Below are 57671 nucleotides of genomic sequence, written 5' to 3'. Positions count from 1 at the left end.
TGAAGATAAAGAGCTCCAGTATTTAGTAATCGCGCATTCATTATTCTTCCTGGAATAAGAATGTTGCTCAGGACAACATCATTACATTGGGATGATTTAACAGGTCAATTTATGACTCGTAAATCTCTAAATTATTTTTAAGGATATTACTGATGACAAAACTACTTCCACTAGCCGCTGCGATTGCAATGGTATTCGGTACAGCTCACGCAGCAGGCAGCTCAGCAACGACTATTCAGAGCGGTTCTGGTAACACAGCTACAACTGTGCAAGCTGGCACTAATCACACTGCAAATATTACCACCAATACTGGGACTAATAGTAATGCATCTATTGACCAAGTAGGCGATGCACAAACTGCGAATATCACACAAACAGGTGGCGTCGATAGCTCAAGTGCGATTATCAATCAAACAGTACAAGCAAATACTGCGACTATTAATCAAGTACACATGACTAACACAACGGCTGAAGTTAACCAAAATGGTTTAACTAATACTGCAAACGTTGATCAGCAACACGTAAATGATACTTCTGCCACTGTACAGCAAGACGGCAATAGTAATGATGCCGACATCAGACAGTATGGTTTTGGTATTCATAATCCTGCCGGTTCAAGTATTACCCAAACCGGGAATGGTAACGTTGCGAGTTCAGATCAAGATACTTCTACCGATGCGCTTTCCACGATTGTCCAAACGGGTAATAACAACACGGCAGATGCTGAACAAATGAACGGCTCTGAACGTTCAGAAGTGTGGATTACACAAACTACTGATGGCTCTGATGCTACAGCTAAACAGAATAATTCAGCCGACTCAAACGCAACTATTAATCAAAACAGTTTCAGTGTTGGTACTGCTTCGGTAACTCAAACTAACGGTAGTTTTAATACTGCTTTGGTTACGCAAACAGATTTTAGTAGTAATGCTTCAGCAACTGTTACTCAAAATGGTAGCAATAATGATGTGACTACTTACCAAGAGCACGTATTTGATACTAGTTTAACGGTTTCACAAGATGGTAACACTAACAACGCAACAGTAAACCAGGAGCATGTTAACGACAGTACCGCTTCTGTGAATGTTACAGGTGACAACAATACATCAACCATACGCCAGTACGGGTTCGGTTTTCATGAGCCTGCTTCAGCAACTATTATGACTGATGGTAACTTGAACAATGTAAACATTAACCAAGATACTTCTTATATGGCTGCAGCAAGCGTAACTCAAAATGGTGACAGTAACGTAGTTGTAGTGACTCAATTAAATGAATCGGATAACTCAGTTGTAACAATTACTCAACTTGATGCCAGCCAATCAGGCGATGTTAATGTAGCTCAAAATCAAGCTGCAGATTCTAGCGCAATAGTCGCGCAATCTGCTGTTTCTGGTTCAATGGTTGATATTGACCAAGGTCCTGGTTCTATGTTGATGGCTAATGTCACACAGACTGGCTCAATTGGTGGAAGTGCGACAATATTACAAGATGGTATGACTCAAAGTACTACAGTCGATCAAGGCGGTGAAGGTAACATGGCCAATGTTTATCAAACAGCATCTGAAAACATTGCTGATGTAAGCCAGTTTGGTGATTTTGGAACTGCGGATATTGATCAAACCGGTGCAAACAATGAAGGTTGGGTCAACCAGTCTAGTGGCGAGTACAATGATGCAGTTATTGCGCAAAATGGCTCTGATAACTATGGCATTATTACGCAATCAGGTTTCGGTGCAGCTCTTGCTCATAACGTAGCCTCTATCACCCAGAATGGTATGGGTGACATTGCGTCAATTACACAAAGTGGTGGTGCAGGTAATACAGCGGCTATTACTCAAAATTAATTTTTAATGAGTCTAAATGCTAACAATTTGTTTAATGCCGTTCACTTAAGGTGAGCGGCATTTTTTTATTTTCAAATTGTTCCCTCATTTTTCTGATCTTAAAAATCAGCATATCTTTTCCCTTTGGTCCTTAAGCTATACACTAATCCAGTAAAAACTAATTATGGGTCAGAGTCTTACTTTCATTTAAATCCTGTATTCCTTTATGAAGTGTACGCCTAACACAGCATCATATTTAACCAGATTTATTGACTGAAGAAGCGATTAATCTATAAGGTTTAAATGTGATGGAGGAAGAAATAATCAACATAAATAATGATGTGTGTTTATGTCACATTAATAGTCGAGAGCTGATCTACATTATGGTGAGTCCGTTATTTGACCGCTAAACTTGACAGGTGAAACACCAGATTTCGCCATGTAGATTACGAGACGAAATCATCTTAATGAACTGATCACCTCTGAAAGGAAATTTTATTATAAACTTAACTTCTGTAAATTAACTATCTGATATGGTTAATATTTTCTGGAGTTTCTATTCTCCTAGCATCGAAGGCATAAGGGGGGTTGGATTTTTTAGTCCAGAGTAGATATTAATGATAAGGCTGAGCACTATGAAATTAGTGCAGATTTACCTGGCGTAGATAAAAAAGATATTCACGTTACGGTTGATGGAGATTTGCTCACAATCGAGGCAACTACAGCCGAAGAAAATGAGGAAAAAGAAAATGAGCGTGTGATCAGAAAAGAACGTCGCTCTGGTAAGTATGTGCGCAGTTTACCCTTGAGAGCAGACCAAATGAAGCTAATATAAAAGCCTAACTTAAAAATGGAGTGCTTCATCTTCAAGTACCAAAAGTGAATGGCAAAGCAGCGGAAAGCAAAAAATACCGATCTTATAATTAGAAATATGTGAAAGATAAGCTTAAGCGATTGTTAGCTGCAACATAAAAATGTATGTATTAACTGCACCTTAATCTTAATGTTAAGATAATCGATAGATAATGTCTAATAAGGAGCCTAGTCATTTAACGGGCTTCTTTTATTGCTAAGCTAAACCACAACTTTGGAAGGAGATGTCTTCTAAATGCCGATTGTGCTTCTTGGTGGATAAATATTGACGATTTCTATTTCACATAAAAATTAAAGCTAATAAAAAACGCGCCAAATGGCGCGTTTATGTCATTTCATATTATCGAGATAATTAGAAACTGGCTGAACGTGGGGCGCGTGGGAATGGGATAACATCACGAATGTTGTTAACGCCAGTAACATACGACACTAAACGCTCGAAACCTAAACCAAAACCTGAATGAGGTACGGTGCCATAACGACGTAGGTCACGATACCACCAGTAATCTTCTTGGCTTAAATCCATTTCAGCTAAACGCATATCAAGCACGTCTAAACGCTCTTCACGCTGTGCACCACCGATAATCTCACCAATACCTGGTGCCAATACGTCCATTGCTGCGACAGTCTTGCCATCATCGTTTAAGCGCATATAGAAAGCTTTAATGTCTTTCGGGTAGTTCTTAACGACAACAGGCGCTTTAAAATGCTCTTCAGCTAAGTAGCGTTCGTGCTCAGATTGTAAATCAATACCCCATTCAACTGCGAATTCAAACTTCTTACCACAGTTTTTAAGGATTTCAACCGCATCAGTGTAATCCACTTGAGCAAAATCACTGCTAACGAATGCTTGTAAACGTTCGATAACGGTTTTATCAACACGTTCGTTAAAGAAGTTTAAATCATCCATGCGTTCTTCAAGCACTGCGCTAAACGCGAATTTAAGCATTCTTTCCGCTAACTCAGCCGCATCATCTAACGTTGCGAATGCCACTTCAGGCTCAACCATCCAGAATTCTGCAAGGTGGCGAGTGGTGTTTGAGTTTTCAGCACGGAACGTTGGGCCAAAAGTATATACTTTCGATAACGCACAAGCATAAGTTTCAGCGTTTAACTGACCCGACACGGTTAAAAATGATTCTTTACCGAAAAAATCTTTATCGTAATCGACTTTACCGTCAGCAGTGCGAGGTAGATTTTCCATGTCTAAGGTCGACACGCGGAACATTTCGCCCGCACCTTCACAGTCAGAAGCGGTAATTAACGGGGTAGATACCCAGATAAATCCTTCTTGGTGATAGAAGCGGTGAATCGCTTGTGATAAGCAGTTACGTACACGGGCTACTGCACCAATAATATTAGTACGCGGGCGTAGATGGGCAAGTTCACGTAAATGCTCAATAGAGTGGCGTTTGGCCGACATTGGGTAAGTATCTGGATCGTCTACAAAACCCGTAACCACTATTTCAGTGACTTGTAATTCAAATGCTTGACCAGCGCCAGGAGAGGCAACTACTTCACCCGTCATTACAACAGAGCAGCCAGCAGTCAATTTCAATACATCGTCATTGTAATTGGCTAGGCTATTAGGCAAGACACCTTGAATAGGGTCGAAACATGAACCGTCATACACGGCCAAGAAAGAGATACCCGCTTTTGAATCACGACGAGTTCTTACCCAGCCACGGACAGTGACTTGCGAACCAACGGCGTGTTCACCTTTAAATACAGAAGCGACAGATGCAATGCTCATTGTTGCTTTATTCTCCAACGTATAGAATATAAATATAAAATTGGGGTTTATCTTACCTTGCTGGTGGCTTTTCTCAAGCTGAAAACGCTATTCTAGGGTGATTAATGTGATACTTTTGAGTATGTCGGTTAAATATATGGCTAATTAGCCTTTATATTCTCTCGTAAACCAAGGAAAGGCCATGTCTCGTTTAGGAATTATACAGGTTGTATTGACCGTTTTGTCGTTATTAGGCTGGAGCTTAGCCATTTATGCATTGATTATTTTTGGCGAAGCCAGACCTGATCGTGCGGTAGGTTATTTTTTGAGTAAAGGCGCATCGGTACGATTAAACTGGGACCCTGAGTTAACCATTAAATTAGAATACTTAATATGGTGGTGTGCTGGGGTCAGCTTTTTGAATCTGCTGGTAAACTTTTATGCAAAAGCCACCACTCGAATTGGTTTTTGGGTCAATATTCCATTGTTGTTTTTGGTATCACTCGCAGCAGGTTTGTATATTCGTTACGTGGTGTAAAATAACGCTGATGATGCTTGGAACAATAGTTCTAAGCTAATCAACCATCAATTGGCTTTTTACGTCATGTGCCTACAGTGATTAGTTATCTGCTATATGGTGGCACAGTAAATCTATGATGGCTGCCGTTACCCCCCAAATAAATTTGTCTTCAAATGGCATAAAGTGCACTTGATAATGTGCGCCGTGGCGATAATGAAACATTTTATGACGGTTACTGCGCTCAATAAAAAAATTCAATGGTACTGAGAAACAATCATCCACTTCACCGGGATCGAGAACCAGTTCAAATGGCTGCTTTATCATTGCCACGACAGGGGTGATCTCGAAACCAGTAAAGGTTTTATGAGCTGGAAACACACCTAAAATATCCACATTATCTGCCAATAAGCCAATTTCTTCGTGAGCTTCGCGCAGCGCGGTGTGGATGGCATTAATATCATTTGGCTCAACTTTGCCGCCAGGAAAGCTAATTTGCCCAGGATGGTGACGTAAATGCATCGGACGTCGGGTTAAAATAATATGTAATTGTTGCTCTATTTCGATCACAGGGATTAATACCGCGGCTTCGCGGCCAAGGTACGACGGGGGCGCAGAAGCAATTGTCGAACGCAAACAATGTAAGTTGTAGCGCAAAGTGAATTCGTGTTTATTCATTTATTACGTGTCTATCCTGTTAATGACAAGGGATGTTGTGATCTGGAATCAACCCTGCGTGGTACTTTGGAACGAAGAGATTATCACCCCACCGCTGACAATAGCGATACTGCTAGCATAACAGAAGTATTAATTGGCTATTCTATTTCAGTAACAAGCATCACTGTTAACAGTGGCGTTATAAGGCTTAAACATCTACATAGGGTAATTGAGCCAGAGCAGTTTTAAGACTTAAGCTATTGGCAATACAAAATCATAATAGCAATGATATCAACTGCCTCTTTTTAAGGCGCTTCCACTTGAAATCCATAGATAATATGCACTGATTTGATTGTTGTGCACTATTTTTGTGCAAAAAACAAACTTAAAACAAGCGTATTAAACGAGCAATACAATCTTAACCTTTCTTTAGTAACTATATGATTTTTAATGAATAGCCATTGTCATCTTACTGCAATTAATCTGTCGTCAATTTGTTATGATGAACTGGCATGGTAACTGCTGGAATTAATGCAGTTAATTATCGCGAGGAAGACAAATATGGGACTAGAGAAGTTGCTATATTTGCAAGGCGTTGGGGCAGAGTTTATCGATTGTTTCGGTAATCTTGTTCACATACCTGCTAAGGACAGGCAGGGCATTTTAACCACAATGTTGTTGCAATCGTCGTTTGATCAACATGAGCACCTTCATGGTATGAATAAGCCTGACCAGCAACTATTCGATGTACAGGCTTTTACTCAGCAGCATTTATCACCACCAAAGATAGACGCCAGAATAGAGCAACTCGATGTACAGCCTTGGTTGGTACCGCTACATGGTTTTCAGTGGTGTACTATTGATAAGCCTCATGTTGATATCTATCTGCCAGAGCATTATTCATTTGAGTTTGTGGTGACCATCAGCGGTGAAAATATTGACACAATTTCGGTGAATGCCGATGTGAGTGATTGTGTTATTGCTGGCGAATATCATATTAATGATCAACGTTATTGCCAATATCGTTTAATACTTGATAAAGCTAAATTACATTTAGGTTATCACCAACTCGATTTAGCGTTTATTAACGATCCTCAGCATAAAGATACCTTACATGGACAGTTGATGGTTGCACCGTCTACGGCTTATCAAGGTCGCCTAGTGCAACCACTTAACAGCAGTAAGCAATCTTGGGGGCTTAATGCGCAACTGTATGCATTGCGTAATGATGCGCAATGGGGCATTGGTGATTTTGGCAATTTAGCTGAGCTTATTGAGTACGCTGCCCATGCTGGTGCTGATTTTATTCTTCTCAATCCATTACATGCAGTAGACATAAGCCAGCCAGATAACCCCAGTCCATACAGTCCAACAGACCGCCGTCGGTTAAACCCCTTGTACATACAAATAGAAGCCGTTCATGAATATAAAGCCCTTAATGGGGAGTTATCATCACAAAAATGGCAGCAAAAAAGGTTAGTACTGAATCAAGCACATCTTATTAATTACGATGAAGTGCACAGTCTTAAATACGCAGCATTCGAGAAAATGTATCAAATATTTTGTTCTCACCACATCAAGCTAGAAACCCCAAGATACAAGGCCTATAAAGAGTTTTTTGTACAAGATGAAGCTGCGTTGATGCAGTTTGTTACCGTCGAAGTGGAATTAGCATCTAAATATTTCACTCAAGATGTTGGCTTTTATTTGTATCTGCAATTTGTCGCCGATGAACAATTACAAGCTTGTCAGTTGAATGCAAAACAATGCGGTATGAGTATTGGGCTTATTCGTGATTTGGCCGTAGGTGCGGTGAGTCATGGCGCTGAAATTAGTGCCAATGCAGATTTGTTTTGTGATAACGCCAGTATCGGCGCACCACCAGATCCTTTTGCTGAGCAAGGCCAAAATTGGGGCTTAACCCCATTCGATCCGGTGAAATTAAAGCAACATAATTTTAGCCATTTTATCCAATTGGTTCGCAGTAATATGCAAAGCTGCGGCGCGCTGAGAATTGATCATGTTATGGGATTACTACGTTTGTGGTGGTGGCCTCTGCATGAAGAACTTGGTAAAGGTTGCTATGTATATTATCCGCTGGACACCTTGCTCGCCATTGTTTGTTTAGAAAGCCAGCGTGCTCGTTGCATCGTAATTGGCGAAGATTTAGGCATAGTACCACCAGAGATTGTGTCGTGTTTACACCAAGCGGGCATTTTATCAAATGAATTATTTTATTTCTGTAAAGACCATAATGGGTTCAAACCACCACAAGACTATAAACGTCAAAGCCTGATGATGTTGGCTAATCACGATGTACCGACACTTTCTGCGTGGTGGTTTGCTGCGGATTTACGCCTACGACGTCAACTTGAATTGATTGAAACCGATGACAAGTTACATCAGGTCATGGACCAGCGTCAGCAAGAAAAACAGCAATTGATTGACTTGCTTATCCGCGAACAAGCATTTGAGCTACCAACCCCCATGACATCAGCCGAACAATTAGATTTTGATAGTGTGTTGTTGGCTTGGATACGCGTTGCTGCTAAGGGCAATGCACAACTATTTAGTGTGCAATTAAGTGATTTAGTCGCTGATAAACACGGGGTAAATATTCCCGGTACTTGGAAAGAGTTCCCTAATTGGCAACGCCGATTACCCCTGTCTATCAAACAAATGTCCCAAAGCCCTAAAGTGCAGCAACGTCTTGAAGCGATAGCATCGGCGCGAAAGTCCCGAACTCACGCCAGTGCAGTTAACACAAGTGCAGTAAACACATAGTCATCCGATAAACTTGCTCATTAATGGATCATTAAATATGACAGTAGCGACCCCGTATTTTCAACAAGGTAGTGAAATGGCCTTATTAAATGGTGAGTACACCGATGTGTTTTCACTGCTTGGTATGCACAGTGTTAATGATGATAAAGCGCTGGTTGTTCGTTGCTTAATACCTGGTGCGCTCAGTGTTGATGTGTTGAATGCTAAAGATCGACGTAAAGTGGCGACGCTTGAGCAAGTTAATGAACAAGGTTTATTTGCCGGTAAAATGGGCCGCAGAGTTAACCATTTTGCTTATCTATTACGGGTGCAATATCCGTTGTGTGAGCAGCTTATCACCGACCCATATCAATTTGACAGTCTACTTAATCCTGACGATGTGTATTTATTTGGCGAAGGAAGCCAGCTGCAAACATACCATTTTCAAGGCGCTAATTGGCGTGAACATCACGATGTAAAAGGGGTTCATTTTTGTGTTTGGGCGCCAAATGCTAAGCAAGTTGCGGTGATTGGTGATTTTAATTTATGGGACAATAAGCGCCATGTGTTGCGTCATCATCCAGCCAGTGGGCTGTGGGATATTTTCATTGCCGAGGTTGAACCCGATCAGCACTATAAATATGCCATTAGCGATATGCATGGCAATCAAGTTATTAAGTCCGATCCTTATGCGGTCGCCATGCAACCGTCACCTCATAATGCGTCGAAAATACCTCGAGTAGAAGGCTATGACTGGCAAGATAGTCAATGGTTAACAGAACGGGCAAGTCATCAACCACATGTACAACCTATGTCTATTTATGAGGTGCAATTAGCCTCATGGCGCCGCAACGGGGATGACGGCCAAGATTATACCGATTACTCGCAGCTAATAGCCGAGTTGGTGCCTTATATCAAAGAAATGGGCTTTACCCATTTACAGCTAATGCCAATCAGTGAATATCCGTTCGATGGCTCTTGGGGTTATCAACCCGTGGGGTTATTTGCGCCGACGTATCGCTTTGGTGATGCCAATGGCCTTAAAGCTTTTATCGATGCATGCCACCAGCAAGGCATTGCGGTGTTACTCGATTGGGTGCCAGCTCATTTTCCTCGCGATCCTCACGGTTTGGTACGGTTTGACGGCAGTTGCTTATATGAACATGACGATCCCCGTAAAGGCGAACATCCGGATTGGGATACCTTAATTTATAACTATGGCCGCGCGGAAGTGCGCAGTTTTTTATACAGTAATGCGCATTACTGGCTAGATGAATTTCATTTTGATGGCTTACGCCTTGATGCTGTGTCGTCAATGCTCTATCTCGATTATAGCCGTACAGCTGATCAATGGATCCCCAATGAGTTTGGCGGCCGTGAAAATCTTGAGGCAATCAGCTTTCTGCAAGAATTAAACGCACGTATGTATCAGTGTTTTCCTGGTATTAACATGATTGCTGAAGAGTCCACCGCATGGCCTGGGGTGACACAAGCCACCAGTAATAATGGCTTAGGATTCGGCTTTAAGTGGAATATGGGCTGGATGAACGACACACTTCGTTATATCAGTTGCGATCCCCTTTTTAGGCGTTATCACCATGGAGAGCTCACTTTTAGCTTAGTTTATGCCTTTACCGAACAATTTATTTTGTCACTCAGTCATGATGAAGTGGTTCACGGTAAGGGCTCGTTACTGCATAAAATTCCTGGTGATGACTGGCAGAAGTTCGCCACATTACGCGCTTATTATGGCTTTATGTGGACCCATCCGGGCAAAAAACTGTTGTTTATGGGTAACGAGTTTGCCCAGCGCAACGAATGGAACCATAACCAGAGCCTCGACTGGCATTTATTAACCTATGCACCACATCAAGGTGTGCAAGATTGGGTGCGCGATCTCAATCAATGCTATCAACAATATCCGGCCTTATATCAACGTGATCATCATAGCGACGGTTTCCAATGGCTCGACTGCAACAATGCTGAAAATAACATTTTAGTATTTTGTCGTTTTGGCATGGATAAGCAACAACATGTCGTGATTGTGGTCAACATGTCTCCACAGGTTTATCACGATTTCAGAGTGGGTGTACCTGCGGAGCAATGCTACAGCGAAATGCTCAACAGCGACCATCGTCACTATGGCGGCAGTCACGTCGTCAATGATAATCCCTGTGAAGCTCAAGCGACGCCATGGCAGGGCATGTCACACAGTATTGTCATTACTGTCCCTCCGTTAGGTTGCAGCATTTGGGCTCCAGAACTGGACGAACGAACTGACGAACCAGAAAGCTAGATGAGTCGACGGAATAAGTGGGTACAGACACTATGGTTTCAACTTTACAGGGGCATGTTATGGATATGACCAGCGGTTATCCTTATCCACTAGGGGCGACACTCGATGATAACGGGGTGAATTTTTCGTTGTTTTCGGCGCATGCTACTCAAGTCGTATTGTGTATCTTTGATGCCACTGGAGAAGTTGAGGTCGCGCAATACATCATGAGCGATCAAACTCGACAAATTTGGCACTGTCATCTTGCTGATGCACAAGCAGGGCTATTGTATGGTTATCGTGTCTTTGGCCCATATCAACCTCAATTAGGTCATCGCTTTAATCATCATAAATTGTTACTCGATCCCTATGCAAAAAAGCTGGTGGGCGAGGTGATATATCATCCTGCGCTTTATGGTTATGACATTGAAGCCAGGGACGAAGATTTGTCATTTGATACCCAAGATAGTGCGCCATATGTGCCTAAAGCACAGGTTATTGATTGCGGCTTTGTCAATGATATTCCAATTGAGCCGCTCAATATTAGCCTTGCGCGCAGCATTATATTTGAAACCCATATAAAAGGGTTTACCCAACAGCATCCCAAGGTCAGCAGCGAGCAACAAGGCACCTTTGCAGGTTTAGCGAGCCAACCTATCATCGATTATTTACAAAACTTAGGCATAACCTGTATAGAGCTATTACCCGTGCATGGTTTTTTTGATGAGCCATTTTTAATTGAAAAGGGCCTCAATAACTATTGGGGATATAACAGTATTGCTTTTATGGCGCCGCACAGCGCTTATTTGTCTGCATCGGATGACATTGCTGAATTTAGGCAGATGGTTTCTACACTTCATCGAGCAGGCATTGAAGTCATTTTGGATGTGGTATTTAACCATACTGCAGAAGGTAACCATTTAGGGCCAACGTATGGTTTCCGCGGGATCGACAATGCCAGTTACTACCGTTTATTACCCAATGATAAGCGTTTTAACATTAACGATACCGGTTGTGGTAACACCTTTAATCTTAATCATCCCCAAGTACTGATGCTGGTAATGGATTCGCTGCGCTATTGGGTTGAAGTGATGGGCGTGGATGGATTTAGATTTGATTTAGCCAGTTGCCTTGGACGAGAAGCCTATGGCTTTGACCCAGGAAGTGGATTTTTTGACGCCATCACTCAAGATCCTGTGCTGTGTAAAGTGAAATTGATTGCTGAGCCATGGGACATTGGACCTGGTGGTTATCAGTTAGGCAATTACCCTGTGGCATTCAGTGAATGGAATGACCGTTACCGTGATGCTATGCGCAAATTCTGGCGCGGTGACAGTGGTTTGTTACCTGAATTTGCTAAACGATTTCATGGTTCGAGTGACTTTTTTGAACATAACGGTCGCGGGCCAGCAGCCAGTATCAATTTTATCACCAGTCATGATGGTTTCAGTTTGCATGATGTAGTCAGTTATGACGATCGTCATAACTTGGCCAACGGTGAAGACAACCGCGATGGACATCAAGAAAACTGTAGCAGTAATTATGGCATAGAAGGCGAGTGCGACGATGTCGCCATCAATGCCATTCGCAACCGACAAAAGCGCAATTTATTAACGTGCTTGTTGCTATCTCAGGGGGTGCCGATGCTATTGGCTGGCGATGAATCTAGCCAAACTCAACAAGGTAATAACAATGCCTACTGCCAAGACAATCCGATGGGTTGGTTCGACTGGCAGCAAATAGATTGGTCGTTGGTGAATTTTACCGCTCAGTTGATCACCTTACGTAAACGCTTTCCGATGTTGTGTCATCAAGCATTTATTCATAAACCAGAAGCATTATTCGATAACGGTTTAGCGTGGTTTAACCGCCAAGGTGAAGCGATGACGAAATCACATTGGTGTGAACATCATACCCGCACCTTAAGCGTTATTTTAACCGGTAATTTAGGTGATGCCGATGTTGGCGCCGTTGCTGAAAGTACTGAAGCCTTATTGTTGATGATCAATGTCGATGAGTCCCCACATACCTTTACATTACCGCAATTGCCTCACTTTCGTTATTGGCATTGTTTATTGCATACCCAAGAAAGTGAGCCAGTGGTGGATGCCAGTCAGCAAGTCAATTTAATCAGCCGTAGTTTAATGTTATTTCATACCGAGTTTACAAGGAGCAATTGATGACCACAGCGAAAACTAACGCCAGTGCGACTAAACCGACTGCCCGTGCCAGTCGAGCTAAAGCTAACAGTAAGACCAGTAGTAAAACCAAAGTCGCAACACAAACCGCAGCAGACAATCAGCTCAGTTCTCATGCAGAGCCTTGTGAACCTTGCGACAGTTTAGCAGCCTCGTTAGCCAGACATATTCGTTATGGTTTATGTCGCGATGAACATGAGCAACATGAATTGTTTAATGCCGTGGCGCAAAGTGTTAAAGAGCAAATGCTGGATAACTGGCGTCAAACACGGATAAAAGATAATCAATACCAACAAAAACAAGTGGCTTACTTGTCGTTAGAGTTTTTGATGGGCCGAGCATTAGGTAATGCATTACTGAGTTTAGACATTACCGCCGATGCGCAACAAGTCATGACTGAATACGCGACTAGTTTAGAAGAGCTTGAGCAAGTTGAGCAAGATGCGGGCTTAGGCAATGGCGGGCTTGGACGACTTGCGGCGTGCTTCCTCGACAGTTGTGCCAGTTTAGATTTGTCGGTTACTGGTTACGGTATTCGTTATCAATATGGCATGTTTGTGCAAAAAATTGTCGATGGTTACCAAGTTGAGCGTCCGGACCGTTGGTTACGACACGGTAATCCATGGGAAGTCCGTATTGCCAATCGTATTGTGACGGTTCCCTTTTTTGGCCATACCGAAACCTATGTCGATAAACAAGGGCATCGACACCATGTGTGGGCGGAAACTCAAAATGTACTGGCCGTGCCTTATGACGTGCCGATCCCAGGATTTAAAAATGGCCGAATTAATACGCTGCGCTTGTGGAAGGCAGAAGCCAATGACGAGTTTGATTTAGCAGAGTTTAACGAAGGTGATTATGCTGAAGCCGTCGCGACGAAAAACCTAGCCGAACAAATCACCATGGTGTTGTACCCCAATGATTCGAGTGTTAACGGCAAAGAATTGCGGTTAAGACAACAGTACTTTTTGTCGTCTGCCAGCTTACAAGACTTGCTGGCCCGTTACGTCGGTCAATTTGGTGAAGACTTTAGCCAGTTTAGTACTCATAACGTGTTGCAACTTAATGATACTCACCCGAGCATTGCAGTACCTGAGTTAATGCGGTTGTTACTTGATCAATATGGCTTGAGTTGGGATACCGCTTGGGCGATCACTAGTGAATCTATGGCGTATACCAATCATACTTTATTGCCAGAAGCACTAGAGCGTTGGTCTGTGCCGATGATGAAAAATATGTTGCCGCGAATTGTCGAAATTATTTTCGAAATCAATGCACGTTATCTTGAACAAGTGGCTCATCATTGGCCCGCAGATATTCAAAAATTGGCCAACATGTCGATTATTGAAGAAGGCCCCGAGCAGCAAATACGGATGGCATATTTAGCGATTGTTGCCAGTTTTTCGGTTAATGGTGTGGCGGGGTTACATACTCAGTTGCTTAAAGAAGGGTTATTCAATGACTTCTATCAACTGTGGCCCCACAAATTTAATAACAAAACCAACGGTGTCACCCCTAGGCGTTGGCTCGCGTATTGTAATCCTAAGTTATCTGAGTTGATTTGCCGACGCTTAGGCGATGAGTGGATTAACGATTTATCACGTCTTACCGCGTTAAATGCTTTTACCAGTGACAAAGCATTTGTTAAGGAATGGGCGCAAATAAAACTCGAGAATAAACAAGTGTTAACCACTTTTATACATCAGCAATGTGGGGTTGAATTTGACCCTCTGATGATGTTCGATGTGCAAGTAAAACGTATCCATGAATACAAGCGCCAATTATTGAATATTTTGCATGTTATTCATTTATATCGTCGAATTTTAAATGGCGATACTCAAGATATGGTCCCCCGTTGCGTATTAATTGGTGGCAAAGCTGCGCCAGGGTATGCCATGGCAAAACAAATCATTAAGTTAGCAAGCAATGTCGCCCATATGGTCAATTCTGATCCACTGGTGACGCCGTATTTACGTATGGCTTTCCTGCCTAACTATAACGTTAGTGCGATGGAAAAAATTTGTCCGGGTACCGACTTATCTGAGCAAATATCAACAGCAGGTAAAGAAGCTTCAGGTACAGGCAACATGAAATTCATGATGAATGGTGCTTTGACTATCGGCACATTAGATGGTGCCAATATTGAAATGCTTGAAGAAGTGGGTGATGAGAACTTTTTCTTATTTGGCCTAGATGCTAATCAAGTAAGCCAAGCCCGAATGAATTATCAACCTCAGCACATCGTTGAACATTCTAAAGCCCTTCATGGGGTGATGGACATGCTCAAAAGCGCTCATTTCAATTTGGTCGAACCGGGTATTTTCGACAACATTATTGCCTCGATTGTCGACCCTAACGACCAATGGATGACCGCTGCCGATTTTGACAGTTATTGCTTGGCACAAGAACAGGTGGCAAAAACCTATCTTGATCAAGATAGTTGGCAAAAAATGAGTATTAGAAACACCGCCGCAAGCGGGCGTTTTTCAAGCGACAACACTATAGCGGGTTACCGCGACGAAATCTGGATGAAAAAGTAATACAGGGATGGCGGTGTTATGCCGCTTAGTTAACAAGTAAGTCGTAGATCAATGCTTATTTATTGATGGCTATCTTTGATAGTCAAATGGAGTCTGCTTATGAGTAATGTTCGTTATATTAGTAATTTAACTCGTGATACCTATGCGCTTATTTTGGCGGGTGGTCGTGGTTCTCGGTTGTACGAATTAACCGACTGGCGCGCTAAACCGGCGTTATATTTTGGTGGTAAATTCAGGATTATTGATTTCCCATTATCGAATTGTATTAACTCTGGAATTCGTCGCGTGGGAGTGGTGACACAATATAAATCACACTCACTTATTCGGCATGTTACTCGTGGTTGGGGCCACTTTAAGAAGGAATTGGGTGAATCGGTTGAGATATTACCGGCGTCGCAACAAACATCAGGTAATTGGTATCAAGGTACCGCAGACGCCGTGTTTCAAAATATCGATATTATTCGCCATGAAATACCTAAATACGTGATGATTCTATCTGGCGATCATGTATACCGCATGGATTATGCCGGCTTGTTAGCCGCCCATGCAGAATCTGGTGCCGACATGACCGTGTGTTGTTTAGAAACGCCGATAGCCGAAGCTGCGGGGGCATTTGGGGTAATGGAAGTCGATAGCACTAATCGGGTGATTGGCTTTGAAGAAAAACCAGCTGAGCCTAAACCGACACCAAACGATCCGGAAATGTGTTTAGCCTCGATGGGCAATTATGTGTTTAATACCAAGTTTTTGTTCGATCAATTGAAAAAGGATTCGAACAACGAAAACTCAGACCGTGACTTTGGTAAAGACATCATTCCGGCAATCATAGAAAAGCATAATGTGTTCGCGTTTCCTTTTACTAGTGCAGTTCCAGACGAACCTGCTTATTGGCGCGATGTGGGTACCTTAGATTCATTTTTCCAAGCCAATATGGAGCTATTATCACCTACGCCGGCATTGAATTTGTATGATGCCAAATGGCCTATTTGGACCTATCAAGAACAATTACCTCCGGCTAAATTTGTGTTTGATGATGAAGATAGACGCGGTATGGCGGTTGATTCTATTGTGTCCGGTGGTTGTATTATCTCCGGCGCAAAAGTTAAACGTAGCGTGTTGTTTGATGAAGTGCGGGTATGTTCTTATTCGTCGGTAAAAGACTCGGTATTATTACCCGATGTGGTGGTATTAAAGAACTGTAAAATCCAAAATGCCATTTTAGATCGGGGTTGTATCATCCCAGAAGGCATGGTGATTGGTTATAATCAAGATCACGACAGGGCAAGAGGTTTTAGGGTATCCGAAAAAGGTATTACCTTAGTAACTCGTAAAATGTTGGGTTTACCTGTTGGTTACGAATAAGGACCGTAAATGACTCTTGTGAGTGTAAAGCGAGTACTGCTGGTGGCAGCAGAAAACGATGCACTGCACGGCGCTAAAGTTGGTGGCATGGCGGATGTTATCCGCGACTTGCCACCCGCATTAGGCCAATGCAGCGTGATAGCCGATGTCGCTATGCCTAATTATGGTTTTTTAGCTCAACAATATCGTGTCGCACATATGGCTGATGTTGAAGTTGATTTTGCGGGTGAGCGTCATGTGGTATCTGTGTATCGGATGCCTAGGCCGCAAAACAAAGACGAAATGGTCGATATCGGTGAGCAAGATAATACTGGCGCCCAAATTTATCTATTCGATCATCCGCTGTTTAACCATCAAGGTCAGGTTTACTGTAATGGTTCAGCCGACAGACCGTTTGCCGAAGATGCGACCAAGTTTGCTTTGTTTTCATTGAGTGTTGCCACATGCCTTGTTAACAGGCTATTACCTTATTTCGATGTGTTGCATCTGCATGACTGGCACACAGCAATGGTGGCGATGCTTCGCGGCTGCGTGGCGGAGTTCTCGGCATTGCAGGCGATGCCTTGTGTGTTCACTATCCATAATTTGGCTTTACAGGGGATCCGCCCCTTCAGCGGTGATGATTCATCGTTTGCCCATTGGTTTCCACAGTACATGGATAAATTGAATGCAGTTGCCGATGTAAGTTTATTTGATCCACGTTACAACAATTGCATTAATCCAATGCGAATGGGCATAGTACTGAGTGATAAAGTGCACTTGGTGTCGCCCAGTTATGCCCGCGAAGTGTTAATGCCGTCGGATTATCATAAAGGCTTTTTTGGCGGTGAAGGATTAGAGCTAGATTTAGCCACTAAAGCGCAGCAAGGTAATGTCGTTGGGATCATTAATGGTTGTGTTTATGATGATAAGCCCCTAAATGATGTTGATCATCAAACAGGATATGCAGGGTTATTGCACCAAGCAGAAAACGCGATTATCAAATGGCAAGCAAAGGCCAATAATGTCAGTGTATTAGACACCATTGCGCTCACGCGAATGAGTCAGTATAAGCATGCTATATTGGCGGAGCATCTGCGATCGTTAGAGGTAAATAGCCAAACGTTTGATGATGACAAACAACGGTTTTTACTGACATCAGTAGGTCGGTTAACTGAGCAAAAAGTGTTGATTTTGTTGCAACCGTATTGTGCAACGCAAATAGATAAAAGCCTTTCCTCAGCAAAAACAGTACTAGAAGCGGTACTTGAATCATTAAAGCGACAACAACCCAACGGGGTGTTTATGTTGCTTGGTAGTGGTGATCTGCATATTGCTAAGGTTCTGCAAGCTACAGCTGCGCGTTATGATAACTTTTTATTTTTACACGGTTATGATGAAGCATTGTCTGAGCAACTTTATCAATCGGGCAGTTTATTTTTAATGCCAAGCTCATTTGAGCCATGCGGAATAAGTCAAATGCTGGCAATGCGGGCAGGGCAACCTTGTTTGGTTCATGGCGTGGGTGGACTGAACGACACGATTACAGATAATGTCAGCGGCTGGGTGTTTAATGGTGAAACGCTAGCTGCACAAGGACAAGCCCTGGTTGAACGTGTTAATCAAGTTCTTGCGTTATATGGCAGCGATACTTGGCAACAGGTGAAGCATAATGCCGCCAAACAGCGATTTAGCTGGGACGATGTCGCGAAGCAATATCTAACAAAGCTCTATGTAGCGAATGATAATGATCAGTAAACAACGTCAGTAAATACAGTCAGTAAGCATTAGTCCGTTAGCAAGACAACTTAAACTAATGTTATTAGTCAATCGTTTTATGTTCAGCTTGATGTAATGAAAAATGCCAATCAAATATGATTGGCATTTTTGCGTTTCAGCGTGGTTATCGGCTGAAAATACTCACTAATAACTAATCTTTTAGTAGGTATAACGTAGATCTAAGTAATAGTAACCACCGTTAAATCCAAACGGAGTATTGGTCAGTGGGTATACAAATATGCCGTTAAAATTATTATCCTCTGGGCGTTTCTCTGGATAAGTATCAAATAGGTTTTGTACCCCTAACGTTACTGAAAGGTTATCGGTTGCACGGTAACGAGTACTTAAATCAGTGGTCCATCTCGCACCATATTCTACTTCACTAGATGAATAACCCACGGTATATTCACCGAAATAGCTGAAACGTAAGTTAGTGGTGAAGTCATCATATTGATGAGTAAAACCGATGTTAGCGGTATTTTTCGGATTGGCTTCCGTCATGCGAACGACTTCAATATTATCAAATAGCTCGTCTTCTAATCCATTGAGGATCGAAGGCAAAGAAATTGACTCAATTTCAGTTTCTTTGTATGAGTAAGCAAGGTTTGCTTTTAGATCGCCGTATTCACCAAGGTCAAAACCTTGAGTGATAACTAAGTCTACACCTTGAGTTTTAGTATCAACCGCATTCATAAAGAAACGCGCCGAGTCGGCATTGGTGCCTTCAAGAATGGCTGCAATGGCGGGTGAGCTTTCTTTGTCGATAGAACCTGACAAAATGATTCTGTCATCAACATTGATTTCATAAGCATCTAATGTCACTGCAAAGCCATTGTCGCCAGTGTAAACAATACCTGCACTATAAGAGTGTGATACTTCCGCTTTAAGATCGGGAATACCTAGCTCAGCTCTAACCGGTGATAACTGGTTAAAGGTACCTGACTCTCTAGGAATAAATTCACCAGTGACCGGATCAGGGTCAAAGAAAGTGGATACGTTGGTAAAATAAAGCTGTTGTACACTTGGCGCGCGAAAACCCGTGTCGGTGGTTAAACGAAGTGCCACTCGGTCTGTTAGCTCATATCGACCAGACAATTTCCAACTGGTATTGCCACCGAAATCTGAATAGTCTTCATAACGAACGGCTGCCGCCCAATAAAAGTCATCGGTGAGTTGGTTTTCAAGTTCGATGTACAAACCAAGGTTTGTACGGTCTTCATCTACTTCAGATTCTTTAGTGAAACCACCAAATCCCTGGCTACCACCCGATTTATCTTGGTAATCGCCTTGGATATACGATTCTTCTTGGCCAGCTTCAATTTGATAGCCACTTTCGCGCCATGTGATGCCCATTGCCACGAGTAAGTCAGAGTCATTGGCAAAATCGTAGTAGGTTGAAGCATCTAAATTTAGATTCAGCTCACTGGTCGACAATGTACCAGCATCAAAGCTTGTTGGGCTGTTAGGGCCAAGCGAAGCGTTAATGCTGTTTTCAACATTGTATTCAAAGCTGTTGCTACCAAAACCAACTGATGAATCAATTTCCCATTGGCCCAACTCAAACTCATAACCGGTGACTAAAGAGTAATCGATAATCTCTGGGCTAATTTGTGGTAAAAAGCCGTCTGGATACACTTCAATAACGTTACGAGAATCCAACGCACGACGATAAAAAGCGCCTGAAGTTGAGCTGCGTTTGCTAATACCACCAAAGGCATAAAGCTTACCCTTGGTATCTAACCCTTGCTCAGCATTTACAAATAAACCGTAGTTGTCATAATCACTGTCGCCAACATGATGATTTTTACGATCGAATGTGGCTTCACGTGGATCAAGGCTACCATCTGCTAGGGTCGGGTATTGCTGACGTGAATCAAAACCGGCACGATTAGTTGAATTTTTCTGATGTGCTTCTAAAGACACATTCACAAAGCCGTCTTGGCTAAAACTAAAGCCTTGATTAATGCCTAGGCGTACTTGTTCACCGTCGCCTTCGTAGGTTTGGCCAACCTGGGCGGCAATGCTGCCACCTTCGTCGCTGTCTTTCAGCACGACGTTGATGACACCCGCAATCGCATCAGAGCCGTATAGCGCTGATGCACCGTCGCGTAAAATTTCAATCCGTTTAATTGAAGTCATTGGAATGGCGTTAAGGTCAACGTTTGATGAACCTTTGCCTAAAGTACCGGCTAAGTGAACCAATGCTGAACCATGGCGACGCTTACCATTTACCAATACTAAAGTGTGATCAGGTGACATGCCTCGTAAGCTTGCAGGGCGAACCGCGTCGCTGCCATCGGTAATTGACGAGAATGGAAAGCTGTAGCTGGGCGCAGCAAACTGCAATGCCTTGGCCGTTTCGGTGATGCCTGTTGCTTCAAGTTGTTCTGAGGTAATAATATCGACAGGGGTTGCACTGTCTGTGGCGGTACGAAGGGCAATACGCGATCCAATAACCTGAATGCGCTCTAGGTTTTCACCTTCTTCTGCAGCGATTGCTACTGGGGCTGAAATACTGGCAATAACGGCCAAAGAAACGAGACTTTTATACATTAGCAATCCTGCGATAACGTTATGAGTAATTTTGTAACATTATAGGTCATTTTCGCTGGTACATAGGTCGCTTTAATATAGGCTTAGTTAGTTCAATCAGGCATATCTCATGACACTCTGATCTAGTTAAAGGCGATAATTACTCCATTGTGGTTACAATTACCCACAGTCATAAACAAACGCCTGCTACTAGTAACAGGCGTTTAACATTTATTTTGTTAATGAGGCTTAAGTATTGTTAATGAGACTTAATCGCTTTATGAGCTGCTAGCTGGGTAAGCTCGTTTGGTGCGATGTAATGAAGGTCGCCATGGCATCCTCTGCACGAGTTTGTGCCGATGCCCAAGTGTCTGAGGTTGTCATGGTTTCAACCACTTCGTAATAACATTTAATTTTTGGCTCAGTACCCGACGGGCGAACAATGACTCGAGCGCCACCTTCTAAGGCATAAATCAACACATCGCTACTAGGTAAATCAATGGCTTGTTTGCTGCCATCAGCGGCAGTGCGCTGTAGACTTTTTAAATCGTCGGTCGAGATCACCGCATACTCACCAATTTTCACGGGTGGATGTTCGCGTAAATAGGCACCAATATTTGGCGTGTCAGCATTGAGGGCAATACTCACTTGTTTATTAAGATGAAATCCATGTTGGCGATAAATCTGCTCGAGTTTATCCCAAATGGTTTGTCCATTATCTGCAAGTTCTGCAGTCAGTTGAGCAAAGGCCACTAATGCCGATAATCCATCTTTATCCCACACTAAGTTACCAATGGTGTAGCCGAGCGCTTCTTCATAAGCGAATAAGAACTGATTGTCAGCTTGGTGCTTGGCAATACCGACATTCATTAACCACTTAAAGCCGGTAAGAGTGGTATAGCTTTGGCTACCAAACTCAGTGGCAATTTTAGACAACAGGCTTGAGGACACGATAGTAGTGCCAGTAAGTTGCTGATTTTTAGGTGCATGGCTGAGTAAGTAGTGACCAAATAACACTCCAACTTGGTCGCCTGTCAACATTTGGTAGTCGCCATTTTCAGTGCGAGCGGCAACAGCAAAGCGGTCAGCATCAGGGTCGTTGGCACAAGCGAGTGTAGCATGGTGCTTTTTGGCTTCTGCAATCACCAAATCCATTGCGCCTTTTTCTTCAGGATTTGGAAAGTTTACCGTAGGAAAGTCGCCATCAGGTTCACGTTGAGCCGCCACTGAATACACTTGGGTAAAACCAGCATCATTTAATACCGTTTCAGCCATGTCGGCACCAACACCGTGCATTGCGGTGTAAGCTAAACTGACCTTGTCCTGTCCGCTGTGGTATTGCAGCTCTTTAGCTTCACGTATTCCTTGGCGATAGGCTTGATAGAAATCGTCTTGTAACCAAGTAAGCTTATCTTGTGAGATAGCATCGTCTAGTGCTAAAAAGGGAATAGTCAGAGTGGCAGCCCGAGTAATTTGGGCGGCTATGCCTGTGTCGTGAGGAGGAATAATTTGTGCGCCATTTTCCCAATAGACTTTATAGCCATTGTATTGTGGTGGGTTATGACTTGCAGTAACCACAATGCCAGCCGCAGCGTTAAGATGTTTTACCCCAAAAGCGACTAACGGCGTGGCGGCAACCTTGTAGGTTAAATGCACGTTAATGCCCATAGCGGTTAATACACTTGCGGCATCATGGGCAAAGGTAAAGGAATCATGACGACCATCGTAACCTATCACGACACCACGCTCGGCAGCATTGTCGATTTGCGCGAGTAAGTAAGCCCCCAGACCGGCAGTAGTTTGGCGGATAACCAAACGGTTCATCGCCATAGGGCCAACACCCACTTCGCCTCTTAGCCCTGCAGTGCCAAATGCTAAACGACCCGCAAAGCGTGCCGCTAGTTCTGTTTCATTGCCGTTATCGATTAACGTTTGCAGTTGTGAGCGGGTGTGTGGGTCGGGATCGTTATTGAGCCATTGGTTGATTTGATGTTGAAGATGGGTATTCATGAGTAACCTCATTGATAATCATTTTCAATAACAGTAGGAAAATACCGCCACAAGAACAAGTAAATTCGTGTCAAAGTGGATAAAAATAACAAATTGTATTCATGATTTATACGCTTAATCTACATGCATAAACGCGATCATTAGCTTATAAACAACCAGTTGCAGCTAAATATCAAACCTAAAAACCGTGTAAATCAACTTTAAAGCTGTATATATAAACTTAAAAACATTGTATAGATAGAAACCTATAGTGTGCACAGTGGCGTTACAGCAAGAGTGGCGTTACAGCAAGATTGGGGCCAAGTAGGCAATACAAAAAAGGCTTATGGATATCATCCACAAGCCTTTTATAACGCGATTAAAATAACGCGATTAAAATCTATTTTGCTTAGATAACATAATTTTGTGGGAAAAACGCACGTTTTGCGTCTTCATCAAATTCTGCTTTAAATTGAATGTCTTTACCCATGTTTCTGGCGCGTTCAACTGCAGGACGGTTGTTGATGCTGTTAAACCAGCGTTGAACATTCGGGTAAGTGGCAAGTGCATCTTGGCCTAATACATAGCCGATTTTATCAACCCAACCCCATGCAGCAATATCGACAATGCTCAATTCATCACCGACGATAAACTCACGGTTATCAAGATGTGTGTCAAGTACTTGGTAATGGCGCTGAGTTTCACGTTGATAACGGTTTGTTGCGTAATCTATTTTCTCTGGTGCATGGTGAGTGAAATGGACACATTGACCAGAATAAGGGCCTAAACCAGTGGCGACGAACATTAACCACGACAGAAGCTCACCACGATTTTCCGGGGTTGCAGCTAATTGACCGGTTTTGTCAGCAAGGTATAAAAGAATGGCATTAGAATCGAATACACGCACGCCGTTGTCTTCAATGGCGGGTGTTTTACTGTTTGGGTTAATCGCTTTAAATTCAGCGCTATGTTGCTCACCTTTTAGGGTATCCACTGGCACGAGTTCAAACTCAAGGCCTGTTTCTTCGAGGAACAGGGCAATTTTCATTGGGTTAGGGCCGGGATGGAAATAAAATTTAATCATGTGAACTCCTTAATCAGTAAGAAGTGTATTTAAGCAGATTTTGAACGAATGCTCAACATTTTTTTGAGCGATCGTTCATGCTTGGAGGTAATTTGAGTGAATATTATAAATAATGGTTTAAAAACACGGATTAAAAAACAGATTCAAGCATAAGGTAATGCTATTAAAATCGATGATGTCTAGAAAATATTAAGGTTGCAGGCCTTTGATAATAAAAGATAATCTGAGCCTAGAATTCATTAACTGAAGTTAACAAGCATACTCAATATGGGCGCTGTGTAAGGTAAACCTAGCTTGAGTACTTTCATGGCTTATTCACTTAGATAAGCAACTATTCACTTTTAACTCGTCTAAGCGCTTGCACCATTGAATTAATGCTATTACCGCCATTCTGCTGGTGACAATCTTACTAACGACCATTCTTTACACGCAATCATCTACTCGCAATCATCCACTCCAGTGGGAAGCGTCAGTATATTAATGATTGTCGACCGTTGTTTGTTGCTGATTTAGATTCGCCAACAAAGGTAATATTTTACTGACTTTATCAAAGCTTTCTTGATACTCCGCAGCGCCATTGGAGTCGGCAACAATACCACCACCTGCCCAGCAGTAAATGTGATTATTTTCAGTGACCAAAGTACGAATAGTAATACTGGTGTCCATGTTTCCATTTTGGCTTATATAGCCGATGCTGCCGCAATAAAGGTTACGTCTGGACGGTTCTAATTCTTCAATGATTTCCATTGCGCGGATTTTTGGCGCACCGGTAATTGACCCACCTGGAAAGGCGGCGTTAAGTAAATCGAATGCTGTTTTGTGTGGTGCAAGTGTGGCAGTCACCGTACTGACTAAATGATGCACCGCAGGAAAGCTTTCAATGGCGAATAACGTCGGCACTTTAACCGAGCCTGGGGCGGCGACTTTACCGATATCGTTTCTGAGTAGGTCTACAATCATCACATTTTCGGCACGATCTTTCTCGGAAGTGATTAATGCGCTAGCGGCTTGTTGATCCAAAATGGGATCATGATGGCGCGGCATGGTACCTTTAATGGGTTTAGTTTCGATATATTGATCGTTAAGTTTAATAAAACGTTCTGGTGAGATAGATAACATGCAGTGGTTATCAACTCGCATAAATGCCGAAAAAGGCGCTTGGTTTGCAAGGGATAAAGCACAATAAGCTTGCCATTCATCTCCTTGATATTGAGCTTCAAATCGTTGGGTTAAATTGATTTGATAACAATCACCACTCAATAAATACTGCTGCACTTGAGCAAATTTATGTTGATACTGCTGACTGTCTATCTGATTAATCCAAGCCGTAGTTAATCTGAAAGGCCTTGATGTTATTGCGTTACTGGCTGATTTTTGTATTTTAGATTCAATTAAATTCAACTCAACTTTTAACGCTTCAGATCCATCATAATGGTAAGCATACCAGGATTTATCAACGTAACTGTAGACGAGTGAAAAATCATAAAAACCAATATTCATATCATCAAGATGAATATCTTTAATGGCAATTTGTGGCAGCTTTTCAATATTTCGACCCAGGTCATAGCCAAATGCGCCCAGGGCTCCGACACTAAATGGATGTTGGCTGTCTTGCGCTGAAGGATATAACCGCGCTTGCAGTTCAGCTAATGTGTTAAAGGGGTTGGCGTGGCGATCTATTTTAATATTGAGTGCTTTGATGGCCGAGTCTTTGGCACTAAATCGACTGATGCCATCGCTGCTGGTTAACGTTGCAATAGGATTAAAGCCGATGATGTCGAATTTGGCATCTTGGTGCGGAGCATTGGCTGAGTCGAGTAATATCGCCCATGGCTGGTGGCTTACCAGTGAAAATAGTTGCTTTGTGTCTATTTTCCAGTCCAGTTTTTGCATGAAGAGTGCGTTTTTTGCCCGCGCAGACATCGATAACCCTTATCTAAAATGTGATGTAGCCCAAAAAGGATGGAAAGAGTATCATATTGGTCTTAATAGTTAATATTAAATCGATTCTAATAAAAACGATAACCATGTTAGGCCGCAATGGCTGCTGGAGCACCCCATATGTCGACGAATACCACATCTCACTCTACAACTCATTCACCTATATCTAGTCAAGCTGTCGTGATTAAACAAGCTGACTTTATTGAAAGTATTGCTGATTCTCTGCAATACATCTCGTATTACCATCCCAAAGACTTTGTTGATGCAATGACCAAAGCTTACGAGCGTGAAGAAAGCGCTGCCGCGAAAGACGCCATTGCCCAAATTCTGATTAACTCCCGTATGTCAGCCGAAGGCAAACGGCCTTTATGCCAAGACACTGGAATTGTCACCACCTTTGTTAAAATTGGTATGTCTGTTCAGTGGGATAAAACTGACATGACAGTTCAAGAAATGGTCGATGAAGGTGTACGTCGTGCTTATACCAATCCAGATAATCCATTACGTGCATCAATAGTGTCAGACCCTGCCGGTGCGCGTAAAAATACCAAAGACAACACACCATCAGTGGTTCATATTGACATGGTTGCTGGTAATCAAATAGAAGTGATGATTGCAGCCAAAGGTGGTGGATCGGAAAATAAATCCAAAATGGCCATGCTTAATCCGTCAGACGATATCGCCGCTTGGGTAGAAAAAACATTACCAACAATGGGCGCGGGCTGGTGTCCACCGGGTATGTTAGGCATAGGTATCGGTGGTACTGCTGAGAAAGCGGCCGTTCTGGCCAAAGAATCATTAATGGACCCTGTTGATATTCATGAGTTGATGGCTCGTGGTGCAGAGACCACAGAAGAAAAGCTTCGTTTAGACATTTTTGAACGCGCAAATAATTTAGGCATAGGCGCTCAAGGGTTGGGCGGACTCACTACAGTATTAGATGTTAAAATTAAATCTGTACCGACTCATGCAGCGTCTAAACCGGTCGTGATGATCCCTAACTGCGCAGCAACGCGCCATGTGCATTTTCATTTAGATGGCACTGGTCCAGTCGATTTAGTACCACCATCTTTATCTGATTGGCCTGAAATCACTCGTGAAGCGGGAGAAAACACTCACCGTGTCAATTTAGATACGGTCACTCAAGCTGAAATCGAAACTTGGAAGAGTGGTGATACCTTATTACTCAACGGTAAAATGCTGACTGGCCGCGATGCGGCCCATAAACGGATTCAAATGTTACTTGAATCTGGTGAAGGTTTACCTGCAGGTGTCGATTTTACCGGTAAGTTTATTTATTACGTTGGCCCAGTAGACCCAGTCGGTGATGAAGTGGTTGGCCCTGCAGGCCCAACAACGGCAACCCGTATGGATAAGTTCACTGACATGATGTTAGACCAAACAGGCCTAATGGGCATGATTGGTAAGTCTGAGCGTGGTCCTGAAACGGTTGCTTCAATTAAAAAGCACAAAGCAGTGTATTTAATGGCTGTTGGCGGCGCGGCATACCTAGTGTCGAAAGCGATTAAGAAATCACGTGTTGTCGCATTTGAAGATTTAGGCATGGAAGCGATTTACGAATTTGATGTGCAAGACATGCCTGTAACCGTGGCGGTTGATACCAATGGTGTTAATGCGCACGAAACTGGCCCAGCGATTTGGAAAATTAATATCGCTAACAGTAAAGCTAATAAGTAAGCCATCGATAACATTGTGCTTACACATAAGCGATAAGTGTCAATGTGATTAAACGCTCGGGTTTACAGCTTTTTACAAAAGGCTTGTTGCCTGAGCGTTTTGCTTTGGTTAGTCTGCAATATACATTTTATGATTACGTTTGATATTGGCTGTATTTGTGGCCCAAACGTAATACGTTTTATTTAAACAACTGAGACATGATAACAATGAAAAAGTCTTCTGTATTATTCGCACTGGTTGCTGCTGGCATGGCAACATCAGTGTCTGCGGCAGAGCCCGCAGCTTTTAATGTTCAGCAACTGGTTAACTTAAATAAGTTGCATTCAGCGGCCGTATCAAATGATGGTAAAACCATGGTGTACGGCGTAAAAGTGGTTGATGATAAAGGCGAGGGCAACTCAGATCTTTATCTTCTCGATTTGAACGATAAAAATGCTAAGCCAAAGCAACTTACCTCGGCAGCCGGTACTGAACACGATGTCAGCTTCTCGCCCGATGGAAAATCGATTTATTTCCTCGCCACGCGCTCCGGCACCAGTCAATTGTATCAATTGGCCCTTGATGGCGGAGAAGCTATCGCGGTTACCGATTTACCGTTAGATATCAATGGCTACAAGTTGTCTAACGACGGTAAGCAAGTTGTTATGACGCTGCGGGTATTTCCAGAGTGTAAAGACTTAGCGTGTTCAAAAGACAAGTTTACTGCCGAAGCTGAACGTAAAAGCACCGGGCGTCAATACAAGCAGTTGATGGTACGTCATTGGGACACTTGGGAAGATCATGCACGTAATCATTTGTTTGTCGCCTCGCTTAATGGCAACAAAATTACCACCGCGACAAACGTTACAGCGGGCCGTGACACTGAAACACCGCCTAAGCCATTTTCTGGTATGGAAGAAGTCACCTTTACTGCAGACGGTAAGTACGTTGTTTATAGCGCGAAAGCGCCGAGCCGAGATCAAGCTTGGACTACTAACTACGATTTATGGCAAGTGCCTGTAGCTGGCGGTGAAACGGTTAACTTAACCCCAGATAACCAAGCATGGGATGCCCAGCCAACGTTCTCTGCCGATGGCCGTTATCTTGCTTATTTAGCCATGACCAAGGCGGGTTACGAAGCTGATCGCTCCCGCATTATGTTACGTGACAATGTTACAGGCCAGGAAAAAGAAGTCGCACCATTGTGGGATCGCAGTGCGAGTTCATTAAATTTTAGTGCCGATGGTCGTACTTTGTATGTGACAGCACAAGATCTTGGGCAAGTGACCATTTTTGAAGTGAACACTCAGTTTGGTGATGTGCGTCCTATTTACAACCAAGGCAGTAACAGCCTAGTGGCTGTGACCAGTAATCGTCTTATTTTCCAGAAGTCATCATTAGTTGAACCTGGCGATTTATTCAGTGTGTCACTTGAAGGTGAACAACTTAAACAGCTAACCAACGTCAACAGTGAAAAATTAGCTGACATTAAGTTTGGTGATTTTGAACAGTTCAACTTTAAAGGTTGGAATGACGAAACCGTTCATGGTTATTGGATCAAACCTGTTAACTATGAAGAAGGTAAAAAATACCCAATAGCTTACCTGGTACACGGCGGCCCACAAGGCTCATTTGGTAACAGTTTCAGCAGCCGCTGGAATGCGCAGTTATGGGCGGGTGCAGGCTATGGCGTAGTGATGGTCGACTTCCATGGTTCTACTGGATATGGTCAAGCGTTTACCGACTCTATTGGCAAGGATTGGGGCGGAAAACCGCTTGAAGATCTTAAAAAAGGCATGGCAGCAGTTACCGCGCAGCAACCTTGGTTAGATGCTAACAATGCATGTGCACTGGGCGGTTCTTACGGTGGCTATATGATGAACTGGTTCCAAGGTAAATGGAACGATGGCTTCAAGTGTTTAGTCGACCATGCTGGTTTGTTTGATATGCGTTCTATGTATTACGTTACAGAAGAATTATGGTTCCCTGAATATGAATTCGGTGGCCCATACGATCAAAACAAAGAGCTATATGAAAAGTTTAACCCAGTAAACTATGTTGAAAACTGGAAAACGCCGATGCTCGTCATCCATGGTGAAAAAGACTACCGTGTACCTTATGGCCAAGGTCTTGCTGCATTTACCTTCATGCAGCGTAAAGGTATTCCTTCAGAGCTATTGGTATTTCCAGATGAGAATCACTGGATCTTAAATCAAGATAACCTACAGCTATGGTACAAGAATGTACTAGGCTGGATGGATCGTTGGACAGCTAAATAACCTGAAATTGGGATAACAAACGTCTCTCAAACAGCTCTTTGCCTTGCTAACGTTGTTGAATTAACTTGCAATAGACCCGCTATTGACGCGTTAATTCGCCTTGTTAGTAAAACAAATGACAAGTTTGAGAGTTGTTAACGTATAAGACTATGATCTTTATAATCATATATTTGTCTCTTATCCCGAGTTCAGGTTAAATAGTGTGTAGTTTCTCTGTAGAGGGTTTACGCAGGTCAGTATTGAAATAATGGCCTAATCTTCACAACAGAGTTACTTTCAGAGTTAATTAAAAGAGATGTTGCCACTGGCAACATCTCTTTTTTGTGCCTAAGCTATTGTAGCTTCGGATATTGTGGGTCAAGCCAATCGCAGTTTTACCAGAGGCAATGAGTTATTCATTAGTCAAGGTGATGCTGGAATCGATATATACTGTTTACCTAAAAAATACACTTACATACTGTCAAAATAAACTGACCGGCTAAATGTATACTTTTAGGAGAAATAAAAACTCCGCTATCGTTAGTATTTTTCATCATAAGGCTATTCTTATTTTGTTGAATAATATGTAGGTTAACCACAGACAAACAATATTTTAAGTTATGTTGTAGGTTAAATCATCATATTGATGCTAATTAGAACTGTATAGTGAAATAAAATAACTAAAAGTGCGTGTTTACGTTAACTGTCATTATGATGTAAAAACACAAATAATAGACCTTGCATTAGTTTTTGTATTGTAAAACGGTCTATCAAATATAAAAAATTTCATTTGGGGAATGGCAATGTTTCAGCTACATTAGCGCCCTCAGAATCGAGCTTCAATACAGGTAATATCAAGAGGGTTATACCAAGTGGATTTCATGCTTTATATCAAGTTCTTTCTAGGACTATTAGCCATTATTAACCCAGTTGGGTTATTACCTGTTTTTGTTAGTTTAACCAGCCATCAAACTGAAGTTGAGCGTAGACATACCAACCGGGTGGCAAACTTTGCCGTAGTGGTCATTTTATTGGTGACGGCAATAGCAGGGCATTACATTCTTAGTATGTTCAGTATTTCATTATCGGCTTTTCGTATTGCGGGTGGTAGCTTGATTTGTATTATTGCCATGTCGATGCTACAAGGTAAAATCAGTGAAGTGAAACGCAACCAAGAAGAAGACCGTGAGTCTTCAGGTATGGAATCTGTTGCGGTTGTCCCTTTAGCCTTGCCATTAATGGCTGGTCCTGGTGCCATTAGTGCGGTGATTGTGTTTGCGGCGGAGCATCACCAAATAACCAACTACATTGGTATGTTTTTAACCATTATTATCTTAGGTCTTGTTAGTTGGGGTTTATTTCGTATGGCGCCAATGCTGTTTAAACTATTAGGTAAAACTGGCATTAACGTTATTACTCGTCTAATGGGTCTACTGATGTTGTCTTTAGGCATTGAAGTGATCGCCGCGGGTGTTAAAGGACTTTTCCCTACCTTAATAGGTTAGTTAGCTTGCTAGTTGCTGTGCATTTGTGCAAACGCTTGATAGTGGGGATTTTTAGCTTGACCCGCTATCATCATTTGCGTAAAGTACGCCTCGATTAGCACTGCCGCGGTTAGTATTAAGTGGTTTTGTATTGTTGAGAGGTAATTATCCCACTCAATAGAATTAAATATTAAGTACTGCCTTTTTATCTGATGTCTTTTAATGGTATGGATAAAAAGTCAGTCACAAATTGGTGAGCTGGCTGAGTGGCTGAAGGCGCACGCCTGGAAAGTGTGTTTAGGTTTATCCCTAACGAGAGTTCGAATCTCTCGCTCACCGCCATATTATGAAAAAAGACGTCTTCGGACGTCTTTTTTCATTTGTGTTTTAATACAATACTGACAATTTGGCTGATGCTTCGTCTCGCCGTTGTCTAGTATGACTTTATATTAACGAGGTGTTAGCGCTTGTTATGCGTAGCCTCTATAATGCTTTATTCTTGTTTTACTACTGAGACCCACTTTCATGCCTTTTTCGACACTTGGATTACGCGACACGATTGTCAATGCCCTACATGAAGTGGGATACAGTCAGCCGACACCGATTCAACAACAGACTATTCCGGTTATTTTAAAGGGTAAGAACCTGCTTGCCGCGGCGCAAACGGGCACCGGTAAAACCGCAAGCTTTGTATTACCAATATTAGAACGCTTAGCCGACACTGAAACCCAGCGTGCAAAACGTATTCGAGCGTTGATTTTAACCCCAACTCGCGAACTCGCAGTGCAAGTTCACGCCAACGTAGTGCAGTACGCCAAGCATTTATCGTTAACCTCTATCGCCATTTATGGTGGGGTTGATGAGAAGCCGCAAAAACAAGCCTTAATTGATGGTGTGGATATTTTGGTGGCGACACCAGGACGTTTACTTGACTTATATACCCAACGTGCTGTGCACTTTGATGAAGTTGAAGTGTTGGTGCTTGATGAAGCCGATAGAATGCTCGACATGGGCTTTATCGAAGATATTAATAAAATCATCGATAAATTACCTTCTGAACGTCAGAGTTTATTGTTTTCCGCGACATTATCAAACCAAGTGCGTGCGTTAGCGAAAACGGCCATTAAGCGTCCTGTGGAAATTTCGGTGATTGCTGATCGCGATTCAGCACCGAAAATCGAGCAGTGGTTAACGACGGTTGATAAAGATAAAAAATCAGCTTTATTAAGTCATTTAATTAAAACCGAAGAGTGGAATCAAGCGCTAATCTTTATCGAAACTAAGCAAGGTGCCGCTAAATTAGTCAGTCAGCTTGAAAAGCGTGATATTGCTGCTGAGTGTATTCACAGTGGCCGCAGCCAGCCGGTGCGTGAACAAATTTTAGCTGATTTTAAATCGGGTAACATTAAATACCTAGTAGCTACCGGTATTGCGGCGCGTGGTATTGATATTGACGATTTATCTCGTGTAATCAATTATGACTTGCCTTATCCGGCCGATGACTACATTCATCGTATTGGTCGAACCGGTCGTGCGGGTGCTGCTGGTGTCGCTATTTCTTTTGTGTCCAATGATGACTTTAAAAACCTGTGTATGATTGAAAGTCGTTTGGGGCATTTAATTGAACGCAAAGAAATAGTCGGTTTTGAACCATCTAAGCCTATTCCTATTTCGGTGTTGAATTTTATCCCAAAAAATCGTCAGCATAAATCAACCTCAACGACAGACCGACCTACGCTGAGTTTAGGCAAATCGAAAACGGCTTCAGCTGACTTTAGAAAAACCAAAACAGCTAAAGCGCCAGCCTCGCCGAAAGGTAATAAACCTAATCCCTGGAATATCTAAACTGATTAGATAAACGATTAACTCAGTTGTTGTATCGGCGATTAAAGCGGAATTTACTTTCCGCTTTTTTGTGTGGATTTCTCAAGGCATGGACAGTCTGGCGGTAACACAAACTGAATGGCTTTTGGGAGTACTTCAAAACGCATTTGCTCTGTTGGATAGGGTTCGCCATCTAAATTAAGCGGTAACTTGATAGGGAAATCAATTTCTAGCCAACGGGTTTGAAAATGATAACAAAACCTGGCTTCATGACTCATGGCTTGTATTTCTTCTAACACCACCGGGATATCAAAGGTTGAAAATGACTTCAGCAGGGTGATATCCATCAAGCCATCATCAATTAACGCATTGGGCGCCAGCATTTGTCCGCCGCCAGCTTGCTTATTATTGCAAATGGCGCCTACCAGAATATCGCCATCGAACGTGCCTTTATCGGTGGTAATACTGCCTTGATAAGGCTTAAAGCCTAATGCTTTTGCCAATCCTATTAAGGTATAAGCCCCGCCGCCCAGAAAATCTTTTAACTCTGTTGGGGTTTCTGCAGTCACTTGCGCGCCAAAACCGGCGACAGCCGCATTAATAAAATAATTATTGTTGGCTCTGATGATATCAATAGGGTAGCTGTCACCATGAATCGCCAGTTCCAAAGTGGAATGAATATTATTGCTAATGCCACACGCAGTGGCGAAATCATTTGCCGTGCCTAATGGCAGCACGGCTATTTCGAGCATATGATCCTGTTGTGACAGTTGCATCAGGGCATTAACAGCCTCATTAAGTGAGCCATCACCGCCGCCAATCACGACTCTGCCGACATTATCGGCTATTGCTTCCGTCATAAAACGCAACATATCGGCACTTTCCCAAGAGACCCGCACATCAATAGTATGGCCCTTTTCACGTAAAGCGATAACCGATTGTCTGATGTCGACATTGGCGGCTTTTTTACCATTAAGCAGTAGTCGGATATGTGTTGAAGGCATCGTTAAGACCTCTGTTGATTATTATGGACACGGCTATGTAACTAAAAATCGGTTTCTAGGCTACAAGCAGTTGATCGATTCACTATTTTTATGTCACAAAAGGTGTCTGCATGCTGCAAAACCGTGACGAACATGATTAACTAATTATAATTGTCTAAGGATGATTTTTACTCATCACTATGTAGAAAAAGTATACGTTCCAAAAACCGTTAAGTTTCCAAAATAGTTAAGTTCCACAAATTATTTAAGCACAAAATATATAGGCAGCCAAAATCTATACTCGCGAAAGCGATGCCGATAAAAAATAAGTGTAAACACACTAAAAAATAATAACAATGTAAGGGATAACTCATGAAAAAATCTTTACTTGCTTTGGCGGTTACTTTTGCCATGGTCGGCTGTGGCGATGACTCGGTTAAGCCAAGTCCACAAACCAAGACCGTTACTGCAGAGGCTAGCACAACTACAACCGTGGCAGAATTAACCTTTAACAAATATTCACAACAGTTTATTGATGAGCTGTGGGCATTATCACCAACGTGGGCTCTGTACAGTGGCAAACATGTTAATGATGGCTATTTAGATATCCCTAATCAAGCTAGCCGCGACAAAACGTTGGCATTTGTTAAGCAACAGCAAGCGGCACTAGCCCAATTCGATCCGCAGTCATTATCTGCTAACGAGTTAATTGATTATAAATTACTGAGTAATTTAGTTGAGTCAATGCAATGGGAAATTACACGCTTTAAAGGTTGGCAATGGGATCCATCTAATTACAATGTTGCCGGTGGTTTTGCGCAAATCATCAATGAAGACTTTGCCCCGTTAGATGAGCGCTTAGGCTCTGTTATTGCACGTCTTGAAAATGTGCCCGCTTATTATGAAGCCGCGCGACAAAATATTAGTGAGCCGACACTTGAGCATACCCAATTAGCGATTATGCAAAATCAAGGCGCATTTTCGGTATTGTCTGCCGAGTTAGCCCAGCAAGTCACTGATTCAGGCTTAAGCGCAGAGCAGAAAGCGTTATTTACTCAACGTTTTGATGCAGCAACTGCAGCGATTAAACAGCACATTGAGTGGTTAACCGCGCTTGAAACGAAGCTAACCGAAAATGGAGGCCGTGATTTCCGTATTGGTGAAACCTTATACGAAGAAAAATTCGCCTTCGATATTCAGTCTGGTATGACCGCTAAACAGTTATATGACAAAGCTGTGGCAGATAAAAATCATGTTCAGCAAGAAATGGCTAAGATCACCGATACCATTTGGTCAAAGTATATCGATACCCCAAAACCAGACGATGAGAGACAAGCAATTCGGCAGTTAATTGATGTGTTATCAACCAAACATGTTAAACGAGAAAACTTTGTTGCTGAAGTGCGTAAGCAAATTCCAGAACTGATTAAATTTGTCAATGACAAACAACTGGTGACGCTTGATCCTAACAAACCGTTAATTGTGCGTGAAACCCCTGAATACATGCGCGGTTTTGCGGGTGCTTCTATCAGTGCACCAGGGCCTTATGACAAAGGCGGTAATACTTACTACAACGTTTCGCCCCTCGATGACATGAGTGATGAGTCAGCCGAAAGCTATTTACGTGAATACAATCACTGGATTTTACAGGTACTGAATATTCATGAGGCTATCCCAGGGCATTACACACAATTAGTCTTTTCTAACCAATCTCCTAGTTTAGTGAAAAGCTTATTTGGTAACGGTGCCATGATTGAAGGTTGGGCAGTGTATACCGAGCGTATGATGCTGGAAGAAGGTTATGGTAATTTTGAACCTGAAATGTGGTTGATGTATTACAAATGGAATTTACGGGTCATTTGTAACACTATTTTAGACTACAGCATTCAGGTTAACGGAATGGGTGAGCAAGAGGTGATTGACTTGCTCGAGAATGAAGCATTCCAACAACGCGCTGAAGCTGAAGGAAAGTGGCGTCGAGCGACCTTAAGTCAAGTGCAACTGACTAGTTATTACGCTGGCTATCGTGAGATCTATGATTTCCGCGAACAACTTAAAGCTAAGCAAGGTGAAAACTTTGATTTAAAGCAGTTTCATGAACAGTTTTTAAGTTACGGTAGTGCGCCGGTTAAATTTATTAAACAGTTGATGACAGATAAATAGACCAATGATGTCTCATTCATTATTGTGACAAATGTCTCAAGGCCTGAAGTTTCAGGCCTTTTTGTTAATGAAAAGGGCTACAGGGTCGATTAAATCTGGTTTTGGCTAAATCAGTATGATAATCTTAATGGTAATCGTTATCATTAAGTAGCTGAGCATGAAGAATATCCTATTCATTGAACATACCCTTTCCGATAAAAGTGACGTAACTCGACAGCTAAATGAGCAGGGCTACAGTGTTCATCGGGTTAATAATGCCTTTGATGCGTTGATCCAAATGGAAACTGAGCAGCTTGAAGCCATATTATTAGATTTTTCGGTTCCCAAAATGGAGTCATTTTGGCTGCTCGTTGCACGACAAACCCGAACGCCTATTATTGTATTAGCAGAGAGTAACAGCGAACTGGAGCGCATTAATGCGCTAGAGTTAGGCGCCGACGATTATCTCACTCGACCGATTAATATCCGCGAATTGCAGTTACGTCTTAATGTACTCCATCGACGCACCCAAGCACCAATTAATGACGCGGTTAATGACTATATTGGCTTTGATGATACCTGCTATACCATTAGTTTTGCAGAAAAGTCGCTAGTGTTGACCCAAACGGAATATCGGTTATTTAAATATTTGTTTGATAGACAAGGTGAAGTGGTCACCAAAGAAGAGCTGCAACTACGGGTATTACACAAAGAACTTGGACGTTTTGACCGTAATTTAGACATGCATATCAGTAATACACGCCGTAAATTAGTTAAACGCAATTTACCACGCGAATTGATTAATACCGTTCGCGGTCAAGGTTACAGCTTTAGCTTTTAATGGTTCACACCTATTGCCGCATTTGATAAGCTATGGCGCATAAAATAAGGCTGATACCAATCGTTATTAAGCCCAAAATAAGCGCAAGCACATAAAGGATAATCTAATGCGGATTACAGCAAACTTTGACGGCGGCAATATTGACGTCATTAACCTAGACAAACATGACGATATACAGCTCGCCATTCGTCCCGATTTTGGTGGTGAGTTTTATCAATGGTTTAACTTCCGTTTAGAAGGGGAAGTCGGCCAGACATATACCCTTAACATCCTCAATGCAGGTAGTGCCTCTTATCCAGCTGGCTGGGACGATTATCAAGCAGTGGCCAGTTATGACCGCCAATCGTGGTTCAGATTACCAACTCAGTATGTCGACGGAAAATTAACCATCCAGGCTGAGCTAGATTGTGAAGCCATTCAAATAGCTTATTTTGCACCGTACAGCTACGAACGTCATTTAGATTTGATCAGTGAAGTGCAATTACATCCTGCTGTGAGTCTTGAGCACCTTGGGTTAACCCTTGATGGTCGCGACATGACCTTGCTAAAAATTGGTGATGCTAACCCAGATAAAAAGAATATTTGGATTACTGCGCGTCAACATCCGGGTGAAACGATGGCTGAATGGCTAGTTGAAGGTTTGTTAAATCAATTGCTTGATAGTGATTGTCCAACATCTAAAGCCTTATTAGACAAAGCCAATTTTTATATTGTGCCAAACATGAATCCAGATGGCAGCGCACGCGGCCATTTACGGACTAATGCTGCAGGTACTAACTTAAATCGCGAATGGCAAACACCGAGCTTAGAGAAAAGCCCTGAAGTGTATTATGTCGTTAATAAAATGCATCAAACTGGTGTTGATTTATTTTACGATGTGCACGGCGATGAAGGTCTTCCTTATGTGTTCCTTGCCGGTTGTGAAGGGGTGCCAAGCTACAACGATAAGATGGCTCAATTACAGCAGCAATTTCTCAGTGCATTGACCATTGCCAGTGCGGATTTCCAAACAGAGTTTGGTTACGATAAAGATGAGCCAGGCAAAGCTAATTTAACGGTAGGTTCTAATTGGGTTGCTAATACGTTCAGTTGTTTATCGAACACCTTAGAAATGCCATTTAAAGACAATGCCAATTTAGCCGATCCATTTGTGGGCTGGTCTCCAGAGCGTTGCGTATATTTAGGTGAAGCGTCTTTAGTTGCGATGTTAGCGGTGGTTGATAATTTATAATCGCGACAGTACGCGGTAATTTTTATCTTCAGATAATCAAGCAGGTAGAATGAATTATGGCCTTAGTTGCATGTCCTAAATGTCAAAAGCGAATTTCAAGTCTGGCTAAGCAATGTGAGCATTGTAAAACCGATTTGAGTGGTAATACTGAGTCATTAAAGATTATCAGTCACATTGAGCGTTCAAATAGCTTAATGACTCAAAGCTTTATTTTTTTGACATTATTTATCGCAGGAGTTGTGGTGTGGTTTTGGGGAGGAGAGCCTGCACAGGGGTTAACTTCTTATATCGCGATCGCAAGTTTTGTTATTGGTTTTACGGGTTATCTTGTTACCCGAGTCAGAATAGTGCTACATAAACGGAAATCAGTATGAACGATATCAATAAAGTCATTGATGAAATGCCTGAAGAAGTATACCTGCGCTTATTGTCTGCGTCTGAGTTAGGTAAGTGGGATGATGGTACAGTATTAACTCAGCCACAGCGTGAATCGACTTTGCAAGTAGTGATGTTGTATCAAGCACGTAAGCTGCAGCAAACTGAACATTTTACCATCGCAGCCGGTGGTAACATTAATGAGCTGTCTAAATCAGAGCTGAAAAAACAGTTTAAAGGTGAGCCCATCGCCGAGTTTAAAGAAGCTGATTTGTAATTATCTGATAATAAATAATATTTGTTATCAATAATGGATATTATAACATCAAAAAATGCGAGCTCATTAGCTCGCATTTTTATTTAGCTGTTATCTGTTAATACAATAACCCCGTAACAGTATCAATAACCTAAACTAGTCCGTTGTCAGTTCACCAACAAGGTTTTGCTGCATACGTTGCTTAATTTGCGCCGACGTTAATCCAATAGACAACAAATAATGCAATTTGGCTAACGCCGCTTCAATGGTCATATCAGCACCACTTATTACCCCAGCTTGTGCTAAAGCATTACCTGTAGCATAACCGCGCATATTGACCTTACCCTGGAAACATTGGGTCAAATTAACCAATATAATACCGCGTTCATCGGCTTGTTTAAGTGTATCAAGTAGCTTCTTATCTTGTGGTGCATTCCCCACGCCAAAGGTCAATAAAATCAGTGCTTTTACCGGTTGCTGTAAAATATTATTAAAAATGTCAGTGGAGATCCCTGGATAAAGTGTCACCACACCAACAGGTTGTGGACTAATTGTCACCACTTCTAAAGGCTCACCTGTTGGTTTGGTTATTTTCCCTGCTTTAAGGTTTATTTTAATGCCTGCCTCGAGCAACATAGGAAAATTAGGCGATGCAAACGCATCGAATCCGTCAGCATGGGCTTTGGTTGAGCGGTTACCACGAAACAGTTTGTTATTAAAAAATAAACAGACTTCTGCAACGGGGTAGTTGGCCGCAATATAAAGCGAATTGAGCAAGTTGGTTTGACCGTCTGAACGTAATTGAGCTAACGGAATTTGTGAACCAGTAACAATGACAGGTTTTGATAGACCTTGCAGCATAAATGACAAGGCAGATGCGGTATAAGCCATGGTGTCTGTACCATGCAAAATAACGAAACCGTCATACTTTTCATAGTTGGCTTGTATATCATTAGCAATCAATTGCCAATCCGGCGGTGCCATATTGGATGAGTCAATTAATGGGCTGTATTCATGAATAACGAATTCAGGCATTTCTTCATGATAAAACTCAGGCATTGACTGCACACAATCGGTTAAGAACCCTGATACTGGCACAAAACCATTATCGGTCTTTTGCATCCCGATGGTACCGCCAGTATAGGCAACGTAAATGGAACGTTTTGTCATGTATGTAGGCTCTTCTTTAACAGCGATTGCAGATTGTGGAAATTATACGAGTTTATTTGTCGATCCCCAATAAAAAAGCCTGCTAAGCAGGCTTTTTTTGAAGAATATTCATATTGAGGTCGTATAATTAATTAGTAATTACAGTTTTCACAATACATATAGACATGATTAGGGTCATCAAACATCGACAATGTTTCAAATGCGCCAGCCCACTGCTTAACAAAGCGCTCAATGAAACTGGTTTGACGAACACTGTCTGGAACATAAGCCACAGTAGCGCCCATGATTTGCTGCATCAGTTGTTGTTCCGCGCTAAGCTCTTGTTCAATCAATTTAACGTCGAACTTGTCCATTTTCGCTAAATCAGCAGCTTTGGCTAATGCCACATCCATATCACCTAGTTCATCAACTAGGCCTAAGGTGAGTGCGCGTTTACCAGTCCATACTCGGCCTTGAGCAATGTTGTCAACTTGCTCTAGTGTCATATGACGTTCTTTTGCTACCAGAGAAATAAACTCATGATAACCACGTTCAATATGGCGTTGTACAACAGCAGCCACTTGCGGATTTAATTCGCGTGCAGGCGATAATCCGGCCCAATCAGATGTTGCGACACCATCAGAGGTCACACCAAAATGATTCAGTGCTTGCTCAAACGTAGCAAACATACCGAAAATACCGATAGAACCCGTTAGGGTTGTTGGTGTTGCAACAATATAGTCGGCACTGGCTGATATCCAATATCCGCCAGATGCAGCAAGACTACCCATGCTAACAACAACCGGCTTACCTGCTGCTTTTAGGGCTAACACTTCTTGACGAATTTGTTCTGACGCAAATGCACTACCACCAGGGCTATCAACGCGAAGCACGACGGCTTTCACCTTATCGTCAAAGCGTGCTTTCATTAGCAATGCAGAGGTACTTTCACCGCCAATTTGTCCAGCAGGTTGTTTACCGTTAAGAATCGTGCCTTTAGCAACGATAACGGCCACTGCGTCTTTTTCAACAAAGCTAGGCATAGGTGCGGTTAACGCTCGGTAATCATTAAAGCTAATTTGCTTAAAGTTTTTACCTTCTTTATCACTGCCAACACGTTCAATCATCGCGACACGAAACGCATCAGCCGAAACCAGTTCGTCAACCCATTTCATGTTGACAGCCATTTGAGCACTGTCACCTTCAGCTTTATCAAGCTGAGCAAGGAATTCATCTGGAGTTAACACTAATTGATCTGGGGCTATTTGACGGTTACTGGCCACAATAGTTGAATAACTTTGCCAAATATCGTTTAACAATACTTTACTGGCGACTTTATCGGCATCAGACATATCGTCACGAATAAAGGGTTCTACAGCTGATTTAAAGGTTCCCACTCGAAATACGTGAGTGGTGATTTTGAGTTTTTCGAGTGCAGCTTTGTAATATAAGCGATAACGGCTTAAGCCATCAAGCGCTACCATACCTTGGTTATTAAGGTATATTTTGTCTGCAAAGCTGGCTAAAAAATATTGGTTTTGATCATAACCATTGGCCATAGCGATAACTGACTTATTGGCGGCTTTAAACTGGGTTAATGCTTCACCTATAGCGGTCATTTTACTAATACCGGCATCACGAAGATCCGCTAAGTCCAGTACTATACTGTTAATGCGGGCGTCTTGAGTCGCATTATTAATAGTATAAAGTACATCGGCTAATAGAATTTCACCTTCTGGATCATTCGCTTGCCCTTGGCTAAATGCCATTTCTATTGGGTCTACATAATGTTTTTGGTCCACTATGCTCCCAGACAAGTTCAGCACTAATGCTGATTGATCTTCGACGACAATTTCATCTTCGCTGTTGAGAAGTACTACAGCGATGACAGCCAACAAACCAAAAAATATAACGTTGATGATGAACTTACGGATACCGTTTACTGTATTCCATAACAGTAAAAACATCCTTTTTAAAAACGAGGGTTTAGCGGACATTTGCCACTCCTTTATCAGTCTAATGTAGTCATCCTAACTGAAAATCAATAAAAATGTGAAATTCAATTGTAAAGGTTTTTAACAAACGAGCGTTTAAATGATTGAGCAAACTTTACTGTCGGGGTATGCTGGTTTAAATCACTTGTTTAAAAAGGATGTTTGAATGTCGTTTCCACACTTATTAGAACCTTTAGATCTCGGCTTTACACAGCTGAAAAACCGCGTGTTGATGGGCTCAATGCACACGGGGTTAGAAGAAGAAAAAGGCGGATTTGAGAAACTGGCAGCTTTTTATAAAGAGCGTGCTCAAGGTGGCGTCGGGTTAATCGTTACTGGCGGTATCGCACCTAATTTACGTGGCCGTTTAGCGCCACATGCCTGCCAATTAAGCTTTTCTTGGCAAGTGGGTAAACATAAAATAGTTACCGATGCTGTGCATGACGCGGGCGGTAAAATCTGTATGCAAATCTTGCATGCGGGCCGTTATAGCTATCATCCTTTTAGCTTAGCGCCGAGCAAAGTAAAATCGCCAATTACCCCGTTTACCCCTTCAGCGATGTCTGCTCGTCAAGTGCGTTCGACAATTAAAGATTATGCTACCAGCGCGGCATTGGCGAAAAGAGCCGGTTATGATGGCGTTGAAGTCATGGGCTCTGAAGGCTATTTGATCAATCAATTTATCAGTTCGCGCACCAATAAACGTACCGATGAATGGGGCGGCAGTTATGACAATCGGGTTAAGTTTCCGATTGAAATCGTTAACGCTATTCGTCAGAAAGTAGGCAGTGACTTTATTATTGTGTTCCGTTTGTCGATGCTCGACTTAGTCGACAATGGCTCAACGTGGGATGAAGTGGTTCAGCTGGCAAAATCGCTTGAACAAGCCGGTGTGAGTATTATTAATACCGGTATTGGTTGGCATGAAGCACGTGTACCGACGATTTCGACCAGTGTACCGCGTGGTGCTTTTTCTTGGGTAACAGAAAAACTCAAAAAAGAAGTCAAGATTCCGTTAATTGCCACCAACCGAATTAATACCCCAGAAATTGGCGAGGCGATTATTGCATCAGGTCAAGCTGATATGGTATCGATGGCTCGGCCATTTTTAGCAGATGCAGAGTTTGTGAATAAAGCGGCAGCTAATACCCCAGAGTTGATTAATACCTGCATTGGTTGTAATCAAGCTTGTTTGGACCATACTTTTGCGATGAAGCGGGCAACCTGTTTAGTTAATCCTCGTGCTTGTTATGAAACCGAAATTAATTTTACTCCAACAACCAGTAAAAAACGTATCGCTGTTATGGGCGCCGGTCCTGCGGGAATGGCGTTCTCGGTATACGCAGCGTCTCGTGGACATGAAGTGGTATTGTTTGAAGCCAAGTCTGAAGTCGGTGGTCAGTTTAATTTAGCGCGTAAAATCCCGGGTAAAGAAGAGTTTAGTGAAACTATTCGATATTTCATTAACCAAATTAAACTGCATAACGTTGAACTGCGTCTAAACACTAAATTGGATGCGGCAGTGCTGGCCAATGAGAAATTTGATGAAGTGGTCATCGCCGCTGGTGTGGTACCACGAGCGTTGGATTTACCGGGTTTTGATAATCCTAAAGTGGTCGATTACCAACAAGTATTAACGGGCCAAGTTGAAATGGGTAAAACGGTAGCATTAATTGGTGCTGGCGGTATTGGTTTTGATATGGCGCATTTCTTATGCGAATTAGAATCGAGCACTTTGCAACCCGATAAATGGTTAAAACAGTGGGGCATTGATAAAGCCTATCAGAATGCTGGCGGGTTAACTGAAGAAGCCGAACATATTCCTGGTCGTGAAGTGTATTTACTGCAACGTAAAACCACCAAAATGGGCAAAGGTTTAGGTAAAACTACTGGCTGGATCCATCGCAGCGTGTTGAAGCAACATCAAGTTCATATGAAAACCGGCGTAAGCTACGAAAAGTTTGATGAACAAGGCCTTCACATTAAAATAGGTGAACAATCTGAAATTCTTGCTGTAGATAATGTGGTGTTGTGTGCCGGACAAATGTCGAATCGCAGTTTGGTTGATGAAATGAAAGCCACAGGATTACCTGTACATTTAATTGGTGGGGTAGATGTGGCGGCTGAATTAGATGCCAAACGCGCTATTCGCCAAGGTGCAGAACTCGCGATGAGTATTTAATTGTCACAGAGTTTCTAGTGTGAAATAACGTCCACAATTTGCGTTGTTTTGTACTGTCGTTGTTTCGAACTGAAATACGGAAACAAAAAAAGCCTTCTGTAATGCAGAAGGCTTTTTAATATGGCAACAAAATAAGTCAGTGAAACAATAGCGCCAAACGTTGACGACTACGTTATTTTACTGTGCTAGGACGCAGTTTTAGAACCTTATCAATATCTTCAGCGCAATGACGCTCAGGAACTTGTTCCCATTCTTCGCCCCAAGAGCGATTGATGATACGACCACGTTGGACCCCTTCACGAGTTTCAAGCAATTTAGCCCAACGAACAACATTGGTATAAGTCTCTACTTCTAGGAATTCGGCAGCCTCATATAAATTGCCCAAGACTAAGTTGCCATACCAAGGCCAAATAGCAATATCTGCAATGCTATATTCTTCACCAGCAATAAAGGTGTTTTTTGCCAGTTGTTTATCTAGCACATCTAACTGGCGTTTAACTTCCATAGCAAAGCGATTAATTGGATATTCCTGCTTTTCATCGGCATAAGCATAGAAGTGACCGAAGCCGCCACCGAGGAATGGCGCTGAACCTTGGGCCCAGAACAACCAGTTAAATGTTTGCGTTCTGGCTTTGCCATCTTTAGGGAGGAATTGGTTAAACTTCTCTGCTAGATGAACCAAAATTGAAGCAGATTCAAACACGTTTTCGTCTTCATTAGCTGATTTATCCAATAAAGCAGGAATTTTTGAGTTTGGATTAACGGCAACGAACCCTGACGAGAATTGATCCTTTTCCCCGATGTTAATCAGATAAGCATCATATTCAGCTTCTTTAATGCCTAAGGCCAGTAGCTCTTCTAACATGATAGTTACTTTTTGCCCGTTTGGTGTGCCAAGAGAGTAGAGTTGCAAAGCATGCTCTCCGACAGGCAGCACTTTATCAAATCTTGCACCTGACTCAGGGCTATTAATGTTCGCCCACTTATTAGCGCCATTGTTATTATTTTGCCACACTTTAGGCGGGGTATATTGGTTAGTCATAAAATATCCTTGTACAACCTGTTAGCAGGTTAAGTAAATTGATAATGCGCTTAGCACAATGTGGTTAGTGTAGCGTGTAAAGTTTTAATGTATTAGCATCAACGCGTATGAGTTATGCTTATATTGTTTAAATACAGCATGTGAGTTATTTATTACAGGGCATCCAGTTGTTCACTTAATTCGATTAAACTACTGGCGGTTATGTCTGGTTCAATGCCCCACGGGTCAAATATTTTTTTACTGTCTCTTTTGATCCAAGCCGTATTCAGTCCGGCGGCTTTTGCACCAATCACATCCCATGGATTACTCGACACCATCCAACAATGATTGAGGTCAGATTGGGTGCGAGTCATTAAATAATGGTAAACGGCGGGGTTAGGTTTAAACGTCTTTAGGTCATCAACACTGATAACGTCATGGAGCTGCGGTAAAACGCCTGAATTTTGCATCAGTGTACGAACCGCAACTTCAGGTCCATTTGAAAAAGCGGCGAGGGTATGACCTTGATTGCGCAGTAATGCTAGCCCAGGAATGACATCATCAAAAGCCGTGAGTTGACTAAATTTAGCCAGTAAATCTTGTTGTTCGCTGTTTGACAGTGTGACGTTGAAAACAGATAAACAATATTGTAAAGCTTGTTGAGTACACACACCGAAATCTTCATATTGTTGCATTAAGCCACGACGAAATGCATATTCGACTTTTTTATCGTGCCACAATTGACCAAATGCTTGTGCCTTGTCGCCAATCAATTGCTGCAGATGCTGGCCCATATCCACTGGATCCACTAATGTGCCGTAAACATCAAATCCAATCATTTTATGCATGTTCATTGTTCCATTTGGGTTATGAGCCAAGTGCTTAAGCTCTTTATCATTTGATATACTTGCCAATAAGTTCTATCTGTAGCGAGTTAGCGTGCTCATAATGTGAGCCATGAGTTACTATAAACTAACTATATCATTCGTTCAATTACTATTTTGAACGAACGTTCCAAATGATGTGAGTTATTAAATGATATTAGCTTGCTCTGTAATATTGGCTCTCAAGGAAAACTTTGATGTAGAGTTAATTCATTGTATTATTTTGATAAAAATTATTGAAGGTAATGTTAAATGGAGTGTCCTCGTTGTAAGGGTATCTTTGCCCGTAAAGCGCTTAAACAAGTCCGTAAAGGTAAACATGGGGTTGAAACACAGTGCCCTAAATGTGATCAATGGTTGATGTTCGAGCCTAAAATGATGATGACCAAAAATATTGGCTTATTCATTTTGTTGGTATTCAGTGTGGCTAACTTCTTCATCGACAACACTGATTATCGCTTAATATGCTCGTTTTTAGGTTTTGCGGGTGCTTGTATTGCTTTTTATGGCGTATTTAAAAGTAAGCTTATTGCAGCGCAGGAGTAATGGGTAATGAGTAATGAGTAATGAGTAATTTTAGCGATGGTGTGGAAAAATAGCGCTATATCTTGCAGGTGTAGATACAACTAAGTCGTTTGCTATGCTATAGCGTATTTAAAAGAGAGGTGATGCTGATTACCTCTCTAAAGCGATGTTGATTATTATCCCGAGCTGAGATTATGTAGATATCCCAAACTGTGATTATTTAGAATTTCTCATCATTTCGTGATGAGATTGAAACTCTTCAGTATCAATAAACTTATTGCGGTCCAAATCGATACGCTCAAACATTTCATCACAATCCGATGCGTTTTTTAATAGTCGCCCTTCAGATTGATGCAATGCTTGCCTGGCTTTTTGAAAGCGTTCAAATTCCTCTTCAGATATCAATTTGTCTTGATTAGTATCAAAATCGGAAAATGCAGGCATCTGAGACATTCTCATCATTCCATTTTCATTTCCAATAACATTAGCTGACATAAAAATAGTCAGACAAACGAGTAATACTGATAGAACATAGCTACTCATAATATTCTCCTTGTTAACTTTCCAATATTATTATACGCCTATTTACCCATGTGAAAAACAAGGTTATATAAAGTGTGCAAATTGATCATATTACTTTTTAGCAAACATAACGGTTCACTCATGACTATGTGGGAAAAAGCAATTGATTGAGGTTTAGCCAGTAATGAGACTATTGTGTTTGCTTACAAGAGGGTTAACTATCGCCTCAGAAATGTGCAGCGTTTAGGCAACCAGCGGTTATGGTTAACCCACTTGCTGCTTAATTAAAAAAAGCGGTTTAATTCGGTATTAATTCGGTATTAACTCGGGGGGAATTCGCTGTCAACTCGGGTTAGCTTGACGTTCATTAAAGGAGAAGGGCTAATTAAATAGGGAGACAATAACCTGACAATTTATTCGATAGTGTATTCGATCACATATTCGATAATTTGTCGGAATGTCTCCCTAGGTGTTCACATGAGTGAATAAACGATCGATTTAATACTCGTCGCTGTTTGCATCACTCATGCGCTCGCGTCTTTCTTGGGCTTCTTCAAATGCAGCGTTAATTTCTTCTAATACAGAATCGACGTCAGCCGCTGTTGTGTCTTCTTCAAATAAACCGGTCAATTGTGTTTCCGGCGTTAATTCACCTTGTTCGTACAAGGCCCACATTTCTTTAGCATATTTTGTTGCGGCTAATTCTGGGGCAAATTGAGAATAATAGTCTGTCATATTATTCACATCACGAAATAACATCGCTTTGGCATTATTGTTTGCTGATGCATCAACAGCTTGGGGCAGGTCAATGATAACCGGTCCATTCTGATCTACGAGCACGTTAAACTCTGATAAATCGCCATGAACAATACCTGCACATAACATTCGTACGACATAACCCATCATAACGTAATGCTGCGTTTGCGCTTGTTCAGCACTCATCTGAGTAACATCATTTAATCGAGGTGCAACATCACCATGAATATTGGTGATCAACTCCATCAATAGCACTCCATCAAAGCAGCCATAAGGCACTGGTACTCTAATTTTAGCGGCGGCGCATTTATATAACGCGTCGACCTCGGCATTCTGCCAAGCTTTTTCTTGTTCTTCACGACCGTATTTAGAACCTTTTTCCATGGCTCTACCACGACGACTGTTTTTGGTTTTTCGACCTTCTTGATATTGTGCTGCTTTTTTAAAACTGCGCTTAGTGGCTTCCTTATACACTTTGGCGCAGCGAATCGCATCGCCACATCTGATCATATAGACCGTAGCTTCTTTGCCACTCATGAGTTGGCTTATCACTTCATCGACGAGACCATCGTCAACCAGTGGTTGTAATCGTATAGGCGTTTTCATAGCGTCGTTATACCTTACTTGCGCGCTGGATGATATATCTAAGGAAATAATTTTTACTTGCTGATGGGCTACTGATTAAATGAGGCTCAATAGTACTGAATTTGTGCTTTGTAGACTCTTGTTTATTAGATGAAAATGCTGTAGCCATTCAGCTAAATATAGTCGATTCTGATCCTTTTACCGAAAGATATCGATGGGGTGAATGTTGAGTTATCACTAAAAAGAGCTGCCAAACGTGTTATATTAGCGGCCGTCATTTAGCGTAATGATATCAGTTGCGCCTATAGATTAAAAATATTGCTGATGGTACGCCTAAACTAACGTTAGGTATAAAGGCCATCATTTAACGCAGTATAATATCTTGTATTTAATGATGGAGAACTTCAGCAAGACTTAAGTTCTTCTTCAGTCAGTATTGAGTGATGAGTAGGATAATCTTTTTTGATTTAGTTATTATTTGATTCTTATCTGAATCGGCTATTATTTGAAGCGATTATTGTCGATAACTCATTGAATAGTGATTCCAAAATTTGGCATGGAAGTCATCATGCACGCCTATTTTTTTTAACATTTTAATAGAGTTTTTATGAAACGGACCTTACTTTTAACACTATTTGTTTTTTCTAACGCCGCAACCGCAGTTGAACCTTTATTTGAAACCCCCAAAGATATGCAACCAACATGGATTGATGACATTTTGTCGGTTTTTGGCGCGGATGGTGAATTCGATGATACTAAAGCTATTGATATGAGTTATTTACCTACGGCTTATTACACCCCAGAGAAAAAGTTTGGTGTGGGTTTACTTATGGTGGGGTTATACAAAACAGATAACGCATCAAGTGAACAACAGCCTTCATCATTGGTGTTGAATTCATTTGCTTCTGTGAACAATTCTTATGGCGTCACGGTAGAAAATATGACGTTTTTAAATCAAGGTAAACAGCGTTTGTTGCTTGACTTAGAACTGCATAATGAAGCTGCTGTTTATTATGGAATAGGGATTGAACAAGGCGACCAAGACCTTAATCATCATGAGTTCAAAGAACAACTGTATAGTTTTAAGCCGCGTTGGATGACCGAAGTTGCCAGTAACTATTTTATTGGTGTGGGTGCTGACTTTATTTATACCACGGCCGACAGCTTAGAATTAGTCGCAACAGAAGCTCCTGTGGATTCAAGTACGCTTCTGCCAGACAACTTTAGCTCAGGTGTTGTAGTAACCAGTATTTATGATTCAAGAGATTACCGTTTAAACGCAACAAAAGGCTGGTTATTTCAGGTTGATGCTGGATTATACCAAAATGACCAGTTCGATTCGTTTTCTACTTATAATATTGAATTAGCGAACTATATTGATTTAGGCTCGACACCGGGTTTAATCGCATGGCAAGTGCAAGGTCATCTAACCAGTGGCGATGTACCTTGGAATCTATTACCTGATCTTGGTGGCTCCGACGCGATGCGAGGTTACATTAGAGGCCGATATCGTGACGAGCAAATGATGATGGGGCAAGTTGAATATCGCTTACCAGTGTTCCAACGTTATGGCATGGTATTTTGGGGCGCTGTTGGTAGTGTGGCACCTAAAGTGAGTGAGCTAACCGATACGCTATTAACGGCCTATGGCACAGGATTTCGATTCAAAATTAAAGACAATATTAATTTACGATTTGATGTAGGGGTCGGTGAAAATGAAACTAACTTCTACCTAAATGTGAATGAAGTCTTTTAAGGCGATACTATTGATGATGACAGTAATGTCGCGAATGAAGCTTATGATGACCGGGTGTCGTAACAGCAGGTCGTTGGCGGTAGCTGGTTTCCTAGTCCCGAGAATACTGATAAGTGTGTGTTTGGTTAGTGGCTTATTGCAGAGTAATAGTGCCTTGGCCAGTGACATTCCACACAGTTGCCAGCGAAGCTTTAATTACGCTATTTATCTCAGTGGTCTACACACTGGTAAGATGAACCGTACTGAGAACTGGCAGGGTAAATCTGCTGTTATAACCTCAAAGAGTGAAGCCAGTATTTTAGGGATTGGCACTCAATATCAACAACGTACTGAGTTATCGTGGTCAAATAACCGCAATGAATGGCTAACCGATAGTTTTCATCAGCAGGTAACCGGTTTTCGCTCACGAGACATGCAAGCCACTTTTTACAATAATGGCCTTGAGTCACGAGTGGATGTTGATGGCGATATTGAGAATTATACCTCAAGCCAAATACCATTAAGGGATGTAGACACCTTAGCCATTCAAATACGCGAAAACTTGCTCGGTGGCCGACGTCAATTTGCGTTAATTAGGCAAGCTTCAGATGCAATTGAACCTTATCAATTTTATGTAAAGGACGAATTAACCGCTACCATTGCGTCTTTGGGGGAGATACAACTTATTCCGGTGGAGCAAACCGGGGCCGAAGAGGTGACGTATTACTTTGCACCAAGTATGAATTATCAACTGGTGAAAGCCCATTATCATGGGATGATTTTGCAAGGTGTTATTGAGCTAGAACATTATGTTTCATCTTGCGATACCATAACGGAGAGCTAACCTTACCTCGTGATAAGCAGCAAGTTCAGTACCGTTTACTTCATTAGGCTTATTGACGCGTCAATGAGCCTAATTTCACGGTATTATTGCCATAAATGGACACTATAGAGAATTGATTTACTCGTTATGGGCGGTGGCTGACTCATTACTATTTATGCTAGTTATTTTAGCATTAGCCATTATCTACTCTAGCCATAGCCATTATCTACACTAGCATTAGTCATTATTAGCACGAGTCAATAATGATTAAAGGATTAATCTCGATACCTTAATATTAGCCCAGTAAGATCATCAATAGACTTTCTTCTGTACAAGCTATCAAGTAACAATATCCCTGCGATAAGCTCGATGGCGTTAGTTGCTGACTAACCTGATGAAATCGTCTCGTCTATGTTATATGATTTTGGCTGGTGAATATGACCCAAAAATTTTATCGAATAGGTATAATCTGCTGCTGATGTTCCCATTGGAGATACCATGGCCAAGGTTATCAATAAAGCCATTTTTAGCAGTCGAATATTATCGATAAATCTGGTGACCTACCATACTCATCATCGTGTGATGACACATATCGATCCGGTACAACAAGGCCGCTATTACAAACTCAATTTTGTCCTTGTACAACCTAAAGTGGGCGGGGTGTTTCGTTGTGCCAAATGCATCATGAACTTATGGGGACGAGTATATTTATTTCGTCCAGATAAGTATGAACACAGCGTGACTAAGATTGAGACGGGTAAACGTGTGTTGCTAAGTGTTGCTTTGAACATCTAGAAGGGTGTTAACGGGACGATAAGTTAACGTTCGTGGACAAGTTTAGGGTTAGCCTGTAATTGTTGGGTTAACGCAGTTGTTGGCTTATGAGTGTCATTGGTTGAAATATATTGACGTTTAGCCACCACTTGTACACCTTCAGTTGATAGTTTGAGGTTTAAATCACCCTCAGGTACACAACAACAGGGCAGACATTCATCTGATTTCAGTTCTGCTAGTGGCTCGGAGAAGTATTTAACTTCTCCTGATATCACTGTGGTTTTACACGCGCCGCAAAATCCATTACGACACTCTGAAAACACTTTTACTTTTTTCGACTCAAGCGCTTCTAATAAGCTTGAATGTTGGCCGTCAAATAAAATAACCGGCTGTCCTTTCAAGCTTACGATAGGGGCTTTTTTGAAAAAATTTTTATAGGTCAAAATCTAAAAACTCGTCGCCATCAACAGAAGAATCAATTTGACCAACAAGATAAGATGACACTTCTACTTCTTGTGGGGCAACCTGTACAGCATCACTTTCTAACCAGTTCTTCATCCACGGTAGTGGGTTTGACTGTTCATCATAAGGTTGAGGTAAGTGAACTGACTTCATCCGTTGGTTAGTAATAAACTCAACGTACTGGCATAAAATCTGTTCATTCAAACCAATCATCGAACCATCTTTGAATAAGTACTTGGCCCATTCTTTTTCTTGTTCTGCCGCTTTAACAAATAAGTCATACGCTTCTTGCTTACACTCAGCAGCAATTTCTCCCATTTCTGGGTCGTCTTTACCACCCTGCATCAGAGCTAAAATGTGTTGTGTGCTATTGAGGTGTAATGCTTCATCACGGGCAATTAAGCGAATAATTTTAGCATTACCTTCCATGACCCGGCGCTCTGCAAAGGCAAACGAACAGGCAAAACTGACATAGAAGCGAATCGCTTCTAAGGCATTAACTGACATCATGCACAAATATAATGACTTTTTAAGAATACGTGAATTAACGGTGATTTCTTTACCGTTAATAATGTGCGTTCCTTCACCTAACAAGTTATTAATCTGGGTGAGGTTAATTAAGTCATCATAATAAGCGGCAATATCACCGGCACGCTTTAAGATTTCGTCATTTTGTACAATATCGTCAAATACCACAGACGGGTTATTAACAATATTACGAATAATGTGAGTGTACGAACGCGAGTGAATGGTTTCAGAAAACGACCATGTTTCAATCCACGTTTCTAATTCTGGTAGCGATACCAAAGGCAAAAATGCCACATTCGGTGAACGGCCTTGAATTGAGTCGAGTAATGTTTGGTATTTTAGATTTGATAGGAAAATATGCTGTTCATGTTCAGGCAAATTACCGAAATCAATTTTGTCACGGCTGACATCAACTTCTTCTGGACGCCAGAAAAACGATAATTGCTTTTCAATTAGCTTTTCAAAGACTTCATATTTCTGTTGATCGTAGCGTGCCACATTAACCGATTGACCGAAAAACATAGGTTCTTTGGTAGAATCGTTAGGTGTTTGACAAAATGTTGAGTAAGCCATTATTTAGGTGTCCTGAAAACGCATTTTTCAAAAAGCGGGGAAGGCCCCCGCTAAATATAGATAAAGTGATGATTAGATCTTACACGCACCGCCACCACAACCATCGTCTTCTTCTTCGACAGCAATAATGTCGTCAAACTGATCAGAAGCACCGTCACGAGTATTATGATAATACAATGTTTTAATGCCCAGTTTGTAGACGCTTAACAAGTCTTTTAACAATGTTTGCATCGGTACACGACCGCCTTCAAAACGGCTTGGGTCATAATTGGTGTTAGCCGAAATAGCTTGGTCGATAAACTTCTGCATTAAACCAACAAGTTGGATGTAACCATCGTTGTTTGGCATATTCCACAGCAGTTCATACTTATCTTTCAGTAATTCAAAATCAGGAACGACTTGCTTTAACTGACCATCTTTACTGGCTTTAACGCTAATTAAACCGCGTGGAGGCTCGATACCATTAGTCGCATTTGAAATTTGCGATGAGGTTTCAGACGGCATTAGCGCAGACAAAGTTGAGTTACGTAAACCGTACTGCTTAATGTCGCTACGTAAGCTTTCCCAGTCCATGTGCAATGGCTCGTCACAAATCTTGTCTAAATCACGCTTGTAGGTGTCGATAGGTAAAATACCTTTCGAATAAGTTGTCTCGTGGAATAACGGACATGCACCTTGCTCTTTTGCTAAGTTCATCGACGCTTTCAGTAAATAAAACTGAATCGCTTCAAAGGTTTTGTGAGTTAAGTTATTAGCTGAACCGTCTGAATACTTTTTACCGTTTTTAGCTAAATAGTTAGCAAAGTTAATCACCCCAATACCTAAGGTACGACGGTTCATTGAACTCGTTTGCGCGGCTTTAATTGGGTAATCTTGGTAATCAAGTAAGTTATCTAGTGCACGAACAGCTAAATCAGCTAATGGTTCAAGCTCTGATAAATCTTTAATTGCGCCTAAGTTAAGTGCTGACAAGGTACACAACGCGATTTCACCGTCTGGATCATCGATGTTTTTAAGTGGTTTAGTCGGTAAAGCAATTTCTAAACATAAGTTAGATTGCTTAATTGGCGCAACTTTAGAGTCAAACGGGCTGTGAGTATTACAGTGATCGACGTTTTGAATATAGATACGGCCAGTCGAAGCTCGTTCTTGCATCATCAATGAAAACAGTTCAACCGCTTTAATTTGTTTTTTGCGGACATTGCTGTCTTGTTCATACTGAAGGTATAAACGTTCAAACTCAACTTGGTCTTCAAAGAATGCATCGTAAAGACCAGGCACGTCTGATGGGCTGAATAGACTGATATATTCGCCTTTAATCAAACGTTGGTACATTAATTTGTTTAACTGCACACCGTAGTCAAGATGACGTACACGGTTGTCGTCAACACCACGGTTGTTTTTTAGTACTAATAGCGATTCAACTTCTAGATGCCATAAAGGATAGAACAGCGTTGCTGCACCTCCACGTACGCCGCCTTGAGAACAAGACTTCACCGCTGTTTGGAAATACTTATAAAATGGTAAACAACCGGTGTGGAATGCTTCGCCGCCACGAATAGGGCTACCAAGGGCACGAATACGACCCGCATTAATACCAATACCAGCACGTTGGCTAACGTATTTAACGATAGACGATGCAGTCGCATTGATTGAATCTAAGCTGTCATCACACTCAATCAATACACATGAGCTGAACTGACGTGTAGGGGTACGCACACCGGCCATGATTGGTGTCGGTAAAGAAATCTTAAACAGAGACGTCGCGTCATAGAAGTCTTTAATGTACTTCAAACGAATTTCTTTTGGGTAACGGGCAAACAAACATGCTGCGACTAATATGTATAAAAACTGGGCGCTTTCGTACACTTCATGGGTAACACGGTTTTGAACCAGGTATTTACCTTCAAGTTGTTTTACCGCGGCATAAGAGAAGTTCAAATCGCGCCAATGATCGATATAGGTGTCGAGTGTGTCTAATTCTTCACGGCTGTAGTCAGCCATGATATGCATGTCATATTTACCCAGTTCAACTAATTTGGTGACATGGTCATATAACGTTGGTGGTTCAAATTGACCAAACGCTTTTTTACGTAAGTGGAACACCGCTAAGCGGGCAGCCACAAATTGGTAGTCAGGTGACTCTGGAGAGATCAAGTCAGCCGCAGCTTTAATGATCGTTTCATGAATGGCTTCTGTTGGAATGCCATCAAAAAACTGCAGATGAGATCGAAGTTCTACTTCAGATACTGAGACGTTTTTTAATCCCTTGGCTGCCCAAGTGATTACGCGATGAATTTTATCTAAATCGATAGATTCACGTTCGCCACTGCGTTTAGTGACTGTCATATTGCTATTCATTGAAGAGAGGCCTTGGTTCTATATCTAATCATGTGATCTGTTGTTGGATGCAGTGCTGCTTGATTCGATCCGAACCAGTTACAAAACAATTCCATGTTAAAACAATCAACCTGATGTACTCACAACGTGGTAGTTAAACACCAGTACGTTCAGTTAGCCACTACATCCTTTGGAACGTCGTGGAGTAGTGTTTTGATTGTCAGCCACACACAAGATATGGTGTTATTTAAAATCTAAGATACAAGATAGTGAGGTTTGAGGTTTATTGCAAGCCACAATTTCATTAACTTCTTGTGGATAACTTGAGGATAAACGGCAGGGTTAGTGACAACTAACCCTAGAGCCCAAATTCATAAAGAGTTTTTGATAAATGATATTTTTTAATCCATCAAATGATAAAAATTTGATCGCTAAAATAAACAGCGATCAAAAAAAATGGACCGTTTATTGGTTGATCTTTTGTTGGTTTTGATCGGGTAGAAATTGATGACTGTTAACTGTACATTTAAGCTTAATAAGACCCGTTAAACTTCACTCATGCTTTGTTCATTTACCCAAAAATTAACCCGCTAAACCGATGCCGAACACTGTCATTAATCAGTGAAAAACTGTTTAAGTGAGGCTCCGTGTTGAAATTGTTTGCCTGCTGGCCATGTGTCAGGTTTATCTGTCGCAGATAAATAACCCCATAACGCAACGCCGCCTAACATACTGGCATTGTGGGCGGCGACTAAGTCACGTTCAGCGTCACCTAGATATAAGATACTTTGAGGAGCAATGGCAATTTGTTGTGCTGCTAACAGCATTGGTGCGGTATGAGGTTTAGAGTGACGAGTGCTATCACCACTGATCATGGTTTTCAATTTATGAGTTAAACCAAGCTTTTCCACTAATGGCCTGGCAAATCGAGCCGGCTTATTGGTCACTACGCCATAAGGAATCGATTGGGCATCAAATAAGGATAATAGTTCGGGTAAGCCAGCGAATAAACGGCTGTTGTCACCATTGATACGGGCATAATGCTGAAGTAGTGCTTGCTGGATGGTAATTTGTACTTGTTCATCGGCATCTGGAATGGCCGTTTTAACTAAATATAAGCTGCCATGTGATGCCGCATGGCGCATCAAGTCAAGCGGTTGGACGTTAAAACCGGCTTCATCCAAGCTGAGATTCAATGCCTGTACTAAATCTGGTGCGGTATCGGCTAAGGTACCGTCTAAATCGAACAGCACTCCTTTTATATCTTGTTTATGCAAGGGCTAGCTCCTAACGAGAGAAAATAACAATAGACAGTGCAAGCCCTTTATAGCGTTATTGGCACAACATAACGCTATTGTGGTGCATTCACATTGAAATGTTGAAAAGAATCACCTGGATGATTAATCAATTTTTTGAGTGGCTATCATATAATTTACATCGACACTTTTAGTGTACTTAAACACACCCGACAATGGATTGTAGGTAATTCCCAGCGCATCTTTACACAATAAGTCGGTGTTATCGACCAATGCCATCAGTTCCGATGGGCGAATAAACTTGCTGTGATCGTGAGTACCAACTGGCAGCATTTTTAATAAATACTCTGCGCCGATAATCGTCTTTAAATACGACATCATATTACGGTTTATGGTTGAGAAAAACACAAATCCATTAGGTTTAACCATGTCACAACAGGCTTG

The 57671-nt window shown here is 41.8% G+C and carries 41 protein-coding genes and 1 tRNA gene (1 of these 42 cut by a window edge); 24 read left to right on the top strand and 18 right to left on the bottom strand.

Annotated features, from left to right (window positions below):
• Nucleotides 1-152 precede the first annotated feature (152 nt).
• Together AAEY94_RS09465 and AAEY94_RS09460 are read left to right on the top strand one after the other, a co-directional pair.
• Nucleotides 153-1847: a beta strand repeat-containing protein gene (locus AAEY94_RS09465; protein WP_350978567.1), complete on the top strand. Its 1695-nt coding sequence runs from the start codon at nucleotides 153-155 to the stop codon at nucleotides 1845-1847.
• A gap of 592 nt (nucleotides 1848-2439) precedes the next feature.
• Nucleotides 2440-2661 carry an Hsp20/alpha crystallin family protein gene (locus AAEY94_RS09460; RefSeq protein ID WP_350978575.1) on the top strand — a complete coding sequence of 74 codons (222 nt, stop codon included), beginning with the start codon at nucleotides 2440-2442 and terminating at the stop codon, nucleotides 2659-2661.
• Nucleotides 2662-3051: 390 nt separating this feature from the next.
• Here AAEY94_RS09460 and asnS read toward each other — a convergent pair whose 3' ends face one another.
• Nucleotides 3052-4452 carry an asparagine--tRNA ligase gene (asnS, locus tag AAEY94_RS09455; protein ID WP_101087044.1) on the bottom strand — a complete coding sequence of 467 codons (1401 nt, stop codon included), beginning with the start codon at nucleotides 4450-4452 and terminating at the stop codon, nucleotides 3052-3054.
• A gap of 181 nt (nucleotides 4453-4633) precedes the next feature.
• Between asnS and AAEY94_RS09450 the strand changes: the two genes are divergently transcribed.
• Complete coding sequence (locus AAEY94_RS09450; RefSeq protein WP_011637624.1) at nucleotides 4634-4969, top strand: hypothetical protein; 336 nt, start codon at nucleotides 4634-4636, stop codon at nucleotides 4967-4969.
• A gap of 81 nt (nucleotides 4970-5050) precedes the next feature.
• On the opposite strand, the gene AAEY94_RS09445 is transcribed toward AAEY94_RS09450, so the two are convergent.
• Nucleotides 5051-5626: a CoA pyrophosphatase gene (locus tag AAEY94_RS09445; RefSeq protein WP_162023248.1), complete on the bottom strand. Its 576-nt coding sequence runs from the start codon at nucleotides 5624-5626 to the stop codon at nucleotides 5051-5053.
• A 540-nt stretch (nucleotides 5627-6166) separates the two neighbouring features.
• On the opposite strand from AAEY94_RS09445, the gene malQ reads away from it, so the two are divergent.
• The 6 genes from malQ (at nucleotide 6167) to AAEY94_RS09415 (ending at nucleotide 18480) form a co-directional block, all read left to right on the top strand.
• Nucleotides 6167-8389 (top strand): 4-alpha-glucanotransferase, encoded by a 2223-nt coding sequence (malQ, locus tag AAEY94_RS09440; protein ID WP_350978565.1) that lies wholly within the window; start codon nucleotides 6167-6169, stop codon nucleotides 8387-8389.
• A gap of 37 nt (nucleotides 8390-8426) precedes the next feature.
• Nucleotides 8427-10664: a 1,4-alpha-glucan branching protein GlgB gene (gene glgB / locus AAEY94_RS09435; RefSeq protein ID WP_182743749.1), complete on the top strand. Its 2238-nt coding sequence runs from the start codon at nucleotides 8427-8429 to the stop codon at nucleotides 10662-10664.
• Between the two features lie 59 nt (nucleotides 10665-10723).
• Entirely contained in the window at nucleotides 10724-12823 is a 2100-nt protein-coding gene (gene glgX / locus AAEY94_RS09430) for a glycogen debranching protein GlgX (RefSeq protein ID WP_242445140.1), read from the top strand.
• A complete protein-coding gene (locus tag AAEY94_RS09425) occupies nucleotides 12823-15381 on the top strand; it encodes a glycogen/starch/alpha-glucan phosphorylase (protein WP_350978562.1) in 2559 nt (852 codons plus the stop codon). Before glgX ends, AAEY94_RS09425 begins: the two co-directional genes overlap by 1 nt.
• Nucleotides 15382-15480: 99 nt before the next feature.
• Nucleotides 15481-16743: a glucose-1-phosphate adenylyltransferase gene (gene glgC, locus AAEY94_RS09420; protein WP_101087050.1), complete on the top strand. Its 1263-nt coding sequence runs from the start codon at nucleotides 15481-15483 to the stop codon at nucleotides 16741-16743.
• 9 nt (nucleotides 16744-16752) lie between these two features.
• A complete protein-coding gene (locus AAEY94_RS09415; protein ID WP_350978559.1) occupies nucleotides 16753-18480 on the top strand; it encodes a glycogen synthase in 1728 nt (575 codons plus the stop codon).
• A gap of 180 nt (nucleotides 18481-18660) precedes the next feature.
• On the opposite strand, the gene AAEY94_RS09410 is transcribed toward AAEY94_RS09415, so the two are convergent.
• The 4 genes from AAEY94_RS09410 to pabB form a co-directional block, all read right to left on the bottom strand.
• A complete protein-coding gene (locus AAEY94_RS09410) occupies nucleotides 18661-21054 on the bottom strand; it encodes a TonB-dependent receptor plug domain-containing protein (protein WP_335692010.1) in 2394 nt (797 codons plus the stop codon).
• Nucleotides 21055-21321: 267 nt separating this feature from the next.
• Nucleotides 21322-23043: a phospho-sugar mutase gene (locus AAEY94_RS09405; RefSeq protein WP_350978558.1), complete on the bottom strand. Its 1722-nt coding sequence runs from the start codon at nucleotides 23041-23043 to the stop codon at nucleotides 21322-21324.
• Nucleotides 23044-23431: 388 nt separating this feature from the next.
• On the bottom strand, nucleotides 23432-24106 hold the full coding sequence (locus tag AAEY94_RS09400; protein ID WP_350978556.1) for a glutathione S-transferase family protein: 675 nt from the start codon (nucleotides 24104-24106) through the stop codon (nucleotides 23432-23434).
• Between the two features lie 477 nt (nucleotides 24107-24583).
• Complete coding sequence (pabB, locus tag AAEY94_RS09395) at nucleotides 24584-26029, bottom strand: aminodeoxychorismate synthase component I (protein WP_350978554.1); 1446 nt, start codon at nucleotides 26027-26029, stop codon at nucleotides 24584-24586.
• Nucleotides 26030-26167: 138 nt separating this feature from the next.
• On the opposite strand from pabB, the gene AAEY94_RS09390 reads away from it, so the two are divergent.
• From AAEY94_RS09390 to AAEY94_RS09370, 5 genes are all read left to right on the top strand, one after another.
• On the top strand, nucleotides 26168-27745 hold the full coding sequence (locus tag AAEY94_RS09390; RefSeq protein WP_101087056.1) for a fumarate hydratase: 1578 nt from the start codon (nucleotides 26168-26170) through the stop codon (nucleotides 27743-27745).
• A gap of 197 nt (nucleotides 27746-27942) precedes the next feature.
• Nucleotides 27943-30003: a dipeptidyl-peptidase 5 gene (locus AAEY94_RS09385; protein WP_502959392.1), complete on the top strand. Its 2061-nt coding sequence runs from the start codon at nucleotides 27943-27945 to the stop codon at nucleotides 30001-30003.
• A gap of 860 nt (nucleotides 30004-30863) precedes the next feature.
• A complete protein-coding gene (locus AAEY94_RS09380; protein ID WP_194956085.1) occupies nucleotides 30864-31487 on the top strand; it encodes a YchE family NAAT transporter in 624 nt (207 codons plus the stop codon).
• Between the two features lie 231 nt (nucleotides 31488-31718).
• Nucleotides 31719-31808, top strand: a tRNA-Ser gene (locus tag AAEY94_RS09375).
• Nucleotides 31809-31991: 183 nt separating this feature from the next.
• Nucleotides 31992-33311: a DEAD/DEAH box helicase gene (locus AAEY94_RS09370; protein ID WP_162023235.1), complete on the top strand. Its 1320-nt coding sequence runs from the start codon at nucleotides 31992-31994 to the stop codon at nucleotides 33309-33311.
• A 53-nt stretch (nucleotides 33312-33364) separates the two neighbouring features.
• Here AAEY94_RS09370 and yegS read toward each other — a convergent pair whose 3' ends face one another.
• Nucleotides 33365-34294, bottom strand: a complete 930-nt coding sequence (gene yegS, locus AAEY94_RS09365) for a lipid kinase YegS (RefSeq protein ID WP_350978550.1) — start codon at nucleotides 34292-34294, stop codon at nucleotides 33365-33367.
• A 351-nt stretch (nucleotides 34295-34645) separates the two neighbouring features.
• Here yegS and AAEY94_RS09360 point away from each other — a divergent pair, with 351 nt between their 5' ends.
• The 5 genes from AAEY94_RS09360 (at nucleotide 34646) to AAEY94_RS09340 (ending at nucleotide 39139) form a co-directional block, all read left to right on the top strand.
• The gene (locus tag AAEY94_RS09360) at nucleotides 34646-36436 is read left to right on the top strand and encodes a DUF885 domain-containing protein (RefSeq protein ID WP_350978548.1); all 1791 of its coding nucleotides are present in this window, start codon (nucleotides 34646-34648) and stop codon (nucleotides 36434-36436) included.
• Nucleotides 36437-36593: 157 nt separating this feature from the next.
• Complete coding sequence (locus tag AAEY94_RS09355) at nucleotides 36594-37256, top strand: response regulator transcription factor (protein WP_162023232.1); 663 nt, start codon at nucleotides 36594-36596, stop codon at nucleotides 37254-37256.
• A 106-nt stretch (nucleotides 37257-37362) separates the two neighbouring features.
• Complete coding sequence (locus AAEY94_RS09350; RefSeq protein ID WP_182743515.1) at nucleotides 37363-38487, top strand: M14 family metallopeptidase; 1125 nt, start codon at nucleotides 37363-37365, stop codon at nucleotides 38485-38487.
• A gap of 56 nt (nucleotides 38488-38543) precedes the next feature.
• Nucleotides 38544-38861 carry a zinc ribbon domain-containing protein gene (locus tag AAEY94_RS09345; protein ID WP_162023230.1) on the top strand — a complete coding sequence of 106 codons (318 nt, stop codon included), beginning with the start codon at nucleotides 38544-38546 and terminating at the stop codon, nucleotides 38859-38861.
• Complete coding sequence (locus tag AAEY94_RS09340; RefSeq protein WP_101087065.1) at nucleotides 38858-39139, top strand: YeaC family protein; 282 nt, start codon at nucleotides 38858-38860, stop codon at nucleotides 39137-39139. Before AAEY94_RS09345 ends, AAEY94_RS09340 begins: the two co-directional genes overlap by 4 nt.
• A 135-nt stretch (nucleotides 39140-39274) precedes the next feature.
• Here AAEY94_RS09340 and ansA read toward each other — a convergent pair whose 3' ends face one another.
• Nucleotides 39275-40288 carry an asparaginase gene (gene ansA, locus AAEY94_RS09335; protein ID WP_101087066.1) on the bottom strand — a complete coding sequence of 338 codons (1014 nt, stop codon included), beginning with the start codon at nucleotides 40286-40288 and terminating at the stop codon, nucleotides 39275-39277.
• Between the two features lie 131 nt (nucleotides 40289-40419).
• On the bottom strand, nucleotides 40420-42264 hold the full coding sequence (gene sppA, locus AAEY94_RS09330) for a signal peptide peptidase SppA (protein ID WP_350978545.1): 1845 nt from the start codon (nucleotides 42262-42264) through the stop codon (nucleotides 40420-40422).
• Nucleotides 42265-42427: 163 nt separating this feature from the next.
• Here sppA and AAEY94_RS09325 point away from each other — a divergent pair, with 163 nt between their 5' ends.
• Complete coding sequence (locus AAEY94_RS09325; RefSeq protein WP_350978543.1) at nucleotides 42428-44443, top strand: oxidoreductase; 2016 nt, start codon at nucleotides 42428-42430, stop codon at nucleotides 44441-44443.
• A gap of 172 nt (nucleotides 44444-44615) precedes the next feature.
• Here AAEY94_RS09325 and yghU read toward each other — a convergent pair whose 3' ends face one another.
• Nucleotides 44616-45485, bottom strand: coding sequence for a glutathione-dependent disulfide-bond oxidoreductase (gene yghU, locus AAEY94_RS09320; protein ID WP_101087069.1), 870 nt, complete (start codon nucleotides 45483-45485; stop codon nucleotides 44616-44618).
• Nucleotides 45486-45637: 152 nt separating this feature from the next.
• Nucleotides 45638-46312, bottom strand: coding sequence for a haloacid dehalogenase type II (locus AAEY94_RS09315; RefSeq protein ID WP_242445141.1), 675 nt, complete (start codon nucleotides 46310-46312; stop codon nucleotides 45638-45640).
• A gap of 288 nt (nucleotides 46313-46600) precedes the next feature.
• On the opposite strand from AAEY94_RS09315, the gene AAEY94_RS09310 reads away from it, so the two are divergent.
• The gene (locus tag AAEY94_RS09310) at nucleotides 46601-46894 is read left to right on the top strand and encodes a hypothetical protein (RefSeq protein ID WP_101087071.1); all 294 of its coding nucleotides are present in this window, start codon (nucleotides 46601-46603) and stop codon (nucleotides 46892-46894) included.
• A gap of 195 nt (nucleotides 46895-47089) precedes the next feature.
• Here AAEY94_RS09310 and AAEY94_RS09305 read toward each other — a convergent pair whose 3' ends face one another.
• The gene (locus tag AAEY94_RS09305) at nucleotides 47090-47416 is read right to left on the bottom strand and encodes an EF-hand domain-containing protein (RefSeq protein ID WP_335692001.1); all 327 of its coding nucleotides are present in this window, start codon (nucleotides 47414-47416) and stop codon (nucleotides 47090-47092) included.
• A 477-nt stretch (nucleotides 47417-47893) separates the two neighbouring features.
• Nucleotides 47894-48757 carry a PA4780 family RIO1-like protein kinase gene (locus AAEY94_RS09300; protein ID WP_101087073.1) on the bottom strand — a complete coding sequence of 288 codons (864 nt, stop codon included), beginning with the start codon at nucleotides 48755-48757 and terminating at the stop codon, nucleotides 47894-47896.
• 586 nt (nucleotides 48758-49343) lie between these two features.
• Between AAEY94_RS09300 and AAEY94_RS09295 the strand changes: the two genes are divergently transcribed.
• The 3 genes from AAEY94_RS09295 (at nucleotide 49344) to AAEY94_RS09285 (ending at nucleotide 52089) form a co-directional block, all read left to right on the top strand.
• Nucleotides 49344-50492, top strand: coding sequence for a BamA/TamA family outer membrane protein (locus tag AAEY94_RS09295; protein WP_101087074.1), 1149 nt, complete (start codon nucleotides 49344-49346; stop codon nucleotides 50490-50492).
• A 16-nt stretch (nucleotides 50493-50508) separates the two neighbouring features.
• Nucleotides 50509-51315, top strand: coding sequence for a hypothetical protein (locus AAEY94_RS09290; protein WP_502959393.1), 807 nt, complete (start codon nucleotides 50509-50511; stop codon nucleotides 51313-51315).
• Nucleotides 51316-51792: 477 nt separating this feature from the next.
• Entirely contained in the window at nucleotides 51793-52089 is a 297-nt protein-coding gene (locus tag AAEY94_RS09285) for a hypothetical protein (RefSeq protein WP_101087075.1), read from the top strand.
• Nucleotides 52090-52112: 23 nt separating this feature from the next.
• On the opposite strand, the gene yfaE is transcribed toward AAEY94_RS09285, so the two are convergent.
• The 5 genes from yfaE to ubiG all read right to left on the bottom strand — a co-directional run.
• Entirely contained in the window at nucleotides 52113-52511 is a 399-nt protein-coding gene (yfaE, locus tag AAEY94_RS09280; RefSeq protein ID WP_350978539.1) for a class I ribonucleotide reductase maintenance protein YfaE, read from the bottom strand.
• A complete protein-coding gene (gene nrdB / locus AAEY94_RS09275; protein ID WP_101087077.1) occupies nucleotides 52501-53631 on the bottom strand; it encodes a class Ia ribonucleoside-diphosphate reductase subunit beta in 1131 nt (376 codons plus the stop codon). The genes yfaE and nrdB overlap by 11 nt, the downstream gene beginning before the upstream one ends.
• Nucleotides 53632-53703: 72 nt before the next feature.
• Nucleotides 53704-55992: a class 1a ribonucleoside-diphosphate reductase subunit alpha gene (gene nrdA, locus AAEY94_RS09270; protein WP_101087078.1), complete on the bottom strand. Its 2289-nt coding sequence runs from the start codon at nucleotides 55990-55992 to the stop codon at nucleotides 53704-53706.
• 593 nt (nucleotides 55993-56585) lie between these two features.
• Nucleotides 56586-57248, bottom strand: coding sequence for an HAD family hydrolase (locus AAEY94_RS09265; protein WP_101087079.1), 663 nt, complete (start codon nucleotides 57246-57248; stop codon nucleotides 56586-56588).
• A gap of 123 nt (nucleotides 57249-57371) precedes the next feature.
• Nucleotides 57372-57671, bottom strand: the 3' end of a protein-coding gene (gene ubiG / locus AAEY94_RS09260) for a bifunctional 2-polyprenyl-6-hydroxyphenol methylase/3-demethylubiquinol 3-O-methyltransferase UbiG (RefSeq protein ID WP_101087080.1). It continues 423 nt past the right edge of the window; only the last 300 of its 723 coding nucleotides appear in the window; its start codon lies beyond the right edge, outside the window; its stop codon occupies nucleotides 57372-57374.

Source organism: Shewanella sp. AC34-MNA-CIBAN-0136 (assembly GCF_040309945.1).
Taxonomy (GTDB): domain Bacteria; phylum Pseudomonadota; class Gammaproteobacteria; order Enterobacterales; family Shewanellaceae; genus Shewanella.
Note: the sequence above shows the minus strand (reverse complement) of the source record. Positions and strands in the feature narration are given on the sequence as shown.

Excerpts from the sequence above, each read along its gene's own strand:
- AAEY94_RS09465 (WP_350978567.1), top strand. The coding sequence starts at position 153 with ATGACAAAACTACTTCCACTAGCCGCTGCGATTGCAATGGTATTCGGT.
- asnS (WP_101087044.1), bottom strand. The coding sequence starts at position 4,452 with ATGAGCATTGCATCTGTCGCTTCTGTATTTAAAGGTGAACACGCCGTT.
- AAEY94_RS09450 (WP_011637624.1), top strand. The coding sequence starts at position 4,634 with ATGTCTCGTTTAGGAATTATACAGGTTGTATTGACCGTTTTGTCGTTA.
- AAEY94_RS09445 (WP_162023248.1), bottom strand. The coding sequence starts at position 5,626 with ATGAATAAACACGAATTCACTTTGCGCTACAACTTACATTGTTTGCGT.
- malQ (WP_350978565.1), top strand. The coding sequence starts at position 6,167 with ATGGGACTAGAGAAGTTGCTATATTTGCAAGGCGTTGGGGCAGAGTTT.
- glgB (WP_182743749.1), top strand. The coding sequence starts at position 8,427 with ATGACAGTAGCGACCCCGTATTTTCAACAAGGTAGTGAAATGGCCTTA.
- glgX (WP_242445140.1), top strand. The coding sequence starts at position 10,724 with ATGGATATGACCAGCGGTTATCCTTATCCACTAGGGGCGACACTCGAT.
- AAEY94_RS09425 (WP_350978562.1), top strand. The coding sequence starts at position 12,823 with ATGACCACAGCGAAAACTAACGCCAGTGCGACTAAACCGACTGCCCGT.
- glgC (WP_101087050.1), top strand. The coding sequence starts at position 15,481 with ATGAGTAATGTTCGTTATATTAGTAATTTAACTCGTGATACCTATGCG.
- AAEY94_RS09415 (WP_350978559.1), top strand. The coding sequence starts at position 16,753 with ATGACTCTTGTGAGTGTAAAGCGAGTACTGCTGGTGGCAGCAGAAAAC.
- AAEY94_RS09410 (WP_335692010.1), bottom strand. The coding sequence starts at position 21,054 with ATGTATAAAAGTCTCGTTTCTTTGGCCGTTATTGCCAGTATTTCAGCC.
- AAEY94_RS09405 (WP_350978558.1), bottom strand. The coding sequence starts at position 23,043 with ATGAATACCCATCTTCAACATCAAATCAACCAATGGCTCAATAACGAT.
- AAEY94_RS09400 (WP_350978556.1), bottom strand. The coding sequence starts at position 24,106 with ATGATTAAATTTTATTTCCATCCCGGCCCTAACCCAATGAAAATTGCC.
- pabB (WP_350978554.1), bottom strand. The coding sequence starts at position 26,029 with ATGTCTGCGCGGGCAAAAAACGCACTCTTCATGCAAAAACTGGACTGG.
- AAEY94_RS09390 (WP_101087056.1), top strand. The coding sequence starts at position 26,168 with ATGTCGACGAATACCACATCTCACTCTACAACTCATTCACCTATATCT.
- AAEY94_RS09385 (WP_502959392.1), top strand. The coding sequence starts at position 27,943 with ATGATAACAATGAAAAAGTCTTCTGTATTATTCGCACTGGTTGCTGCT.
- AAEY94_RS09380 (WP_194956085.1), top strand. The coding sequence starts at position 30,864 with ATGCTTTATATCAAGTTCTTTCTAGGACTATTAGCCATTATTAACCCA.
- AAEY94_RS09370 (WP_162023235.1), top strand. The coding sequence starts at position 31,992 with ATGCCTTTTTCGACACTTGGATTACGCGACACGATTGTCAATGCCCTA.
- yegS (WP_350978550.1), bottom strand. The coding sequence starts at position 34,294 with ATGCCTTCAACACATATCCGACTACTGCTTAATGGTAAAAAAGCCGCC.
- AAEY94_RS09360 (WP_350978548.1), top strand. The coding sequence starts at position 34,646 with ATGAAAAAATCTTTACTTGCTTTGGCGGTTACTTTTGCCATGGTCGGC.
- AAEY94_RS09355 (WP_162023232.1), top strand. The coding sequence starts at position 36,594 with ATGAAGAATATCCTATTCATTGAACATACCCTTTCCGATAAAAGTGAC.
- AAEY94_RS09350 (WP_182743515.1), top strand. The coding sequence starts at position 37,363 with ATGCGGATTACAGCAAACTTTGACGGCGGCAATATTGACGTCATTAAC.
- AAEY94_RS09345 (WP_162023230.1), top strand. The coding sequence starts at position 38,544 with ATGGCCTTAGTTGCATGTCCTAAATGTCAAAAGCGAATTTCAAGTCTG.
- AAEY94_RS09340 (WP_101087065.1), top strand. The coding sequence starts at position 38,858 with ATGAACGATATCAATAAAGTCATTGATGAAATGCCTGAAGAAGTATAC.
- ansA (WP_101087066.1), bottom strand. The coding sequence starts at position 40,288 with ATGACAAAACGTTCCATTTACGTTGCCTATACTGGCGGTACCATCGGG.
- sppA (WP_350978545.1), bottom strand. The coding sequence starts at position 42,264 with ATGTCCGCTAAACCCTCGTTTTTAAAAAGGATGTTTTTACTGTTATGG.
- AAEY94_RS09325 (WP_350978543.1), top strand. The coding sequence starts at position 42,428 with ATGTCGTTTCCACACTTATTAGAACCTTTAGATCTCGGCTTTACACAG.
- yghU (WP_101087069.1), bottom strand. The coding sequence starts at position 45,485 with ATGACTAACCAATATACCCCGCCTAAAGTGTGGCAAAATAATAACAAT.
- AAEY94_RS09315 (WP_242445141.1), bottom strand. The coding sequence starts at position 46,312 with ATGCATAAAATGATTGGATTTGATGTTTACGGCACATTAGTGGATCCA.
- AAEY94_RS09310 (WP_101087071.1), top strand. The coding sequence starts at position 46,601 with ATGGAGTGTCCTCGTTGTAAGGGTATCTTTGCCCGTAAAGCGCTTAAA.
- AAEY94_RS09305 (WP_335692001.1), bottom strand. The coding sequence starts at position 47,416 with ATGAGTAGCTATGTTCTATCAGTATTACTCGTTTGTCTGACTATTTTT.
- AAEY94_RS09300 (WP_101087073.1), bottom strand. The coding sequence starts at position 48,757 with ATGAAAACGCCTATACGATTACAACCACTGGTTGACGATGGTCTCGTC.
- AAEY94_RS09295 (WP_101087074.1), top strand. The coding sequence starts at position 49,344 with ATGAAACGGACCTTACTTTTAACACTATTTGTTTTTTCTAACGCCGCA.
- AAEY94_RS09290 (WP_502959393.1), top strand. The coding sequence starts at position 50,509 with ATGACAGTAATGTCGCGAATGAAGCTTATGATGACCGGGTGTCGTAAC.
- AAEY94_RS09285 (WP_101087075.1), top strand. The coding sequence starts at position 51,793 with ATGGCCAAGGTTATCAATAAAGCCATTTTTAGCAGTCGAATATTATCG.
- nrdB (WP_101087077.1), bottom strand. The coding sequence starts at position 53,631 with ATGGCTTACTCAACATTTTGTCAAACACCTAACGATTCTACCAAAGAA.
- nrdA (WP_101087078.1), bottom strand. The coding sequence starts at position 55,992 with ATGAATAGCAATATGACAGTCACTAAACGCAGTGGCGAACGTGAATCT.